The following is a 57,671-nucleotide window of genomic DNA, read 5'->3' on the forward strand; positions in this document are numbered from 1 at the left end:
CTGTTGCGGGAATAGCTCAGTTGGTAGAGCACGACCTTGCCAAGGTCGGGGTCGCGAGTTCGAGTCTCGTTTCCCGCTCCAATCTCTCTTCGAACCCTTCGAATTCAATCTCTCCCCCAAGTACACGAATCCAGTTTCTCAGTACCATCACTGCCGCGTCCTGTTGGTAGAGCATGATCCGCGCTTGCCAAGGTCGGGGTCGCGAGTTCGAGTCTCGTTTCCCGCTCCAATCTCTCTTCGACGTCCTCATAATCCCTTTGAATTGCCCATCACATCGCGCCGCTATGATTTGTCGTATCCGGCGTTTGCCTGCTTTCTCTCTTCCCCGCACATCCCAAGTCATAAGACCAAGATGTATTGCTTGCTAATAGCCTCCCGGAGATCGGGCACAACCCTTTGCGGTCGGCTAACAGGCTTGGCAGGTCCTGAATGACAGACAGTGGCTCGGTATAAGTTAAAACCGGGGCATTTAACCAAAACTCATCATTTTGATTTATAGCGGCTGGTGGGGGCCATAAGCGGCTTGCAGGTGGGGATGGCAAGTCCGGCAAGAGCTCTGCCGATCGAGGAGGGGAAATCGCGGGCAAAAAAATAGGAGGGGCGATGGCTCCTCCTACGGGTTCACTGGCGCTGGCTCAGATAACGGTGACGTTCTCGGCCTGAGGGCCTTTTTTGCCCTGGGTCACAGTGAACTGGACTTTTTGACCTTCAGCCAGGGTCTTGAAACCTGCGCTCTGGATGGAGGAGAAGTGAACGAAAACGTCCGGTCCCTGGGATTGCTCGATGAAGCCAAAACCCTTGGTTTCGTTGAACCATTTTACTTGGCCGGTGCGAATGTCAGACATGTGGTAAGTCCTATCTATAACAAAATGAAACTAAGCCTGGTTGGGCAGCATTTGCCTGGAAGTCAGGGGTTGAAGCATGACTGACCACGTCTCTTTGTCCCAGTAGCATGTAGCACAATCCCTGTCTAAAGCCTGACCGATTGTACTGGAGCCCGATCCCTTGTCAATTTGGCACTTTTCATTTTTTGAGCGAGCTAAAAGTATTGTGAAGTCAGCAGCTTGTTTCATGCTTCACATCAAAAAAAACGGGAGGCCATGGCCCCCCGTCTGCATAAGGGGGGTGGTCGAGCCCCCTTATTCCTTGAGGGCGAACCCTTCCCCCTGGCGGTCGTAGCGGTAGCTGACCTGACCGAGAGAGCGGACCTCGACCCGCTGGATGCGGCGGCTGGTGTCCACCAGGATGAACACCGACTTGCCCGACTGCAGCCGGGTCAGCGGCCTGTCCGGCCCTTCGATGGCGATAAGCCGGCTGAGCTCGGCCCCCGGCAACTCGAACTTGCGGAAGATGGAGTAGAGGGTTTCACCGGCCTGCACGTCGTGCTGCAACCAGGTGCCATCCACTTTCTCCTCGACGGGCTTGGCGGCCTGGAGCTCACCGGCGTTGCCGATGGTCAGGGCCTGGGCCGGCACGGCCAGGGGGACCGCCAGAGAACCTGACGGCGCCGTGGTCGGGGCGGCGGGGGCGGGCTCCCAGGCCAGCACCAGCAGCCAGAGCGGGATCAGCACCAGCAACCCTATGGTGTGTTTCCGGGGCAGGGGGCTTGCCAGCTTGAACGAGGCCGCCTTCGGCTCCTTGTTGCGCTGACCCAGGCCACTCATACCCTGGCCGAGACGCTGGCGCAGGGGCAGGGTAGCCGCGTTGATACGTTGGAGCAGGGTTCCTTGTGATTCGTCTTGGCGACGCTGCTGGGCTCGTCTGTTATGGCCACGTGGGCGACGGTCCGGGGTGGGCACGGCATTTACCTCTCACTACATTGCCTGCCATCAGGCAAATATGCCGCCTATGGTAAACGGACTCGTCCCCGAGGGGGAGAGTCCGGAGCATGAAAATTATCAGCTGAGACGAAACTGACCCAACAATTGCTGCAAACGTTCCGCCGCCTGACGCAAGGCCTGACTGGCGTTGGCCGTACTGGTGGCGTCCCTGGCGATGTCGTTGGCCAGTGCGCTGGTTTTTGACAGATTGCCGGAGACGGTCTCGGAAACCGAGCTCTGCTCCTCGGCGGCGGAGGCGATTTGGTAGGTCATGTCGTTGATGGTGGCGATGGCCTGGAAGATGCTGCCGAGGGCCGCCTCCGCCTGATCCGCTTCCCCCACCGCCTGATGGGTCAGCTGCTGGCTCTGCTGGATGGCGTTGACCGCGTTGGTAGAGCTGTGGCGGATCTTGTCGATCAGCTCCTGGGTATTTTGCACCGCCTGCTGGGTGTTGCCCGCCAGCTTGCGCACCTCGTCGGCCACCACCGCAAAACCGCGCCCCTGCTCGCCGGCCCGGGCCGCCTCGATGGCGGCGTTGAGCGCCAGCAGGTTGGTCTGATCGGCGATCCCCTGGATGACGGTGAGGATGCTGGTGATCTGCTCGCTGTCGTGAGCCAGCCCTTCCACCACCTCGGCTCCCTTGCCTGCCTCGGCGGCCACCTTGTGCATGGAGTGGATCACACGCTGGAAGCGTACCTTGCCCTCGTCCGCCGCGCTTTGGGCCTGCTTGGCGGAGTCGGCGGTGTTGTTGGCGTGGGTGGCCACCTCCTGGCTGACATAGGACATCTCCTGCACCGCGGTCAGCATCTGCTCCATCTCCGCCTGGTGATGCTGCAGGTTGTTGTCGGTCTGGCCGGCGATGCGGTCGGTGTCCCCGGCGTGGCGATGGACCTCGCTCGCGGTCTTCTGCACATCCCCGAGCAAGGCCTGCAGCTTGTCGATGAAGCGATTGATGCCCCGGGCCAGTGCCCCCAGCTCGTCCCGGGAGCGGGTTTCCAGGCGCTTGGTGAGATCCCCGTCGCCGTCGGCGATGTCATCCACCAGGCTGACCATCTGGCGGATGGGGCCCGTGATGCTGCGGGCAATGACCAGCATGGTGCCAAGGGCCAGCACCAGCACCAGCAGGGCACCGATGAGCTGCTGGGTCATGGCGGCGCGGTTCATGTCGGTGAGCTGGCGTGCCAGCTCGTCCGCTCCCGCGAGCACCACCTTGTAGGGCAGGGTGACGATGATGGCCCAGTTGCGGGCCATGCCGGGCACCGCGATGGGCACCGAGATACGGAACGCGTCGGTGAGCTCCTGGCGCTGCACGTCCGGTTTGAGGTACTGCTGCCAGCCGTTGCCGAGCACCTTGTCGGCGCGGCTGCCGAGCAGGCTGGCGTCGCCGCTGGTGCCGGTGATGACGCCGGCAGCGCTGACGATCAGGGTCTCCCCCTTGCCGTCATAGATGTTGCTGTTGAGAGACTGGGCCTGACGGCTGATGGAGTCCACCGCCAGATCCAGCGCGGCGATGCCCTTGAACTGGCCATCCACCAGGATGGGGGTGGTGATGGTGCTCACCAGCACCTGCTGGCCGTTGATGTCCACCTTGAAGGGGTCGATGAGGCAGGGGCGCCCCTCCCGTTTCGGGCAGGCGTAGTAGTCGTTGGCCGGGTTGCCGAACTCGTCCGGATCGCTCTTTTCGATGGAGAGCAGCAGATCGCTGCCGATCTGATCCTTGTCGCGGTAGAAGTAGGGAACGAAGCGCCCCTTGTCGTCACTGCCGAGCGCGCTCTGGCCGGCGAAGCTTTCGTCCTGGCCGTCGAAGCCGTTGGGTTCGAAGCCCGCGAAGGCGCCATAGAGCTGGGGCTCCAGGGCAAGCTGGGCCTTGAGCAGATCGGTGGCTTGCTGGCGATCCAGCGGCAGCTTGCCCTCCTGCTGGCGGGCGAAGACGCTGGCCATCTGCTGGGTGTAGGAGAGCCCCTTTTGCAGCAGCTGGGTGATGGTGGCGGCCTCGGCACGGGCGTTGGCACTCACCTTCTGCCACGCCTCCTGTTGCAGGGCGGCGCGGCTGGAGTCGATGGTGAGCTGCTGGGTCTGCCGGCCTGAATACTGGTTGAGCAGGATCAGGATGACCAGGGCCGTGGTCATGGCGACACCGGCCAGTACCAGGATACGATTCTGGATAGAACGAAACTGCATCGCGCGTTCCTTGTATCGTTGAGGGTTCGTTGACGGGGTGACTGAAGTATCGGCTGTGCGGGAGATCTCTCCAGCGACCTCGCCTAGCTAAGCGGGAAAAAAGGGAAAATTCTGAGACATCACTCTAAAACAGCGGTTTTTGCGGGAGTAGACCCTATTTTCCCCTCTGCCTCGCCATGGTTTTCCCATCCGTCATTGTCGGTGCTAAAATGCGACGGTTTTTTTAACGAATTGGCCCAAGGCCCTCTACACAAGGCTTAAAGATGAAAGTCAAAACCCGTTTTGCTCCCAGCCCGACCGGCTTTTTGCATGTCGGCGGTGCCCGTACCGCACTCTATTCCTGGTTGTTTGCAAAGAACCAGGGCGGTGAGTTTGTGCTGCGTATCGAGGATACCGATCTGGAACGTTCCACTCAGGAGGCCATCGACGCCATCATTGAGGGCATGGAATGGCTGGAGCTGAACTGGGATGAGGGCCCCTACTACCAGACCAAGCGCTTCGATCGCTACAACGGCCTCATCGACGAGATGCTGGCTGACGGTCGCGCCTACAAGTGCTACTGCTCCAAGGAGCGGCTGGAAGCGCTGCGCGAAGGCCAGATGGCCAACGGCGAGAAGCCCCGCTATGACGGCAAGTGCCGGGATGGCGCCCACGATCATCCGGCCGATGCGCCCCACGTGATCCGCTTCCGCAACCCGACCGAAGGCTCCGTGGTGTTCGATGACCACGTCCGTGGCCGCATCGAGTTCGCCAACACCGAGCTGGACGATCTGATCATTCGCCGTACCGACGGTGCGCCGACCTACAACTTCTGTGTTGTAGTCGATGACTGGGACATGGAGATCACCCACGTGGTGCGTGGCGAAGACCACATCAACAACACCCCGCGCCAGATCAACATCTACAAGGCGCTGAACGCGCCGGTACCGGAATTTGCCCACGTCTCCATGATCCTGGGTGACGACGGCGCCAAGCTCTCCAAGCGCCATGGCGCCGTCTCCGTGATGCAGTACCGCGACGACGGCTACCTGCCGGAAGCGCTGCTGAACTACCTGGTGCGTCTGGGTTGGTCCCACGGGGATCAGGAGATCTTCACCCTGGACGAGATGATCAAGCTGTTCAGCCTGGACGCCATCTCCAAGTCGGCTTCCGCCTTCAACACCGACAAGCTGCTGTGGCTGAACAACCACTACATGCGCAGCCTGGATCCGGCCTATGTGGCCAAGCACCTGGCCTGGCACATGGAACACCAGCAGATCGACACCAGCAATGGCCCGGCGCTGGCCGACGTGGTCACCCTGCTGGCCGAGCGCTGCAACACCCTGGTCGAGGTGGCTGCCCAGAGCCGCTACCTGTTCGAAGAGTACGAGGCCATCGACGAAGCCGCTGCCAAGAAGCACCTGCGCGGTGTGGCTGCCGAGCCGCTGGCGCTGGCCAAGGCCAAGCTGGCGGCCCTGGAGACCTGGACCACCGAGGCGCTGCACGAGCTGATTGAAGCGACCGCCGCCGAGCTGGGTCAGGGCATGGGCAAGGTCGGCATGCCGCTGCGTGTGGCCGTCACCGGTCTGGGCCAGTCTCCTGCCATCGACGCCGTGATGGCGCTGGTGGGCAAGGAGCGGGTCCTCGCCCGCATCGACCGCGCCCTGGCGTATATCGAAGCGCGCATGGCCGCCGAGTAAGCTTGTCGCCGCACATTGCCGTCACCGGTCTGGGGTAATCTCTCCCCTGCCATCGACGCCGTGATGGCGCTGGTCGGAAAAGAGCGTGTACTGGCCCGCATCGACCGCGCCCTGGCGTATATCGAAGCGCGCATGGCCGCCGAGTAAGCTTGCCGTCGCACATTGCCGTCACCGGTCTGGGGTAATCTCTCCCCCGCCATCGATGCCGTGATGGCGCTGGTGGGCAAGGAGCGGGTCCTCGCCCGTATCGACCGCGCTTTGACGTATACCGACGCGCGGATGGCCGCCGAGTAATTCAGAGCGCCGGTACGGGTCAGTCCCCTGGCATCGCCGACGCCGTGATGGCGCTGGTGGGCAAGGAGCGCCTCGCTCGTATCGACCGCGCTTTGGCGTATATCGAAGCGCGCATGGCCGCTGAATAAACATCGGCCATGGCATGAAAAGGGCTCCCTGACGGGGGCCCTTCGTATTTTGGCCTCAAGCGGATTTGCGACGTAAAACAGCGACATAGAGACGAGGTTGGCGGTAAAAACAGCTAACTGCCTGAATTTTGACTAAACGCTCCAGTGGGCGAGAATTTTGGGTTGACAGCAAAGCGGGTGATGCCTATCATGCGCCTCCGTTGCCAGAGATAACTTTGGTAGCGCCGAGGTGAGTTGGGGTTATAGCTCAGCTGGGAGAGCGCTTGCATGGCATGCAAGAGGTCCGCGGTTCGATCCCGCGTAGCTCCACCAAATTCTCCTCGAACAATCTGGAATCCAAGGGGTTATAGCTCAGCTGGGAGAGCGCTTGCATGGCATGCAAGAGGTCCGCGGTTCGATCCCGCGTAGCTCCACCAGGTTCCCGATTGACATGAAGTACCCAGGGCAGTGCGGTGTGTATCACCCAGGCCGACCTTTGTGGGGTTATAGCTCAGCTGGGAGAGCGCTTGCATGGCATGCAAGAGGTCCGCGGTTCGATCCCGCGTAGCTCCACCATTATTGAGGATGAATGGCCGCCAGAACCATTCATTGAGTACCGAATTTGGGGTTATAGCTCAGCTGGGAGAGCGCTTGCATGGCATGCAAGAGGTCCGCGGTTCGATCCCGCGTAGCTCCACCAAATTCAGAGTGATTCAGCGTCACTCACACACATCGGGGTTATAGCTCAGCTGGGAGAGCGCTTGCATGGCATGCAAGAGGTCCGCGGTTCGATCCCGCGTAGCTCCACCATCTTTCGCAAGAAAGCACCAAGGCCACCGCATCGCGGTGGCCTTTTTGTTTGCCTGTCATTTGGATTTCCCATGATCTCGCCCTTTGCATTTGTCTGGCAAATGGCGCTTCACCCTGTCCGCGAGGGCATCAGCGGCTCTGGCCGCCGCTGACGGGGGTGAGGGTGAGGATTGGCGCCGATGCCGCCATGGCCACGGCGCGGGCTGCGCGATGCCATCCTCTGCCGCGTGGCGGTGGGCTCGTTCGGCAACCTGCGGGATACGCTATCCGGCCCCTGGTGTCAACACCGGGTTTCCCCGTCGACAGGGTGCCAGCCCCCCGGGAAAGGGGTGAGACGGGGCAACAGGGCATTTATTAATCCCATGATGTGGCCTTTTGCATTTGTTTTTCAAATGGCCCTGGCACAAAAAAAGCCCGCGATCATCGCGGGCTTTGCACCTGGCATCGAGGATGCCGCGTCTTAGCGACGACGCCGCCAGGCGAGCGGCAACAGGGCCAGCAGCAGGGCGCCCATGGCGCCGCCACCCCCCTTGCTCGCTTCCTTGAGCTTGAGGTCGACGATGACGGGGTCGTGGTCCGAGGCGCTGAAGGGGTTGTCCGACTTGATGAGATCGCCGGTGTAGGCGCTGCCATATTCGAACAGGTTGCTCTCGAAGGAGTTGATGTGCCAGTCGGCCACCGCCACCACCTTGTCAGCCAGCGCCGGGCTGGCGAGGGCGTAATCCAGGGTGCCGAGCTCGGCCTCGTAGCTGTAGGAGATGGCCTTCTCCTGGTTGAACTTGACGTTCAGATCCACCAGGCCGTAACCCTTGGCCACCGTCTGGCCCATCTGCTCATAGGGCTTGTCGCCGATGTAGGTGTGGGAGGCGGAGCGGATCTGGCGCTCCCCCGCGACCGGCGCATAGTCGGTCAGCACCCGGATGGGATCCTCCTTGGCGTAGGAGTTGAAGTCCCCCACCAGCAGCACCTGGCCCGGCATCTTGCTCACCGCCTCCCCCAGCACCTTGGCGGCGCTCACCCGAAACTCGGTGCACTTGCCCTGCAGGTCCGCAGGCTCCGTCTTGCCATCTCCGTTTTCATAGCAGCCCGACCCCTTGGACTTGAGGTGGTTGACCACCAGGGTCAGGGGGGCGTCGCTGCCCGCCACGGTGAAGCGCTGGACCAGGGAGTCCCGCTGACCGGCGCTCTTGGTGACGCCGCCCGTGGTGTAGCGCTGCTGGGGCAGGGGGATGACGTCGGCATCCCCGCTCGGGGTGAGCAGGGCGGGGCGGTAGATCATGGCCACCATGATGGCGTCGCCGCCAAAGAAGCGATCCTCCGTGAGCAGGGCCTTGGGCAGGGTGACGAAGGCGTAGTGCTTGCTCGCCTCCTTCTGCCTGGCGTTGAGGCTCTCCACCAGATCGTGGAGGGCGGCGTGCTCGTCAAAGCCGTTGTTCTCCATCTCCATCAGGCCGAGCAGGTCGGCGTCCATCTCGGTGATGGCGTTGACGATCTTGGCGCGCTGCAACTGGAACTCCTCCAGGCTCTTGGCGCCGCGGTTGCAGCCCTTGGCGCTGTCCGCATCCGCCTGATCCGCGCAGAGCACGTTGAGGGCGCCCCCCACGCTGGAGTGGCTGGTGAAGTAGTTGAGCACGTTGAAGCTGCCGATGCGAAGGTCAGTGCCATCCAGGCGGGCCGGGGCGCTCTGGCGGTCGTTGTCGCTGGTGCGCAGCAGATCCCCCGCGGTGATGGTCTGATCCCGGGGCACGATCAGGCGGTACTCGTTGTAGCTGTAGCCGACCATGGCCTCCAGATTGACCAGGGCATCGCCGATGCGCAGGTAACCCTGCTCCGGCTCCCAGGCGGGCAGCCAGGGGAGCTTGCCGTCCCCCGCCTTGACGTCCGACTCGAGGAAGACCCGGTTGCTGGCGTTGGCCTCGGCCAGCGCCACGGCCTCGGGGCTGCTTGCCACATGGAGCTGGGTCGGCTTCATCAGCGGGGCGCCGTGAGCGAGCACCAGGTTGTTGCGCCGGGCGGCATAGTCGTAGCTGAAGTTGCGGCTGATTTGGAGGGCGCTGTCGGCGTCAAGGCGTACCCGCATCCCTTCGTGACGCTCCAGGGCCCGGGCCAGGGTTTCCCCCTCCAGTACCCGCAGCGCCGTGGCGGCCGGGGCGGCGCCCTGGGCCAGGGTCGTCAGGCGCGGCGTGCTGCCGTCAAACAGGGGCTTGAGCTGGGTGTGGCCGTAATACTCCTCGACCTTGGCCTCCAGACAGACCAGGGCGCCCGGCTGGATATCCGGGTACTTGCTGGCGAAGTTCTTGTCGTTGAGGTAGACGAAAATGCCGTCCGACGTCTCGGGGTTGCCGTCCCCCTGCACATCCAGCAGGTAGAAGCCCTTGTTGAGGCTTTCCCCCAGACCCGAGACCACCGCCTTGACCGAGACGCTCTGGGCGCTTTCGAACTGATCGTCCGGGACGAGGGGGCTCTTGTCGCCACTGCCCTGGATGGCGGGGATGGGGGTGAGGGCACTGTCGGCCGGGCAACTGAAGCCGGCGGCGTAGAGAGACGGGGACGCGAGCGCGAGCCCCACGGCCAGCGACAGCAGGGTAGGTGTTCCTTTCATGGGTATTCCTTTTTTTATTTTTGCCAGTGTTTCCATAGCCTTGGCATCGTGGCCAAGGGCGCGCATTGTCACATTTCTGGCAGCTCTGACCAGTGAACCAACGCACATTATGAGGAGACAAAGGAGCCCATTTGCCATTTTTTGACGTGGCTAACAGTTTGATATTGATGATCTATTTGTCATCAGGTAGGAGCGAAAAGTGTGAGGCGGCCAGCATTCACATATTTTCCTTCGAGAATAAAGATTGAGCAGTGGTCACTTGCTTCCTATACTCGAGCCGTTCCTCACGGAACCCAGGCAAAGGGCAAACCGGCAGTGATGCCGGGACGCAAAGCCTCCGATCTGTCCCATCCGGGCCAGACAGCGGGGTTACCCAGGGTGACTTGAGGGTTTGTGGCCCGTCCATGGCCTGTTGTCGCTCCCTTGTTCCCTGTTGCGATTGCGCTTTTCCCGGCATTGAAGCCAAGACAAAACAAGGAAGATAACAATATGCAACAGATCTTGAGGCCCAGCAGGCTTGCCATGCTGGTCGCCCTTGCGGCCGTCCCTGCCTGGGCGCAGGCCGCTTACCCCGCCTATCAGGCCGGCACAGCCTACAAGGCTGGCGACATCGTCAGCAACGCAGGCGCCCTCTATGAATGCAAGGAATTCCCTTACTCCGGTTGGTGCGGCGCGTCCCCCTATCACTATGCCCCCGGGGTGGGTGTGGTCTGGGCCGATGCCTGGAAGCTGTATGGTGGCGAGGTGCCGCCACCGTCCCTGGTCGTCGCCATCGGCTCCCCCGCCGTGGGTGCCAGCGTCAGTGAGGGGGCCAGTGTGGCCCTGGCGGTGACGCTGAGCGGCCCGGTCACGGCGCTCGCCCGGGTGGAATACCTCATCGACGGCACCCTGGTCGCCACCGCCACGGCTTCTCCCTGGAGTGCCAGCTGGTCTGCCGCCGGTGCGGGCAATCACGCCCTCAAGGCCCGGGCGCTGGATAAAGACGGCAAGGTGCTGAGCGAGGCGGATTCGAGCTTCAAGGTCGCCGCCGTGGTGGCGCCAGAGGCGCCCAGGGTGAGCATCGCAAGCCCCGCCGCCGGTGCCAGGGTGACCCTGGGCCGCGCCCTCACCGTGAGCGGCAATGTCACCGACGCCAATGACGACGTCGCCAAGGTCGAGCTCTTCGTGAATGGCCAGAAGGTGGGCGAGGACACCAGCGCCCCCTGGCAGCTGAGCTGGACGCCCCAGAACAAGGGGCTGACCGGCCTCAAGCTGGTGGCGACCGACAAGACCAACCGCTCTGGCGAGTCGGCCCAGGTGGACGTGCAGGTGGAAGAGGCGGCGCTGCCCCCTACCGGCGGCAACCTCTCCTGCGACGTGCGTCAGATCTACCGCGCCGACGGCAGCGAGTGCATGGGGGATGACCACGGCCGCCGCGTCATCGGGTATTTCACCTCCTGGCGCACCGGCAAGAACGGCCTGCCCGCCTACCTGGTGAGCGACATTCCCTGGGACAAGATCACCCACATCAACTACGCCTTCGCGGCGGTGGACGAGCAGAGTCACACCATCAAGGTGGATGACGCCGCCACCAAGCTGACCTGGAACGGGGTGCCGGGCGCCGAGATGGATCCGGAGTTTGCCTATCAGGGTCACTTCAACCTGCTGTCCAAGTACAAGAAGCAGTACCCGGACGTGAAGACCCTCATCTCCGTCGGGGGCTGGGCCGATACCCGCGGCTTCTACGCCGCCACCACCAAGGGCGACTGCTCGGTCAACACCGCCGGCATCAACGCCTTTGCCGACTCGGCCGTGGGCTTCATCCGCCAGTACGGCTTCGATGGGGTGGATATCGACTACGAGTACCCCACCTCCATGAAGGATGCGGGCAACCCCAACGACTTCCCGCTCTCCAACCAGTGTCGCAGCAAGCTCTTTGCGAACTATGAAGTGCTGATGAAGACCCTGCGCAACAAGCTCGACAGCGCCGGCACCGAGGACGGTCGCAAGTACATGCTGACCATCGCCTCGCCGGCCTCGGCCTACCTGCTGCGCGGCATGGAAAACTTCCTGGTCACCCAGTACCTCGACTACGTCAACCTGATGACCTATGACTTCCACGGTGCCTGGAACCACTTTGTCGGTCACAACGCCGCCCTGTTCGACAACAAGGCGGATCCCGAGTTGTCCCAGTGGGGTGTCTACACCCAGGCCCAGTTTGGCGGCATCGGCTATCTCAACTCCGCCTGGGCGGCCCACTACTTCCGTGGTGCCCTGGCGGCGGGCAAGATCAACATAGGGGTGCCCTATTACACCCGTGGCTGGCAGGGGGTCACCGGTGGCACCCACGGTCTGGGTGGCAAGGCGGCGCTGCCGAGCCAGAGCGATTGCCAGCCGGGCACCGGTGGCAGCACCATTCCGTGCGGCAACGGGGCGGTGGGCATCGACAACATCTGGCATGACCTTGACAAGAACGGCAAGGAGATTGGCGGTGGCGCCGTGCCCATGTGGCATGCCAAGAACCTGGAGCACGCCGCCAGCCTCGGCATCACCACCCTGCCGAGCTACGGCCAGGCCTGGGGTCTGGATCCCAACAACCCGGCCCACGTGATGCAAGGCCAGTATGTGCGTTACTACGACGACAAGGCCCATGCGCCCTGGCTCTGGAACGAGCAGAAGAAGGTGTTCCTCTCCACCGAAGATGAAGAGTCCATGGGTCACAAGCTCGACTACATCGTCAAACGTGGCCTGGGGGGCGTCATGTTCTGGGAGATGGCGGGGGACTATGACTTCGACGCCGCGAAGAACGAGTACGTGATGGGCAGCACCCTCACCAGCCTCGCCTACGAGAAGTTCAGCAAGGCCGACAAGGCGGCCCTGAAGCAGAATGATCTGCCGGCTCCGGCCGCCCAGCTCGACATCGGCGTGAGCCTCTCCGGCTTCAAGGAAGGGGACTCCAACTACCCGATCAACCCGACCCTCAAGCTCACCAACAAATCGACCCAGACCATTCCGGGCGGCACCCGCATCGAGTTCCTGGTCCCCACCTCCACCTCAGACACCATCACCGACCAGAGCGGCATGGGGCTGAAAGTGGTGGAGAGCGGTGGCAACCAGAACTCGGACGGCATCGCCAATGAGAAGGACTTCCACAAGGTGGCTCTGACGCTGCCGGCCTGGAAAGCCTGGACGCCGGGCACCGACGTGGAAGTGGCCATGACCTACTACCTGCCGGCCGCCGGCGTGCCGAGCGGCATGCGCCTGATTGCCGGCAGCCAGACCATAGGTCTGAAGTCCGACTTCCCGGCCCTGGCCGAGGCGGTGCTGGGCAGCAGTGGTGGTGGTGACGGCGGCAGCGGTGGCACCACCTGTGCCAGCCAGAACGTCAACCCGGCGGACTACAATGCCTATCCGACCTGGCCGCGCGGGGATCACGCCAATGGTAACGACCGCATGACCAACGGCAAGGCGGTGTGGCAGGCCAACTGGTGGACCAGCAGCGAGCCCAAGACGGGCGATGGCAGCTGGAAACTGATATGCAGCTACTGAGTTGTCCCGGCTGCTGTACCAGCCGCGAGCTCAGAGCGGGCGACGGCAGCTGGACGCTGGTATGCAGTGACTGATGACCTGTTGAAGGGGTTGCCCCCTCCCAACGCAACGACCCAATCCGGGGCCCAGGCTCCGGATTTTTTTGTGCCTTGTATCAGGAGAAGGAGGGGAAAAGGGCAGGGGCGGTGCCATAAAAAAGACCGCTCCGAAGAGCGGCCAATTGCCACCAAGGCAATCTGCGGGGTGACCCCCTTGTCGATGTGTCGCGGCCCGGATGCCGAGTCGGGAAGATCCCCGCCCCGCCAGCCGGGCCGCGCAGCTTTATTGGGTGACGGCGCCGCCCTGCTGCTCTTTCAAGAAGCTGATCCAGGGGGAAGCACGACCACTGACGTTGCCATTCTGGGCGGCCTGAGTGAAGGCGGAGAGCGCCTCCTTGGGCTTTTGCTGCTCAAAATAGGCGACCCCGGTCAGGAACTTCAGATCCGCCCGCTGCTCGCCGCTGGCGTTGGCGGCAGGCTTGGCGGCGAAGGCCACCAGATCCTGGTAGCGCTTGCTCTGGATCATCATGCGCGCCATCTTGAGCTGCAGCTCGGCATTGGGGGCCAGCTTGTAGGACTTGGCCAGGGTGTCGATGGCCGGGTCCAGCTCCTTGGCCTGATGCCAGTAGTTGGCCAGCGTCTTGTAGTTGGCCGCGGTGCTCTCGATCTGCCCCTCCTTCATGGCCTTCTCCATCACGCGGGCGGCGCGGTGGGGAATGCCGGCGAAGGCGAGGTAGTTGGCGAGCCGCTGCAACTCGTTGGCCTCGGTCAGCATGCCGAGGTTGTAGGCCCCTTCCAGTGCCGCCAGGGCCTTGGCATCGTTGCCCGCCTGCATGTGCATGGCCGAGAGCTGGGTCCAGTACTTCTTCTTCTCCGGGTAGCGGTCCACCAGGGCGGTCAGCACCTCGGTAGCCGGCTTGTACTGTTTCAGCTCGTAGTGGGCCGCCATCTTCAGCAGGTACCAGGACTCCGGCGCTTTGCCCGCGGAGAGCTTGATCGCGTTGTCCACTGCCGGAATGGCTTCCCTGTACTGCTTGAGCTGCACATGGGCGTTGGCCAGGGTGATGTAGGCGTGCGGGGTCGGCTTCTCGTCCTTGCCGAGGTTTGCGAACCACTCCTTCATGGTGTTGATGGAACCCTTGAAGTTCCCCTCCGCCATGTAGAGCTGGGCCAGGTTGTAGCGCACCTGCTGGGCCACCGGGGGCGGCAGGCCGCCGGTGGCGATGGCGTCGGCGAAGTACTTGGTCGCCTGACCGTACTTCTCCTGCTGCGCCGCCACGAAGCCCAGGGTCTGCAAAATGACCCCCTTGTCGTAGACCCGCTCGCCGGCGCCGGACAGCGCCTCCTGCAGCTTGGCATTGGCCTCGCCGTATTTCTTCTCGGTGATCAACGCCTGGGCCTTGTTGACCGCGCGGTAGGCGCGGTCAGACAGGGCGGGTTGTTCGGCGGCCCAGGTGGCGGTGCTGAGCAGCACCGCCATGGCCACCGGGGCGAGGATCAGGGTATGTAACTTTTTCATCGCCACCCTCCTTAGTTGGTCGCAAACTCGATCTCTTGCTGCATGCGACTGGCCTGCGGCTTGCCGTCCACCATGGCCGGCTTGAAGGTCCACTTGGCGATGGTCTGGCGCGCCGCCTTGCCGAGGTCATAGCTGCGGGGCTCTTCCTTGACGATGCGGATGTTGCTCACGGTACCGCGCTCGGTGACGGTGAACTCCACCAGCACCTTGCCGGACGCAAGACCGGCCAGGGCCGCCTTGCGGGGCATCATGGGCTCGAAGGTCGCCATCGGGATGGCGCCGTTGTTGCCGCCCATGCCGCCGCCACCGCCGCCGGTGCTGTAGGCACCCAGGGCGTTGCCGCCACCGATGTTGACCGGGATGTCGAGTTTGGGCATATCCATGGGGGAGCTGTCCATCTTCGGCCTGTCCGTGCTCGCCACCTCCATCTCGGGCGGGGGCGGCGGGCGGTTCGGGGGCGGCGGCTTGGGCAGTTCCCGTTGCTTCTCTTGCAAGGTCTCCTGAGGCTTGAGGCGGATGAAGTCGGTCATGGTGACGTCCTCCCGCTCCGTCAGCTCCCGGTGATCCGGCGTGATGAGCTTGTTCATTCCCAGAAACAGGAAGAACACCACCACGCAGGAGACCGCTAACGATATCAGGTATCTCATGGCATTCGCTCCGGCATCAGCTGCTCTTGTCGGCGGCGATGGAGATGTTCTGGACACCGGCCATGCGGATCTGGTCCATGACCTGCACCACCAGACCGGAACGGGATTCGCTGTCGGCCTGGATCACCACGGCGCTTTCCGGGTTCTCCGCCCGCAGCCGCTCGATGTTGGCACGCACCGCGCCCACTTCGACGATGCGCTTGTCGACCCAGACCTGGCCGTTCTCGCGGACCGCGACCATGATGTTCCCCTTCTTCACCGTCTCGGCCGTGCTGGCGCTCGGGCGGTTGATCTCCACGCCGGACTCCTTGACGAACGAGGTGGTGACGATGAAGAAGATCAGCATGATGAACACGATGTCCAGCATGGGGGTCAAATCGATGGCCGCCTCGTCAGCACCGCTGTCGCTGTGACGTTTTCTCATGGCAAAAAACTCCTTGCTTGTTCTGTGCCCCGGCGGGCATGGCCCGGCCGGGGATGTGCATCCTGCATCAGCCGTGTTTCAGGTTGTCTTCCAGCTTCTGCACCGCCAACTTGGCCTTGTGATCGAGCCGGCTGACAAAAAACAGGCCGGAAAGGGCGGCAATCATGCCCGCCATGGTCGGTACCGTCGCCTTGGAGATCCCCGAGGCCATCGCCCTGGGGGAGCCTGTGCCGGTAATGGCCAGGGTATCGAACACCTGCACCATGCCGACCACGGTCCCAAGCAGCCCCATCAGCGGGCAGAGGGCGATCAGCACCTTGATGACCGGCATCCCCTTGTCCACCGCCATGGCGACCCGGGAGACCAGCTCGCGGCGGATCTGCCTGGCAGACCAGGAGAGGTGATCGGTGCGGGCCAGCCAGGCCGTCTTGGTCTGCTTCACCTGCTGGGGATAGACCGCCATGAAGTAGAACCAGCGCTCCAGCAGCAGGGCCCACATCATCAGGGTCAGGAAGAACAGGGCGACCAGCACGTCGCCCCCCAATCCCAGAAACCGGCGGACCGACTCGACTTCTTCAATCAACCAGAACCACATGGGTGACTCCTTAGGCTGCGGCTTTGGCGGCGTGCAGACGTTCCTGATAACGGGCAACGAAACCGGCGCTCTGCTCTTCCAGTACCTGGATCAGACGGCGGCTCTGGGTCTGCACGATGGTGTAGAGGAACAGCATGGGCACGGCCACGACCAGACCCTGCATGGTGGTGACCAGGGCCTCGGAGATACCCCCCGCCATCAGCTTGGGATCGCCGGTACCGAACAGGGTGATGGCCTGGAAGGTGGCAATCATCCCGACCACGGTACCCAGCAGGCCCAGCAGCGGGGCGACGGAGGCGATCAGCTTGATGAGGCTGATGCCCTTCTCCAGCTTGGGCACGTTGCGCAGGATGATCTCGTCGAGCTTGGATTCCAGATCCTCGATGTTGTCACCCCGGTGATCCTGGTAGGCTCCCAGCATCTCGCCGATGGGGTTGCCCTTGATGATCTGCTCGGATTTCAGCTGCTTGCGCATGGCACCGCCGATGAGGGAGAGACGGGCACCGCAGAACAGGGCCAGCAGGGTACCGATGACACCCAGCGCCAGGATCACGTAGCCCACGGAGCCACCCTGATCGATGCGCTCCTTGAGGGTCGGCGACTGCACCAGCAGGGAGAGGATCACGCCACGGGACGGGTCGATGAAGATGGGTTCGACGCTGCCGCCACCCTGTTCAAACTTGGCGACCGGTTCCAGCACCGCGTTCTCGGGCTGGCGGGAGAGTTGTTCGAACTTGCCGGTCTCCGGCACGAAGGTGAGGTACTTGCCTTCGGAGACGGTGTTGAACTCGCCGATCTGGGTCACGGTCTTCTGGGCCTGGTTGCCCTCGCCGTAGACCACGGTGGCCGGGATCTGGCTCACCTTGCCACCGTCGACCATGCGGCTGAGGGTGGTGGTCCAGAAGGCGGTCAGGTCATCGCTGGAGGGCAGCTCCTTGCTCTCGGCCAGGCGAGTCAGCAGGGCAGTTTGCTCGGGATGTTCGACCCGGCGGGCGGAGGCGTTGAAGATCCCCTTGAATTCACCGGCGAACTGGCGCAGCACGCCAAACATCTCGCCCATGTTGCCGGAGCGCTGGCGCAGGGTTTCGGTCAGCTCGGTGAGCTGCTTGTCGTTGGCATCGAAGGTGGCCTTGAGCTTTTCGCCCCTGGCGACTTCGGCGGCGAGATCCGCCTTGGCCTTGGCGAGCAGGGCCCCTTGTTCGTTCTTGTCAGCCAGGAAACGGGCTTCCCGCTCCTTGTTGAGCTGGGATTCGCTGGTGCTGGCGGCCTTGACCTGATTGAGCAGGGCGTTGAGATCCACCGGCTTCTCGGCGGCGGTCACCGGCAGGGTGACCAGGGTAGCGCCCGCGATCAGCGAGGCGATGGCAAGTTTGATTCCTTTCATGATGCTTTCTCCGCAGTTTGAACCGGCAGCTTGATGAGGGCGGGGGGCGCCTGCTTCTTCGCGATGCGAAGGCCTTGTTCAACCGCACTGCGATACTCCTGGGGCAGTACTTCCCACTGGCGGGTCTTCTTGTTCCACATGCCGGTCTCGTTGCCATCCGGGGACTGGTAGAGCAGGGCGATGCGCCCGACCCGCAGGAACTCGTAGGTCTTCTCGTCCCCATCCTTGTCCAGGCTCGCCTTGTAGGCTTCGATGGTGCGGCTGAAGCCCTCCTCGATCTGGTAGGCCTCGAGGATCTTGCGGTACTTCTCGGAGATGGTGACGTCGGCCCGGTTCATGAGATCGGTCAGGGCCGCCACGCGGTCCTCACGCTCCACCTTCTGGAACGGCAGGTCCAGGGAGACGAACTGCTCGAGGGAGTCGATCATCTTGAGCATCAGGGGCACCACTTCGGTGCTGGTCTGGTCGATCTGGGCGATCTGCTTTTGCATGGAGGCGAGTTCGGCGCTCTGGGAGTCAACCATCTTGCCCACTTGCTCGTTGTAGGCGCGTAGGCTGTCCACCTGGCGCAGGGCGGCCTTGTACTGGGCCAGGGCAGACTCGGCAGACTCGGCGTAGCTGTCGATCTTCTGCTGGGAAACTTTGGATGCATTGTCGGTGGCGGCTTGAGCGTCCACGGCCTGACCGGCGGTGGCGGCACTCAGATTGAAGCTGGTCAGCAAGGCAGCCGAAATCAGGCTGCCGAGGAGCGCTTTCTTCATTGTAATTGTCCTTGTCTTCATAGGATTACCCTATCTCCGTAACTTCCTTGGGACCTTGGGCAAAGCCGGCCCGAACGGGCCGGCTTGTGGTTTGCTGGTGGATTAGAACTTCTGGCTGTAGTCGAGGTAGTAGATGCGACCGTCGATGCTGTAGAGCTCGTCGTCATAGGTGAAGCCATCGCTCTCGAGGGACGGGCCCACGTTGAACATGTTCTTCACGCCGACCTGGATCTTGCCGTTCCAGGGCGCTTCCACACCGACGTTCAGGTTCCAGGTGGTCTGGGACGCGATGTGGCCCACTTCCTCACCGGTATTGGCGATGTAGTCCTGGCTCTGGGAGTCGATGTAATTCGCACTCAGGTAGGTATCCATGTTCCACCATTGGGGAACGTTGATACCCACACCGGAGCTGAAGCGCATCTGGGGCAGACCGTTCTGGCCGATCTTGTCGATGACGGGACCACCGGCGTACAGACCTTCCTTGTATTTCAGGATGTAGGTACCGCCCAGGTCATAACGCACGGTGGCGTAGTTCAGGTCGTAGGTGTAATCCACCTTCAGGTCGAGGCCGGAGGTCTCGAGGGTCCCCAGGTTGACCATGGGAGCGATGGCGCTACCGATCTTGCCCTGGCTGTTGCGGGTGATGCTGCTGGAGCTGCCGCTGTTCAGTTCGTCATAGATGAGAGACTGCAGGGAGTTCAGCTGGATCACGTCCTCGATCTTGATGGTGTAGTAGTCCAGGGAGAGGTTCAGGTCATCCACCGGGCTGTAGGCCACCCCGAAGTTCCAGGTGTCCGCGGTCTCTTCCTTCAGATCCTCGTTGGAGGTACGGGTGGTGGTGTACTGGCGGTTCGGGCAGTCTGCCGCGGAGATGCCGTTGGCCTCGCAGTAGACGTAATCCTTCGCCCAGTCGGCGGACTCGGAATCAGCCGAGTAGAGATCGCTCAGGCTGGGGGCGCGGAACGAACGGGACCAGGAGGTGCGCAGCATCAGGTTGTCCAGCGGCTGGTAACGCAGGCTCGCCTTGGGGGAGAAGGCGCTGCCGAAGTCGCTGTACTTGTCGAAGCGACCGGCCACGTTCAGCTCGATCTGCTCGGTGATGGGCACCAGGGACTCGATGTAGGCGGCAGTCACGTCGCGCACGCCACCGGAGGAGTTGCCTGCGGAGCCGATGATGTTGCCGGCTTCGGACTGGGCGTCGTACTTGTCGGCATAGACCCAGTCGTTGTACTCGGCACCGGCGTACCAGCTGACCGGACCGGCGGGCAGTTCACCCATGTCCCACTGCACCCCGGCGTACCACTGGTAGAAGTCCATGGTGGAGCGGCGGCTGGTGTCGGCCGTCATCGCCTTGGTGCTTTCTGCATCGAACTCACCACCGACGAACTTGCCGTCGGCGATCGCCTGCTTGGCGGCGGACTTCAGCACGTAACCGGTGCCGTTCTCCTTGTTGTCGGTCTTGGAGTACATGTAGCCGGCGTTCCACTGCATGTCGCCGACGCTTTCGGTGGCGATGGTGCCTTCGAAGCCGAGGTTCATGCTGCCGGTGGTGTCGGTGACATAGTTGTCACGGGGACCGATGTTGCTGAAGCGGTAGTAGGCGTAGGCAGCCTCACCCAGACCCTGGGTGGCGGCGGCATCCAGGCCGTTGTCGGCGAAGAACTGGGCGTTCTTCGGGTTGGCCGGGTCAATGGTGAAGGCACCGGCGGCCGGGGCGAAGCGGCCGAAACTCTCGACCCGGGAGCCGATGATCTGCGGCACGAAGTCCACGTTGTCGTTGATGTGGTAGCGACCGTTTACGTACAGGGTGTCACGGCTGCGGGAGGCCGTGGTGGCCGCGACCTGGCCGTAGTTGAAGTTACAGCCGCCCTCGAAGCCGACGAAGGGCTCCTTGCATGAGCCGTCGGCATTGGTGGCGCCGGCCAGGGGGCCGTATTTCCAGATGGGGTCGCCGTTGGCGTCAAGACCCGTGATCCCCTCCACGTTGCGGCCGTAGGCGCTGGGGGAGTCGTTGCCCTGCTTGGCAAGATAGTCCCGATCGCGACTGTAGATGACGTCCTTCTTGTCGTGCTCGTAGACCGCCATCAGGGAGCCCTTCTCGCCGGCCACCCCTGCCACGATGGAGCCGCTCTTCTCGTCGCCGCCCTCTTCGCTCGGGGAGCCAATGCGGCCCTGGAAGTCCAGCCCTTCGTAGCCCTCTTTGAGCACCACGTTGATCACGCCACCAATGGCGTCGGAACCATAGATGGCGGAGCCGCCGTCCAGGTTGACCTCGACCCGCTCAACGGCGGCCATGGGGATGGTGTTGAGGTTGATGGAGGTGCCGCCCATGGTGGGGGAACCCGCTACCCGCTTGCCGTTCAGCAGAACCAGGGTACGCTCGGAACCCAGGCCGCGCAGGCCGACGGTGGATTGGGACTGGAAGGAGCTGCCGGAGGCAGGGGAGACGCCGCCAAAGGAGTTGTAGGAGGCTTGCTTGAGGTAATCGGCGACGGTCTGCTGACCGGATTGCTCGATTTTCGCCTTGGTCACGGAGACGACCGGGGTGGAGCCTTCCACATCGACCCGGGAGATCCGGGAGCCGGTGACCTTGATTTTTTGCAGTTTTTCTACGTTCTGGCCCTCTTCGGCCAGGACAGGGGTGGCCACAACTGCCGCGCTCGCCAAGGCAAACGCTACGGCAGCAGAGAGTCTGCTTTTCCTAAGCATCGCTAGTATCCTTCCTGATTGTTTATTGTTTGCTTCCATTACCGCCCTCGTTGGAGCGGTGCGTAAGGCTTATCAAGGTTTGGTGATGGACGTCAAATGGAGCGGCGGGGATGGGGGCAGTAGAGGGAATTAGATGGGAATGTGCACTTGATGGAATATTTTTGGCGTTTTATTCCGTAAATGCCGCGTCAACTTATGTAAAGATGTTGTTAAGTTCGATTTTTACAATTTTATTGATTATTTTTGAACTTATCGATAAGTCGCTTGTCACTCCAGTGTCGATATCGAGAAAACGGTTTTTTGCAGTATTTTCATCTGCTTTTGTGGCGAGAGCCTTTTCCGGGGAACGGAGGGTGGGGGCGGCTATCCCTCTTCTTTTATAGGTAAATGAGAAAATAACCCGACTTATCCTTAACTTGTTGATTTTGTTATGCTTGGTATGGATTAAAACACCTGTGTAATTAATTTTTTAATAATTAAAATCGAGTTGGACGGGTAGGCGTAGCAGTTTTTTATATTGAAGTTGGGTTTTTTGGAAAAAATCATCCGCGGGATATGCTGCGGGGGGACATTCCTGGTCGCAGACAGGGTTCTACTTGATTTTTGTTGCAGAGCTTTTACAGTGACCGAGCTGGATTGTCTGTCAATGCCAGTCAATTCAGTGAGTAATGCCAGGTAAGGATAGGCCCGTCACCGGATGTGACTGGCCATAAAAGAACAACAAGGACGAGGTTCCACCATGCTGTCGTATTTCCTACGTCGGATGCTTTTGATCATCCCGACGTTTCTCGGTATCACCCTGCTCGTCTTCACCATCACCCGCTTCGTGCCGGGCGGCCCGGTCGAGCGCATGTTGCTGCAGGCGCAGGTCTCGCAAAACGAGTCAGGCCGCTCCAGTGGCAGCAAGGGGGCGCAGGCACTCTCCGACGAACAAATTGAAGAGCTCAAGGCGTTCTACGGCCTCGACAAGCCCATGCTGGTCGCCTACTGGGACTGGTTGCAGAAGCTGGCGGTGCTGGATCTCGGGGAGTCGACCCGTTATTACGAGCCGGTGTGGGATCTCATCAAGGAGAGGTTGCCGGTGACCGCCTTCTTCGGGCTCGCCACCTTTCTGCTGAGTTATGCCGTCTCCATCCCGCTCGGGGTGGCCAAGGCGCTCAGGCACAACAGCCGCTTCGATTCCCTGAGCTCGATGCTCATCTACATGGCCTATGCGCTGCCCGCCTACGTGGTGGGGATCTTCCTCATCACCGTCTTTGCGTTCCATCTGGAGTGGCTGCCCATGGGGGGCTTCCCGGGGGACGAGTTTGACGGTATGGAGAGCAGCTGGGATCAGATCCGCACCGTCTTCGCCCACGCGCTGCTGCCGCTCATCGCCTACGCCATCGGGGATTTCGCCATCCTCACCATGACCATGAAGAATAGCCTGATGGAGAACCTGTCGGCGGATTATGTGCGCACCGCCGTGGCCAAGGGGCTGCCGTTTCGCAAGGCGGTGACCGATCACGCCATGCGCAACAGCCTGATCCCCATCGCGAGTCACTTAGGGTCGGTGCTCACCGTCTTCTTCGGGGGCTCCTTCCTCATCGAGACCATCTTCAACATCGACGGCATCGGCCTGCTCGGTTATGAGGCCATCGTCGAGCGGGATTACCCCACCGTCATGGGCATTCTGGCCATCACCTCCATGCTGATGCTGGTGGGCAACATTGTCTCCGACATCTGCGTTGCCCTGGTCGATCCCCGCGTGCGGTTTGGAGAGTGAGCATGAACCTGAATCCGGTAACGCTGAAAAAACTCAAGCGCTTCAAGTCGATAAAGCGCGGCTACTACTCCTTTGTCATCTTTTCGGTCCTGGTGGTCATCTCTCTGCTGGCGGAACTGCTGGTCAACAGCCGGGCCCTGGCGGTGAGTTATCAGGGGGAGCTCTATTTCCCCACCTATGGGGACGTGATCCCGGGCCAGCACTTCGGGCTCGACTACGAGTACGAGACCAACTACCGCCAGCTCAAGAGCCAATTTGCGAAGGAAGATAAGGGGGATTGGGTGTTGCTGCCCCTGGTCCCCTGGAACCCCTATGAGCAGGACTTCAAGGAGGAAGCCTATCCGCCCTATGCCCCGAGCCTGGCGGAGCGCCACTTCCTCGGCACCGACACCAGCGGTCGCGATGTATTGGCACGGCTGGTCTACGGCTTTCGCATCGCCATCGGCTTTGCCTTCATCGCGCTGGTGGCGAGCTATGTCATCGGGGTCAGCATCGGCTGCATGATGGGGTTCCTCGGCGGTCGATTCGATCTCCTGATGCAGCGTTTCATCGAGATCTGGTCCCAGGTGCCCTTCCTCTACGTCATCATGATCCTGGTCTCCCTGGCCAAGCCGAACTTCGGCCTGTTCGTCGGTATCAACGTGCTGTTTGGCTGGATGGGGATCACCTGGTACATGCGCACCCTCACCTACAAGGAGCGGGCGCGGGACTACGTGATGGCGGCGCGGGCCCAGGGGGCGAGCACCCGGCGCATCATCTTCAACCACATTCTGCCCAATACCCTGATGATGATCGTCACCCTGGCCCCGTTTGCCGTGGTGGGCAACATCTCCACCCTGACGGCGCTGGACTACCTGGGCTTTGGCCTGGCGCCGCCGACCCCGAGCTGGGGGGAGCTGCTCTCCCAGGGGATCAACAACCTCGACGCCATCTGGATCGTGAGTTCGGTGGTGGCGGCGGTGAGCCTGGTGCTCATCATGGTCTCCTTCATCGGGGAGGCCATCCGGGAGGCGTTCGATCCGCGCAAATTTACCCGTTATCAGTGAGCGGTGGCGCCTTGCCAGGGCACATCGACAGGACCCTTAATGAAGACGCCCCCAGTGCAGGGGCATGACCAGGAAGTCAAACATGAACAATAAAATCAAATGGACAGGTGCTCTCTTTCTGCTGTTGAACGGATCCTGGGTGTGGGCGGCCAGCCTGCCCGCGGATCTGACGTGGGAAACCAACGACACCGACCCTGTGTTCGCCTCTCCCAAGGCGCTGCCCGGCGGCAACCTCAATCTCTTCGTCGACAGCTTCCCGCTGACGTTTCGCACCGTGGGGCCGGATTCCAACGGCTCGTTCCGTTCCTTCATCCTCGACAACCAGATGAGGCTCATCAGCTTCCATCCCAACACGGGCAACCCCATTCCGGCCCTGGCGAATGCCTGGGCCATCGCGCCGGACAGCCAGACCGTCTATTTCAAGCTCGACCCGCGCGCCAAGTGGTCCGACGGCAAGCCGGTCACCGCCGATGACTACACCTTCGGCTACGAGATGATGCGCTCCAAGGACATCAAGGGCCCCTGGTTCAACAACTACTACACCACCGAGGTGGTGGCGGTGGAGAAGATTGACGACCACACCATCCTGGTCAAGGCGGGCAGCCGCAAGGCCAAGCTCGATCTCCTCAACACCACCGAACTGTGGCCCCAGCCCAAGCACTACTACAAGATGGGCCCGAACTGGGTGAAGCAGTACAACTGGGCCGTGGTACCCACCACGGGCCCCTACGTGATGAGCGACGTGAAGAAGGGCAAATCCGTCACCTTCAGCAAGCAGAAGGAGTGGTGGGCAAAAGACGATCGCTACAACCAGCACAGGTTCAACCTCGACACCATCAAGGTGCAGGTGATCCGCGACCACAACATCGCGTTCCGCCACTTCCTCAAGGGGGAGCTGGACACCTTCGAGATGATCCTGCCCAACTGGTGGCATGAGAAGGCGGTCACCCCGGAGTACAAGCAGGGATACGTGCAGAAGGTGATGGCCATGACCGATACCAAGCAGGGGGGGCAGGGGGTTCACCTCAACGTGGCCAATCCCAAGCTGGCGGATCTCAACGTGCGGCTCGGCATCCAGCACGCCTTCAACATCGACAAGATGATAGAGACGGTGCTGCACGGCGACTATGACCGCGCTACCACCTTCGGCTCTGGCTTCGGGGCCTTCACCGACATCGCGCTCCCTGAGCGGGCCTACGACATCGCCAAGGCACGGGAGTTCTTCGCCAAGGGCGGCTACGGCAAGCAGGGACCGGACGGCATCCTGCAAAACGACAAGGGAGAGCGGCTCACCCTGGCCCTCACCTACACCAGCCAGGAGCACTCCAAGCGGCTGACCGTGCTCAAGGAAGAGGCCAAGAAGGCGGGCCTGGATCTGGAGCTTAATCTGGTGGATGGCGCCACCGGCTTCAAGGTGATGCTTGAGAAGAAACACGAGGCGGCCTGGCTTGGCTGGGGGGGCGGCGGTCTCTATCCGCAATACTGGGAGTCCTTCCACTCCGACAATGCCAACAAGCCCCAGACCAACAACCTGTTCAACGTGGCTGACAAAGAGCTCGACAGCCTGATCGACGCCTACAACGTCGAGTTCGACATGGACAAGCGGGCCGCGCTTTCCCACCAGATCCAGCAGCGCATCTATGATCTCGCCATCTTCGTGCCCGGCGTCCAGCTCAACTACGTGCGAGCCAGCAGCTGGCGCTATGTGATGCTGCCGGAGGTGCCCGCCACCCGCAACACCCCGGATCTGCTCTACTGGCCCATGGATGGCTACCCCCACAGCAGTGGCGGCCTGCTCTGGATCGATCCCAAGGTGAAGGAGGAGACCCAGAAGGCCAAGGCTGACGGCAAGGCGCTGGCCCCCATCACCCTGATCGACAAGACCTATGCACATCATTGATGTGGCGCAGAAGGGAGCAGCAGTCATGCCCAACACACAGGCCACCGCCCCCGGCACCAGCGATCATGAGGGGCAGTCTCTGTCCCCCATCCTCGAGGTGCGGGATCTCGAGGTGGAGTTCGCCGTCGACGACGGCAAGATCAAGGTGCTCGACGGGGTCAGCTTCCAGGTCGCCCCGGGCAAAACCCTGGGGATAGTCGGCGAGTCCGGCTGCGGCAAGAGCGTCACCTCGCTGGCCATCATGGGGTTGCTGCCAAGGCCCCACGGTCAGGTGGTGGCGGGCTCCATCCGCTTTCAGGGGGAGGAGCTGCTCAATCTGCCGCCGGAGCAGATGTACAAGGTGCGTGGCAACCGTATCTCCATGATCTTTCAGGAGCCCATGACGGCCCTCAACCCGGTGCAGACGGTCGGCGATCAGCTGATGGAGGTGTTTCGCCTCCACCGCCCCGATTACAGCAAGGCCCAGCGCCGTGACGCCGCCATCGCCATGTTGAAGAAGGTGGGGATCCCCGAGCCTGCCCAGCGTTTCGCGGCTTATCCCCACAATCTTTCCGGCGGCATGCGCCAGCGGGTGATGATCGCCATGGCGCTGGCCTGCGAACCGGCCCTGCTCATCTGCGACGAGCCGACCACGGCGCTCGATGTGACCATCCAGGCCCAGATCCTGGATCTGATGAAGGAGCTGCAAGCCCAGACCGGCATGGCCATCATCTTCATCACCCACGATCTCGGGGTGGTGGCGGAGCTGTGCGACGAGGTGGTGGTGATGTATGCCGGGCGTGCGGTGGAGCGGGCCGATATCTATGAACTGTTTGACCACCCGCGCCATCCCTATACTCATGGTCTGATGGCCTCGATCCCGCGTCTGGAAGATGTGCCAAAGAGCCTGCTCAAGACCATCAAGGGTCAGGTGCCCGCCCTGCACGAGATGCCGGCGGGGTGCCGTTTCTCCAACCGCTGCCCCCATGCCACGCCCCTTTGCGTGGAGACCATACCGGTGACCGAGCAGTTGAGCGAACGCCACGGGGTGGCCTGCCACCACTGGAAGGAGGTGAGCCTATGAACGGCCTGGTGCGGGGACGGGGTGTCGCAGGGCAGCCAGGCGGCGGGAAGGCGACCAGGTCGTCTGCTGCCATGAATCGTCGGGGATGGAAGTCATGACCAGCTTGTTGTCGGTAAGCAATTTAAAGCAGCATTTCAAGATGGGTGGCGGTTTCTTGCGCAAGCAATACACCGTCTACGCGGTGGATGGCATCAGCTTTGATCTCAAGCAGGGGGAGACCCTTGGCCTGGTGGGGGAGTCGGGATGCGGCAAGTCCACCCTGGGGCGTTCGTTGCTCAAGCTGTTCGAGCCGAGCGCCGGCTCCATCACCTTCGAGGGGCGTGACATCACCCACCTCTCGCCCAAGGAGATGCGATCCCTGCGTCAGGAGATGCAGATCGTGTTCCAGGATCCCGCAGAATCCCTCAACAGCCGCCACACGGTTGGGCAGATCCTGGAGGAGCCTTTCATCATCCACGGCAAGGGCAACGCCGAACAGCGCCGGACATGGGTGCAGGAGCTGCTGGAGAAAGTCGGCTTGCCCGGCAGCGCGGTGGATCGCTACCCCCATGAGTTCTCTGGTGGCCAGCGCCAACGTATCGGCATCGCCCGCGCCATCGCCCTCAAGCCCAAACTGCTGGTGTGTGACGAGGCGGTGTCGGCGCTCGACGTGTCGGTGCAGTCCCAGATCGTGAACCTGCTGCTCAATCTGCAGCGGGAGATGAACCTCGCCATCATCTTCATCGCCCATGACCTGTCGGTGGTCAAGCACATCTCGGACAGGATTGCGGTGATGTATCTGGGCCGGATCGTCGAGCTGGCCGAGGCCCAGGCTCTCTACCTGGCACCGCGCCATCCCTATACCCAGGCGCTCATCTCCGCCATTCCGGTGCCGGATCCGCGGCGGCGCAGCCAGCGCATCCTGCTGACGGGGGATGTACCGTCCCCCATCTCGCCGCCGAGTGGCTGCCACTTTCACCAGCGCTGTCCCCATGCAACGGATCTGTGCCGCACCCGCTCGCCCGCCCTTGAGGCGTGCGGCGGGCAGGGGCATCAGGTGGCCTGCCATTTCCCCTTGCCCGTGCAGGAGGCGATGCCACTGGGAAAGGCGATATGATGCCGGCGCCCGCCGCGTCGCGACCGGCATCGCTGCAAGGTGGCACCGAGGAGGCGCAATAAAGGCGGAAACGGGATAAAAAAATGGGGCCTGCGGGCCCCATCTTCATGGTTGGAGTTCAGGTTTGGCCGTGGAAATTCTGGCCCGGGCAGGACAGCGCCCCGATGGGGGTGGCTGCTGTGTGGATTGCTGAGTTGTTTTGTAGTTTTATTACGTTGCTAATTTCAACTTCCGGACAGGCGATATCAGGCGCCATAACGGAAGTAGTAATTGCGGGTTGCAGGCGCATAAGTGTCTTTCTCTTCAGCACCTTTCTTGCTGGTTGCACCCTTCAGGTGGAACAGCACTGCCAGATTCTCGAACATATGATGACCTCGTTTCTCTGTGGTTCATGGGTTGTGTGACCTTGGTCACGTTCTGATCCTAGGGGCATATGTGAGCTGGATCAACTTTTTGTGTTGTAAATTTACATAAATCATGGAAAGGGTTTTCAAATGCAGACCTGTTCATGGATACGATTTCAAGCCAGGGCCGCGCGTGGAATCGGGGATATGAGAGAGGTGGCCGAGGAGGAAGCACAAAAAAGATGCCCCGCACGGGGCGGGGCATCGGTATGGTCGTGAGTTGGCTTACTTGGCCGGGATATGTTCCAGCACGTGAACCAGCAGTTGCCAGAAACGCTCGACCGCCGGGATGTGTACCTTCTCCCCCGGTGCGTGGGCGCCACGGATGGTCGGGCCGAAGGAGACCATGTCCCAGTCCGGGTAGGCGCTCTTGAACAGACCGCACTCGAGGCCTGCGTGGATCACCATGACGTTCGGCATCTCGCCAAACAGGGTCTGGTAGCTGCTTCGCACCAGCGCCATGACCGGTGAGTCGACGTTCGGGGCCCAACCCGGGTAGGCGCCGGTGAACTCGCAGCTGGCGCCGGCCAGGGTGAACAGGGAGCGGGTCATCTGCTCGATGTTCTCGCGACCGGAATCGATGAGGGAGCGGATCAGGCACTGCACATAGACTTCCCCCTCGAGTGTCTTGATGACACCCAGGTTGGTGGAGGTCTCGGTCACGCCCGGGATGGCGTCGCTCATGCGCATCACCCCGTTCGGGCAGGCCATCAGGGCATCCAGCAGGCGGCTTTGCAGGGACTCGCTCATGAGCTGGGCCGGTTTCTCCCGGGCGGTGAGCAGCACGGTGAGGTTGGCCTCGGTGGCGGCCAGCTCGCTCTGATAGATGCCGGCGTAGCGGTCCACCAGGGCCTTGAAGTCAGCCACGCTGGCGGCGGGCACCAGCAGGCTGGCACGGGCCTCGCGGGGGATGGCGTTGCGCAGGGTGCCGCCACTGAGATCGCCAAGGCGCACCCCCAGCGGTTCGGCGGCCTTGAGCAGACGCACCAGCAGCTTGTTGGCGTTGCCGCGGCCGCGATGGATGTCGACCCCGGAGTGGCCGCCGCGCAGGCCCTTGACCTGCAGCTCGAAACCTTCACCCTCGGTGGCCGCGACCCGCTCCAGAGGGAAGCGGATATTGGCATCCACCCCGCCGGCGCAGCCCATGTAGACTTCGCCATCCTCTTCGGAGTCGGTATTGAGCAGGATCTCGCCTTCCAGCCAGCCCGCTTCCAGACCGAAGGCGCCGGTCATGCCGGTCTCTTCGTCGGTGGTCAGCAGCACTTCCAGCGGACCGTGCTTGATGGTCTTGTCGGCCAGCACGGCCAGGCAACCCGCCATGCCCATGCCGTTGTCGGCACCCAGGGTGGTACCGCGGGCAGTGACCCATTCACCGTCGATGTAGGCATCGATGGGATCGGTGGTGAAGTCGTGCTGGGTGTCGGCGTTGGCCTGGGGCACCATGTCGATGTGGGCTTGCAGCACCACGGCCTTGCGGTTTTCCATCCCCGGTGTGGCCGGTTTCTTGATGATGATGTTGCCGACGGCATCTTGCTTGACCGCCAGGCCTTCTCCCTGGGCCCATGCGACGATCCAGGCGCTCAGTTGGGCTTCGTGCTTGGAGGGGTGGGGGATGGAGCAGATCTGCTCGAAGAATTGCCAAATCAACTTGGGGGACAGAGAACTGAGCTGTGCCACGTCGGGACTCCTTACCAGCATGGAAAATGTCGGGCCCCACTCTGCGGGCCGGGGAAGAGGATAACGATAATACAGTCAATCACGCAAAAATGTGAGCGATCAGCGCAAATGACGCTCTGCTTGTGCTGGGAAAGGGAGCATGGATGGCGAACTTCACTGCCTGCCTTATTCGTGTCAGCACAACATCAATTTTGTGATGCTGGTCACAAAAATATTGTCTTTTTGGCGCCGGGTGGTAAATTAGCCGCCGTGGCCAGCCCACTTGTCAGGATGACAATCAATGCCTCCAGGGAACCGAAGCAAAGCAAGTGCGCCTCCATGGAACCGAGTGTCAGTTCAAGGATGTGAACCCGCATTAAGGTACGTAACTTGTTAAGCAATCAGGAGTTTATGATGTCAGGCAGCAATTCAACCTATTGGTTTGCCCAGTCTCTCTATACCCAGGGTTTCAACTACCCGAATCCCTACGCCACCCGCCGTTAAGGCTCGCAGGCGTCACAGGTAACAGCAGCAGGTGCGTGAGGATCCTCTCCTCCCCCTGCTATTTTTTTGCCCGAATGTCATGGAATGTGTGTCAAACGGCTAACCTGTCGGTGTCGCAGGAGCCTTCCCAAAAGGGCTACAGAGCGGAAGATGGCGGACATTTCCTGTTTTTCGCATACGTTTGCCGCTCAATTTATCCATAAAGAGTGCTATCATACCGGCCCAACAGCCGGCCCGAGCTCGGGAGTCCACCCGAGATGGCCGCCAGCTACACCCCATCCCTGTTCGCATTGCATCCGTTTTTGCCGCCGAGGCGTCAGCCCCGAGGCCGAAAAAGTGCAAGCAAAATTCGGGAAACGGGGTGCCAGAATTGACCTGAACCCGTCTCTTTGCCGGGTTTCGCCTCATAAGTGATTGCTTTATAACTCGTTGAGATCGATAGCATGCCAAAAAAGTTCTATGTATCGTGGGATAACCTGCAACGCGAAGCGCGCCGTCTGGCCCGTCGTCAACTGCCTGTCAGCCAGTGGAAAGGGATCATCGCCGTCAGTCGCGGTGGTCTGGTGCCTGCGGCCCTGATGGCCCGCGAACTTGGCATTCGCAATGTCGAAACCCTCTGCATCTCCAGCTATGACCACGACAACCAGCGCGAGCTGGTGGTGGTGAAGGCTGCCACCACCGCAGGTGACGGCGAAGGCTGGCTGGTGGTGGACGATCTGGTTGACACCGGCGGCACCGCCAAGGCGATCCGCGAGCTCTACCCCAGAGCCAAGTTCATCACCATCTTCGCCAAGCCCATGGGCGAACCCCTGGTGGATGACTTCGAAGTCGCCATTCCGCAGGATACCTGGATTGAACAGCCCTGGGACATGGCGCTGGAGTTCGCCAAGCCGATCTGCGACGAAGCGTAATCGCCCCACCGGTCGCGACCAGTGACTCCCCGGCATTCGGGAGCGGACTGATCCGTCGTGATGCAAGGTTGACCATATTGAGCCCCTTTTGGGGCTCAATGTGTTTCTGGTATGGCTGCTCGATGTGAAAAGTGGTTAAGATGGGACATTGTTTGAGACAGAAGAGCCACCATTTTGGAACCAAACGACGATACCAATCTGACGGAAAAGCTGTTTACCCGGGTCAAAAAGGTATTGGAAACTTCGGAAGTATCCAACTCAAGCCCCGTCGATGAGCAAGACAGCGCACTGTCTGACAGCTTCATCGATGGCGCCCTGTCGCCCCGCTGGTATCGCCTGCTGCGCAGACCGACCTGGGCCTGGCAGGGGGCCGATCCCGTCGAGGTGGAGCAGACCCTGGCGCACATCGCCATGGGGCAGGGGGAGCGCAGTCACGAACGCTATCTGGACACCATCAAGGGCTATGTGCCCGGCAACTGGGTCTATGAGTGGAGCCAGCTCGCCGGCCATTATTTCAATACGGGGAGGACGCTGCTGGGGGAAGGGGATCGCGCCGCGGCGCTGAAGAGCCTGCTCAAGGCCGTGCGCTACTACTCCATCGCAAGCTACCCCCACCTCAAGCACGACGAGCTGGCGGATCAGGCCCAGTTGCTTGGCAACATGGCCTATCGCGAGGCCGGACGCCTGTTCAAGGTGCCCCTCAAGGAGTTGCAGGTCCCGTTTCGGGGCAAGACCATCCAGGGCTACCTGCATCTGCCCACCACCGAGAAACCTGTGCCCCTGGTCATCGTCAGTGGTGGCATCGATTCGCTTCAGGTGGACTTCCTCAACTTCTATTTCAAGTGTCTCGAGCCCCACGGCATCGGGATGCTCTCCCTGGACATGCCGGGCACCGGCTATGCCGAGCACTGGCCCCTGGTGCAGGACACCAGCCGCCTGCACCAGGCGGTGCTCAACTACCTCTCGGAGGTGGCCTGGGTCGATCACCAGCGCATCGCCATGGTGGGGTTCCGCCTCGCCGGCAATGTGGCGGCCCGTCTCGCCTTCGTCGAGCCATTCAAGCTTCGGACTGTGGTCTGCATCGGTGCCGGCATCAACCAGGTGTTCACCAATCAGGAGATGTTCGCCCGCTGCCCGCGCATGATGCGCGACGGGCTGGCGAACCGGCTGGGGGCGGACGCGGCCCAGTGGGATCTGCTGCGCACCAAGTGTCAGGTCTTCTCCCTCAAGACCCAGGGATTGCTGGGGAGTCGCACTTCCGTGCCGATATTGAGTATCGGGCACAAGAAAGATTTTATTTGTCCCGAGCAGGATGTCCGGGCATTGGCCGCTGCGAGTCGCAACGGCAAGGCGGTGGTGTTTGACAAGCAGCCACTGCTCGAGGTCTATGACGAGGCACTGAAAGAGACGGTAGATTGGCTCAAAAAGCACTTATGTACATGATATAAAACTAAAAATGTAACATCACCATGTGATGGTATGGCTTGTTCAACAGGGAGGTTAGCATGTCAGAAAGAGTGACTTACAAGCGATTGCTGCGGCAGTTCGCGGCCATTGGCCCCTATTTGCGTGAAGACCTGTGCGCGGAGGGCCGCTACCGCTTTGACTGCCTGTCCGTCTGCGTCAGCGCCAAGCCTGCCCCGGACAAGCGGGAGTTCTGGGGCTGGTGGCTGGTGCTGGAGCAGGCGGATCACAGCTTCAGCTACCACTATCAGACGGGGTTCTACAACGCGGACGGGGAGTGGATCGACAAGGCGCTGCCCAAGAAGCATCAGGCGGAAGTGGAACGCACCCTGCAACATTTCTACAAGCTCATCAGCGGCAAATTGACCCAGCTGGAGTGCACCCTCTCCCCCGCGAAGCAGGTAACCGCCGAACTGAGCGTGACGGCAGCCTGATCCCCAAGCCCCGCATCTTCCCGGTGCGGGGTACCCCGATGCTTTGTCACCGAGCCCGCAACTGCCTGGCGAGGCTTAATTGCCTTGCAGGGCAGGGGGGCCGTGGGTATAAAGGGATTCCTTACTTTTCTAACCCTTCGTTCCCATGGAAAACAGAACCATAGTCGTCAAACTGGGCACCAGCGTGCTCACCGGGGGATCTGCCCGCCTCAACCGTGCCCACATGGTCGAGCTGGTCAGACAATGTGCCGCCTTGCATCGACACGGGCACCGTGTCGTGCTGGTCACGTCGGGGGCCATCGCCGCCGGTCGTGAGCATCTGGGTCACCCTCCGCTGGCGCCTACCCTGCCGAACAAACAGATGCTGGCTGCGGTGGGCCAGACCCAGCTCATCCGGGTATGGCAGGACCTGTTCAACCTCTACGGGCTGCACATCGGCCAGATGCTGCTGACCCGCGCCGACCTGGAAGACAGGGAGCGCTACCTCAATGCCCGCGACACCCTGCGCACCCTGCTCGATCACCGCATCATCCCCGTCATCAACGAGAATGACGCCGTGGCCACCGCCGAGATCAAGGTGGGGGACAACGACAACCTCTCCGCCCGTGCCGCCATCCTGGCGGATGCGGACTTGCTGGTCCTGCTCACGGATCAGAAGGGGCTCTTCACCGCCGACCCGCGCACCAACCCGGATGCCCAGCTCATCGAAGAGGTGCAGACCATAGATGACACTCTGCGCTCCCTTGCCGGTGACAGCGTGAGCGGCCTTGGCACCGGTGGCATGGCCACCAAGTTGCAGGCCGCCGACGTGGCACGCCGCGCCGGGGTGGACGTGGTGATTGCCACCGGCCAGATCCCGGAAGTGATCGGCCGCCTCGCCGCCGGGGAGCGGGTGGGGACCCTGTTCCCGGCCCTGGCATCCCCCCTGGAAGGGCGCAAGAGCTGGATCCTGGCAGGGCCCCCTCCTCACGGCGAAGTGCAGGTGGATCAGGGGGCCGTGGCCGCCATGCAGGAGAAGGGCTCCAGCCTGCTGCCCAAGGGCATCGTCGCAGTGAAGGGAGATTTCGTGCGTGGCGACGTGGTGCGAATCCTGGATCCCAAGGGGAGTGAGCTGGCTCGCGGCATTTGCCGTTACGACCATCTGGAGCTGGATCGGCTGCGGGGTGTCCACTCGGATCAGATTGAACAGGTATTGGGTTACGGCTATGGGGCCGTAGCCATCCACCGTGATGACATGGTGCTGCTCTGAACAGGGCGGCACCGCATGAACAAAAGGGAACTGTGATGAGTCTGGAGAAAATGGGGCAGGCGGCCCGTGAAGCCGCCTATCAACTGGCCACCGTCAGCACGGCACAGAAGAACCGGGCGCTGGCGGCCATCGCCGATGAACTGGAAGCACGCAGTGCCCAGATCCTGGCGGCCAACGAGAAAGACATTGCCGCCGGGCGCGAGGCGGGGCTCACGGAAGCCATGCTGGATCGCCTGCTGCTCAACCCGGCGCGCCTTGCCGGCATAGTGGCGGATGTGCGCAAGGTGATCACCCTGGACGATCCGGTCGGGGCCGAAATCGACAGCCGGGTGCTGGAGAATGGCCTGCGCCTCTCCCGTCGCCGGGTGCCCATCGGGGTCATCGGCGTCATCTACGAGGCGCGCCCCAATGTCACCATCGACATCGCCAGCCTCTGCCTCAAGACCGGCAACGCCAGCATTCTGCGCGGTGGTCGCGAGACCTTCCACTCCAACCTGGAGCTGGTGCGGGTGATCCAGCATGCCCTGGCGGCGTCCGGCCTGCCCGAGGCGGCGGTGCAGTACATCGACAACCCGGACAGGGCGCTGGTGGCCGAGTTGCTGCGCCTCGACCGCTACGTGGACATGATCATCCCCCGCGGTGGCGCGGGTCTTCACAAGATGTGCAAGGAGAACAGCTCCATCCCCGTCATCATCGGCGGGTTCGGTATCAGCCATATCTTCGTGGACGAGAGCGCCGATCTGGCGCGTTCCCTGGCGGTCATCGAGAACGCCAAGGTGCAGCGCCCCTCCGCCTGCAACGCCCTCGATACCCTGCTGGTACACGAGAAGGTGGCGGCCACCTTGCTGCCGCAACTAGTGGCTTTGATGAACGAGCGCAAGGTGACCCTGGTGGGCGCGCCCAATGCCATGGCGCTGCTGGCTGGCAGCGACAACCTGTGCGACGCGGGGCCGGAAGATTTCGACACCGAGTGGCTGGGGCTGACCCTGGGGGTCAAGGTGGTGGCGGACGTCAACGAGGCGCTGGCCCATATGCGCGAGCACAACGCCGGCCACTCCGATGCCATCCTGACCAACTCCCTCGCCAATGCCGAGCGTTTCGTCAACGGGGCCGGTTCGGCGGCGGTCTATGTCAACGCCTCCACCCGCTTCACCGACGGCGGCCAGTTTGGCCTCGGGGCCGAGGTGGCGGTCTCGACCCAGATGCTTCACGCCCGTGGCCCCATGGGGCTGACCGAACTCACCAGCTACAAGTGGGTGGGGCAGGCGGATTATCTCAGCCGTGCCTGATCCAGGCACGCTCAGCAAGCAGGACAATGCCGACTCAGGTCGGCATTTTTGTGCTTTTTTATTGCTCGTAATCAATGGCTTGCATATAACTATCCAGCAGGATGCGGTGTCACCCGGGGCATCAGGCCAGCGACAGCAAGGGGAGCAACTTCAAGGGATGAAGGGACAGGATAGGAGTGCGTGGTGGGGCAGCCTCTGGCTGAGCCTGCCACTGCTGCTGGGGGCGCTCTGTTTTAGCGGCGCCAGCCACGCCAGCTGGGACCAGGATCTCTATCGTCAGCTCGAGCTGGCCGGCAAGCTCGACAGCCGCGTGTTTCGCAAGGCCCTGGACGGTTACCAGAGCGTGCGCCACAAGCGAAAACCCATTCTCACCATCATCGACTACAGCAAGCCCTCGACCATGCGCCGGCTGTTCGTCATCGACGTCAAGCGCCACAAGCTGCTCTACCACACCTGGGTCAGCCACGGCCGCAATTCGGGGGAGCTGGCCGCCCGCCAGTTCTCCAATCAGATGAATTCCCGGCAAAGTTCCCTGGGGGTCTACCGCACCGCCGAGACCTATCAGGGCAAGCACGGTTACTCCCTGCGTCTCGACGGCCTCAGTCCCGGCAAGAACAGCAATGCCCGCAAGCGCGCCATCGTGGTGCACGGGGCGGATTATGCCAGCCCCAGGCATCTGCAGAAGTTTGACAAGCTGGGGCGCAGCTGGGGATGCCCGGCCCTGCCAAGGGAGCAGTCCAGGGCCATTATCGACACCATCAAGGGAGGGAGCGTCATCTATGCCCATGGCTGAGACCCTGCCCGCGAGCCTGCTGCGAGGGCGTCACCAGGACTGGTGGGCGGCGTTCTACCTTGCCGACGACCTCTCGTTATCCCTCGTGCACCGGTTCTGAGATGAGCATCCCATGGCAATGAACAGCAAAAAGGCCAGCATATGCTGGCCTTGGCGCATCAGGCGGGGATTATTTGCGGACCACCAGCACAGGGCAGGCAGCGTGGCGCACCACGGATTCCGCCACGCTGCCCACCAGCAGGTGGGTGATGCCGGAGCGGCCATGGCTGCCCATGACCACGAGATCCACCTTGTCTTCCTTCGCCTGGAGGACGATTTCATCGGCGGCGCGGCCAAAACGGACCTCGAATTTGGCCGGAATGGGCAGGCAGGCGACCAGTTCCTTGAGCTGACACTTGGCCTGGCGTTCCATCTCGTGGGTGATCTCGATGGCCGTCATGTGCAGGATCTTGTAGCTGTCGAAGCCGTGCAGCTGATCCACCACGTGGACCAGTTTGAGCTCGGCCTGGTGGGTGTTGGCCATGAAGACGGCGTAGTCGAGTACCGCTCTGGACATCTCGGAGAAATCGACGGGGCAGAGCAGGGATTTGATGGTTGGCATGAGAATCTCCCCTCAAGTTGGGCTACTAATGAATCTTGTTTGCCATGATACGCTGTGGGGCGACAATAACCCTCGACCCGCTCGCAAAATGGGGAAAATGTCGGCCGGGACTCTGTTTTTCTATGCTATCTGTATGCCTGAACGGGCCGTCCGGCGGTGAGCATCTGCCGAGTGCCATATCACTGAGGATAATCATGGTTCGTCTTTTTCTGTTCTGTTGCCTGCTGATCACCTCGTTCGTGCGGGCAGACACCATACACGTCTATTGCGACGACTGGCCCGGCTTCTGTCACCGGGACGGCAAGGGGGTCTATCTGGATGTGGTTCGAGCCATCTATGAACCCCTGGGGCACGAGGTGAAGCTTCACATGGTGCCTTACAAACGGGCACTGGCGGTGGTGTCGCAAAAGGAGGGGGACATGGCGATGGGGGTCTATCGGGGAGAGGTGCCCGGGGTCCATCAGCCCGACTACCCCTACTCGGCGGACTACGTGAGCGTGGTGATGCAAAAGCGCTGGCTGCCGCACTGGGCAGGGGAGCACAGCCTCAAGGAGCAGGAGGTGCTCTGGCTGAGGGGGTGGGCCTTTGACAAGTTCATCCCGGAGCCGATGCGCTGGTTCGAGATAGACAGCCACGAGATGGCGCTGCAATTGCTGATCAAGGGGCGTTACCGCTACTACCTGACCGACGGCGCCCTCTACCCCGAAGGCTCCCTTCCCCCCGAGCTGGTACAGGTATTCCTGCGCTGGATCCCGACCTACCCCATCTTCGCCGATACCCCGAAGGGCAGGCAGTTGCACGGGCTCTGGGATCCCGGCATGCGCACCCTGATAAGGCAGGGCAAGCTGGCGGAGATCTATCGGCAGAACAAGCTCTACGACTACTACCAGGACTTTCTCAGGGAGCAGGTGGTGCGGGCGAACAAGCCACAGCCCTAGCTGTCGGGCCTGATGCCGTCATCGGGCCCCTCTTGTCCTGCCTCAGCCCAACCGGTCATAAAGGATGACGTTGACCGAGGCGGTGAGGTGCATGCAGCCTGTCGGTCTGGCCACATAGATAACGTCTTGTCCTGCCTCAGCCTTTGGCTCTGAGCGTCTTGGCCAACCGGTCATAGAGGATGACGTTGACCGAGGCGGCCAGGTTCATGCAACCCTGAGTCGGCACATAGATGACCTCCTTCACCGCCGCGAAGCGGGCGGGTTCCAGGGTGCCATCCTCCGGGCCGAAGATGTAGAAGGCTCTCTCGGGGTGCACGTAATCCGGCAGGGGCGTGGCCCCCTCGATCAAATCCACCAGCACTGGGGTGCAGCCCTCGGGCACGAAGTCCAGCAGCTCCTCGACCCCGAGCAGGGGGATCTTCTCCACCATCTGCTTGGTGTCGGTGACAAAACGGCGTGCCAGCTCGAAGCGCTGCCCCGTGTAGTAGACCTCGTCCGCCCCGTAGCAGCCGGCGGCCCGCATCACGGCACCCACGTTCTCCGGGGATTTGGGATTGACCAGCCCGATGGCGCAATAGCGCCCTCTCTCCCGGGCATCTGCCCGGTGCTGCCCGGCAGCGCCTTCATCTGACACTTTCATCTCTCTCTCCTGTGTGGCGGCGCATTATACCCCCGGTGGGCCCCTTGCCCAGCGTGCGGGGCGGATTCCCGCAAGGCGGGCCCAACAAGGGGGCGGCTGCACCGTGGCGGCGCAGCCAGACACCCTGATGCGCAATGGCGGCGCCCCTTGCATCCTGGCGCGGGGTTTGCAGTCACTTCCCCATACAAGACGATGAGGCATCCGGACAAAGGCGTCCGTCCCCGCAGGGGGGCGGACGCTTTTTTTATGGGCCCCTCGTCAGACACATGACAAGGAGCAAGGGAATGAAGACCACCTGTGCCTATTGCGGAGTGGGGTGCGGCATCCGGCTGAGCCGGGAGGGTGACAACTGGCAGTTGCAGGGGGATGAGCAGCATCCGGCCAACGGCGGCGCCCTGTGCGTCAAGGGGGCCAGCCTGCTGGAGAGCCTGGCCTTTCCCGACCGCCTGCTCTATCCGCGCTGGATGGGGCAGCGCATCGGCTGGGAGGAGGCCCTGGACACCCTGGCGGAGCGTTTTGCCGCCATCCTGGCCGAGTCCGGGCCGGATGCCATCGGCATCTATCTGTCGGGCCAGCTCACCACCGAGGATTACTACGTCGCCAACAAGCTGATGAAGGGGTATCTGGGCAGCGCCAACGTGGACACCAACTCCCGGCTCTGCATGTCGTCGGCGGTGGTGGCCCACCAGCGCGCCTTCGGGGAGGATCTGGTGCCCGCCTGCTACGAGGATCTCGAGCTCGCCGATCTGGTGGTGCTCACCGGTGCCAACACCGCCTGGACCCATCCCGTGCTGTTTCGCCGCCTGCAGCAGGCCAGGGCGCGGCGCCCCGAGCTCAAGCTGGTGGTGCTGGATCCCCGCCGCACCATGACGGCGGAGCAGGGGGATCTGCACCTGGCGCTCAAACCCGGCAGCGACGTGACGCTCTGGAACGGCCTGTGCCGTTACCTGCTCGATGTCGATGGCTGGGACAAGGCCTATGTGGCGCAGCACGTGAGCGGCTTCGAGGCGTTGGCGGCGGCGCTGGACGATCCGGCCTGGCAGTTGGACGAGGTGGCCCGCAGCTGCGGCCTCTCCCGCAGCGATCTGATCGGTTTCTACCAGCTCTTTGCCCGTACCCCCAAGACCGTCACCCTGTTCTGCCAGGGGATCAACCAGTCCAACCAGGGGGTGGACAAGGCCAACGCCATCATCAACGCCCACCTGATGTGCGGTCGCATCGGCAAGCCGGGGGCGGCTCCCTTCTCCATGACGGGGCAACCCAACGCCATGGGCGGGCGCGAGGTGGGGGGGCTTGCAACCCAGCTCGCCGCCCACATGGGCTTTGGCGAGGCCGAGTGCGATCGGGTACAGCGCTTCTGGGGAAGTCCGACCATGGTGCGCGGGCCGGGGCACAAGGCCGTCGAGCTGTTCGAGGCGGTGCACCGGGGGGAGATCCGCGCGCTCTGGGTGCTCGGCACCAACCCGGCCGTCTCCCTGCCGGACGGCAACCGGGTGCGCGAGGCCCTGAGCCGCTGCGAGCTGCTGGTGGTCTCCGAGGTGACCGCCAACACCGACACGGCGCGCCTCGCCCACCTGCTGTTGCCTGCCGCCGCCTGGGGAGAGAAGAGCGGGACCGTCACCAACTCCGAGCGCACCATCAGCCGCCAGCGCGCCTTCCTGCCCCTGCCGGGGGAGGCCAGGCCCGACTGGTGGGCCCTGACCCGGCTCGCCCGTCGGCTCGGCTTTGGCGAGGGGTTCGCATATGAGCACGAGCACGAGATCTTCTGCGAGCATGCCGCCCTCTCCGGGTTTGAGAACGACGGATCCCGCCAGTTCGACATCTCCGGGCTGGCGGGTCTCACCCGTGCCGAATTCGAGGCCCTTTCTCCCCTGCGCTGGCCCGTCAACGCTGACTGGCCCCAGGGGAGGGCCCGCCTGTTCGAGGATGGGCGCTTTGCCACCCCGGATGGCCGGGCCCGCCTGCTGGCCCTGGCCCAGCGCTTCCCCGAGCAGCCAGAAACGCTCCCGCTTGCAGGGGCTGTCTCCCTGCTCCTCAACAGTGGCCGCCTGCGGGATCAGTGGCACACCATGACCCGCACCGGCCACGTGCCCCGGTTGCAGGAGGCCGAGCCCTGGCCCAGGGTGCGAATGGGGGCCGCCAGCCTGCTGGCGCTTGGCGTGAAGGAGGGGGATATGGTGCGCCTTTGCAACGGGCTCGGGGAGGCGCTGCTGCTGGTGGGGCTGGATGAGGGGCTCAGGGAGGGGGAGGCCTTTCTGCCCATGCACTGGACCGACAGCCAGTGCAGCCAGGGGGCGGTCAACCGCCTCATCGCCCCCGTGGTGGATCCCCTTTCCGGCCAGCCGATGTTCAAACAGGGGCGGGTGCAGGCCAGGGCGCAGCTCACCCGCTGGCAAGGGCTCTGGTGTGGCCGGGGTGAGTGGCGCGAGCCGGTGGACTGGTGGGCCAGGCGCCCCCTGCCCGAGGGTAACTGCACCCTGCTGGCCTCCTGGTCAGAGAGCACAGAGAGCCTGTGGCAACGGCTGGGGGCCGAGGGGCACTGGCTCAGGCTGCCCATGAAGGAGGGGTGGCTGGCCGTGGCCCTGGCAGGGGATCGCATCGAGGGCATCTTGCTGGTGGGGGGGCGGCGCCCGGACATCAAGGTCGACCTGCTGGCCAGTCTGCTCGGCACGCCGCTCCAGGCGGGGGCCCTGAGCCAGACCCTGAGCCAGGCCCTGGCCGGGGAGAGCCGGCTGGTCTGCTCCTGCCTGCGGGTCTCGGAGCAGCGCATCGTCGATGCTATCACCCGGCAGGGGGTGAGCGAGTTGGCGGGGCTGCAGGCCCTGCTCGGCTGTGGCAGCAACTGCGGCACCTGTCTGCCCGAAATCGACAAGCTGTTGATCAAACATGTTTTCCTGGCATCCGCTTAGTGCGGTGCCAGGACACAAGGAGCCTGAGATGAGCCAAATCAGTCTGGTGGGAGCGGGCCCCGGGCCCCTCGAATTGTTGACCCTGCGCGCCCTGCACCGTCTGGAGGCGGCAGAGGTCGTGGTCTATGACCGCCTGGTGGGGAGCGAGATCCTGGCCCGCATTCCCCACGGGGCGGCCCGCTTCGACGTGGGCAAGCGCTGCGGTGAGCCGAGCCCGACCCAGGAGGAGATCAACGCCCTGCTGCTGGCCCTGGCCCGCACGGGCAAGCGGGTGGTGCGCCTCAAGGGAGGGGATCCCCTGGTGTTCGGGCGCGGTGGCGAGGAGGCGCTGCACCTGGCCCGGCACGGCATCGAGGCCGAGCTGGTGCCGGGGATCACGGCGGCCCTGGGCTGCGCCGCCAGCAGCTTCATTCCCCTGACCCACAGGGGGCTGGCCCGCTCCCTGACCCTGGTGACGGGGCACCTGATGGACGAGCGCGACTATCAGGGCTGGCAGGGGCTGACCCGGGCGGGCCACACCCTGGTGTTCTACATGGGGCTGGAGCGGGCGGCCCGCATTCGGGAAGGGATGTTGAGGGCGGGGGCCCCGGGCGCGCTGCCGGTGGCCCTGGTGGTGGCTGGCTGCAGCCCCCGCCAGCAGGTGCACGAGGCCACGCTCGATGGCCTGGAGCAGGCCGCCCGTGCCCTGCTGGGCCAGAGCCCGGTGCTGATCATCATGGGGGAGGTGGTGCGGCTGCGCGCCGAGCTGCAGGGGCTGCTGACGGAGGCCCTGGAACGGGTCGCCTGAGGGGCGATTGTCCCTCTACCCCCACTACCTCCTGATAGATAAAAAGGAGGTAGATTCAAAGAGTTGGCCTTCATGTTGCGGCATTTTCGCCAGACAGAACGCGATCGTCGCCGACAAGGAGCGCCATGACCACTTTTTCCACCCGGGGCCAGGACGGCCCCGCTTCCCGGCTGTTGATCCACGCCGATGACCCGGGCCAGGCGAACCGCCTGGCCCTGCTGGTCAGTCACTACGGCCATCAGCCCGGGATCCTCGATACCCGCCAGTTGCTGACGCCGACGCAGAGGGGGGATGCCCTGCTCGTCAGTTGCCGCCAGTTCAGCGCCGAGGTACGCCTTGGCCTCTCCCTTTGGCCCGACATGCCGCGCCTCTTGTTCTGCGAGCGGCTGGGGGGCGATACCCAGCTCGCCCTGTTGCAGCAGGGGGTGTTGCTGGTGCCCCACCCTTGCGGCGAGCGTGAGCCGGTGGAGCAGTGGCTGCGTCTGGCCCGCAGTCAGCTCGCCATGGTGCAGGCCCTGATGCAGACCGAGAGCGAGCTGCGCCAGAAGCTGGAGGATAGGCGGCTCATCGAGCAGGCCAAGGGACGCCTGATGCGCCATCAGGGGCTGGACGAGGACGAGGCCTATCGCCTGATGCGCAGCACCGCCATGAGCCGTCACCTGAGCCTGGGTGAGCTGGCGCGGCAACTGCTGCAGGCTTTGCCCGCCTGAGCGCTCCCGTGGCCAACCGTTTTGGTGCAACTGCGCCTAATTGAGGCAAATTTGAGGGAGGATCAGGGCTCCACAGGCCGCAAAGGGCCGCCTGATGCACCCTGGACGAGCTGGCACGGAAAGTGAATAACAAAAACACGATAGCAATGAAGTAATGATGCGCAGTGAGGGGCCGGTCAGGTCACTCACCCGCAACAGGGCAAAGAAGCCCCGCCGATCCCGGATCGGCGGGGCTTTTTTTGGTCGCGACGCACCTTGGGTCGCAGCGCTGCAACGAGGTGGCACTGCGATTCCAGGCAGCCTGGCGCCATGGCCCTGACCCGGAACCGAGGGAGGAGATGCAATGAACGGACGACAAGGATGTGCGGGGCTGCTGCTGGCGGCGCTGCCGGTGCTGGCACTGGGAGCCCCGGAGCAGGAGGAGCTCAGGCTCGGCTTCATCAAGCTGACCGACATGGCGCCGCTGGCGGTGGCCTACGAGCGGGGCTATTTCGAGGATGAGGGACTCTACGTCACCCTCGAAGCCCAGGCGAACTGGAAGATCCTGCTGGATCGGGTGATAGACGGCGAGCTGGACGGTGCCCAGATGCTGGCGGGCCAGCCCCTGGCGGCCCACATCGGCATCGGCACCCAGGCCGAGCTGGTGACGGCGTTCGCCATGGATCTCAACGGCAACGCCATCACGGTGGCCAACAGCGTCTGGGCTGCCATGGCGCCCCAGTTGCCCAGGCCGCAGGCGGGCCAGGTGCCACCCCCGGTGAGCGCCGCCGCCCTCAAGCCCGTGGTGGCGGAATATCGTCAGGAGGGCAAGCCCTTCAACATGGGGATGGTCTTCCCCGTCTCCCCCCACAACTACGAGCTGAGGTACTGGCTGGCGGCAGGCGGCCTGCACCCCGGTTTCTATGCGCCCAAGCTTGGGGACAACTCGGGCCAGCGCCAGGCGGACGTGCTGCTGTCGGTGACACCGCCGCCCCAGATGCCCGCCACCCTGGAGGCGGGCACTATCGCCGGCTACAGCGTGGGTGAGCCCTGGAACCAGCAGGCGGTCGCCAGGGGCATAGGGGTGCCCGTCATCACGGATAACGAGATCTGGCGCAACAACCCGGAGAAGGTGTTCGGCGTCACCCGGCAGTGGGCCGAGCGTCACCCCAACACCCATGTGCGGCTGGTGAAGGCGCTGCTGCGGGCGGCCTGGTGGCTGGATGCAGACGACAACGGCAACCGGCGCGCGGCGGCCAAGCTGCTGGCCAAACCCGAGTACGTGGGGGCGGACGAGCAGGTGATCGCGAACTCCATGACGGGCACCTTCGAGTACGCCAGGGGAGACAAGCGTCAGGTGCCGGATTTCAACGTCTTCTTCCGCCACCACGCCACCTATCCCTACTACTCCGACGCCATCTGGTACCTGACCCAGATGCGGCGCTGGGGCCAGATCCCCGAAGCCAGACCGGACGCCTGGTTCGAGCAGGTGGCCAAGGCCGTCTATCAACCGGATGTCTATCGCCAGGCCGCCGAGGCCCTCATCGCCGAGGGCAAGCTCAAGGCCAGTGACTTCCCGGACTTTGCCAGCGAGCAGGGCTATCGCGGCCCCCAGGATGGCTTCATCGACGGCCTCATCTACGACGGCCGCCACCCCAACGCCTACCTGCAACAGTTCGCCATCGGCCTCAAGGGCGATGAGCGGGTGCAATGAGCAAGGAGATCCCGATGAAACGACACACATGGCCCCTCATCCATTTAAAAGCCATCAACTGGAAAATCATGGTGCAGCCCCTGCTCGGCGTGCTGCTCTTCCTCGGCCTCTGGCAGTGGGGGGCGAGCCAGGTGCAGACCAGTCTGGGCACCCTGCCGGGGCCGCTCGCCACCGCCAGCCAGCTCTGGTCCCTCGGGCAGGAGCATCTGCAGGAGCGGGAGAAGGCGGCGGCCTTCCTCGAACGCCAGCAGGTGCGCAATGCGGCAAGGCTGGCGGAGGATCCGGCGGCCGAGGTGAAGCTGCGCCCCTACACAGGGCGCCCCACCTTCTTCGATCAGATAGCCACCAGCCTGCTCACCGTGCTGTGCGGCTTCGCGCTGGCGACCCTGATCGCCATTCCGTGCGGGGTGCTGCTCGGCATGAATCAGGGGCTCTATCGCGCAGCCAACCCGGTGATCCAGCTGCTCAAGCCGGTCTCCCCCCTGGCCTGGCTGCCCCTCATCACCCTGGTGGTGAGCGCCCTCTACGCCAATCCTGCCCCCTGGCTTGCCAAGTCCTTCCTCACCTCGGCCCTGACGGTGACCCTCTGCTCCCTCTGGCCGACCCTGATCAACACGGCGGTGGGGGTGGCGGGGCTGGATGGGGATCTGCACAACGTCAGCCGAGTGCTGCGCCTCTCTTTTGTGACCCACGTGCGGCGCATCGTGCTGCCCGGGGCCCTGCCCATGATCTTCACCGGGCTGCGGCTCTCCCTGGGGGTGGCCTGGATGGTGCTGATCGCGGCGGAGATGCTGGCCCAGAACCCGGGGCTCGGCAAGTTCGTGTGGGACGAGTTCCAGAGCGGCGGCTCTGCGTCTCTGGCCCGCATCATGGTGGCGGTGATCACCATAGGCCTCATCGGCTGCGCCCTGGACAGGGGCATGCTGGCCCTGCAGCAGTGGTTGTCCTGGGACAAGCGCCAGGTGCTGCGTTAATCACATTTCTATTCAGGCAGGAGAAGAGCCAATGAAGAGTTATCTGGAGATAAGCGACGTCGGCATCTCGTTCGAGACGGAGCAGGGCAGCTTCGAGGCCTTGAGCCGGGTCAACCTGCGCATCGAGAAGGGGGAGTTCGTCTCCCTCATCGGTCACTCGGGCTGCGGCAAGAGCACGGTGCTCAACCTGGTGGCCGGGCTGCTGGAGCCGACCCTGGGGGGCATCATTCTCGATGGTCGCGAGGTGGCGGGCCCGGGGCCCGAGCGGGCCATGGTGTTCCAGAACCACGCCCTGCTGCCCTGGCTCAGCGTCCAGCAGAACGTGGCGCTGGCGGTGGCCCAGGTGGAGTCTGACAAGCGGGCGGTGGCGGAGCGGGTGGACTACTACCTCTCCCTGGTGCAGATGGATCACGCCAGCCAGAAGATGCCCCACGAGCTGTCGGGGGGGATGAAGCAGCGGGTCGGCATCGCCCGCGCCCTCTCGCTCTCCCCCAAGGTGCTGCTGATGGACGAGCCGTTCGGCGCCCTCGATGCCCTGACCCGGGCCCATCTGCAGGACGCGCTGATGGCGATCCAGGCGGAGCTTGGCAACACCGTCATCATGATCACCCACGACGTGGACGAGGCGGTGCTGCTCTCCGATCGCATCGTCATGATGACCAATGGCCCCAGCGCTACCGTCGGGGAGATCCTGACCGTGGACCTGCCAAGGCCCAGAGACAGGGTCGCCCTGGCGGACGATCCCCACTACCACAAGCTGCGCCAGCAGGTGCTGCGCTTCCTCTACGAGAAGCAACGCAAGGTGACCCCCCTCAAGGCAGCCGGGCAGGTGCGCAGCAAGCTGCGCGCCTGAGCCCGCCGGATTCAAGGAAGAGAGACATGACTGACAAAGAGCAACAGTGGGTGACAGGGGGCGGCATGGGCCTGCTCGGTCGCCAGAACAGTGGTTCCGCCGACACGGCCGACAAGCAACGGCTGCTGGTGGTGGGCAACGGCATGGTGGGTCACCACTTCGTCGAGCAGCTGGTGGCGGCCGGTGGCCTGAGCCGGTTCGAGGTGACGGTATTTGGCGCCGAGCCTGACGCCGCCTACGACAGGGTGCACCTCTCCGAGGTATTCGGCGGCAAGGCGCCCCAGGCCCTGCGCATGGCGGATCCCGCCTGGTATGAGGAGAGCGGCATTGCGCTGCGGCTGGGGGCCGAGGTGGAGGTGCTCGACCGGGCGGCCCGCACCCTGACGCTGGCCAACGGCGAGCAGTTCCCTTACGACCGTCTGGTGCTGGCGACCGGCTCCGTGCCCTTCGTGCCCCCCATCCCCGGCCATCAGCGAGAGGGCTGCTTCGTCTATCGCACCCTGGGAGATCTTGCCGCTATCCGCGATGCCTGCGCCCAGGCCCGCAGCGGCGTGGTCATCGGTGGCGGCCTGCTGGGGCTGGAGGCGGCCAACGCCCTGCGCCTGCTCGGGCTCAAGACCCAGGTGGTGGAGTTCGCCCCCAGACTGATGCCGGTGCAGCTCGACGAGAGCGGCGGCGCCGTGCTGCGCGACAAGATCCAGGCCCTCGGGGTCGAGGTGCTGGTGGAGAAGGCCACCGAGTGCATCGAGCAGGGGGAGCAGGCCCGTCATCGCCTGCGTTTCAAGGACGGCACTCACATTGAGACCGACGTGCTGCTGTTCTCGGCGGGGATCCGCCCCGCCGATACCCTGGCCCGGCAATCCGGGCTAGAGGTCGGGGAGCGCGGCGGCATCTGCATCGACGACGGCTGCCACAGTTCGGATCCCGCCATCCTCGCCATCGGCGAGTGCGCGCTCTGGCAGGGGCGCATCTTCGGCCTGGTGGCTCCCGGCTACCAGATGGCCCGGGCCGCCGTGGCCAGCCTGTGTGGCGGCGAGACCCGCTTTATCGGGGCCGACATGTCCACCAAGCTCAAGCTGATGGGGGTGGACGTGGGCTCCATCGGCGATGCCCACGCCAGCACCGCCGGCGCCCAGGAGTTGCTGCTGCTGGACAGGGCCAACGGCATCTACAAGAAGCTGGTGACCGACGGCGAGGGCAATCGCCTGCTCGGCGCCATCCTGGTGGGGGACGGGGCCGATTACGAGCGGCTGCTGCAGTACTACCAGAACGGGGTGGCGCTGCCCCAGCCGCCGCTCTCCCTGCTGGTGGGGGAGGTCGGGGCCGCTCCCGCGCCCCTGGTGCTGCCGGACAGCGCCATCCTCTGCTCCTGCCACAACGTGAGCAAGGGGGACGTGGTGGCCGCCGTTCGGGCGGGCAATCACGAGCTGTCGGCGGTGAAGAGCTGTACCAAGGCCGGCACGGGTTGCGGCGGTTGCAGCAACCTGCTCAAGCAGGTGGTGGATCAGACCCTGGCGGACCTTGGCGTCGAGGCGGACAAGGGGTTGTGCGAGCACTTCGCCTACGGCCGTCAGGAGCTCTATCACCTGGCCCGGGTGGGCGAGCTGAAGAGCTTCGAGGCGCTGCGGGACAAGCACGGCCAGGGGTTGGGGTGCGACATCTGCAAGCCGACGGTGGCCTCCATCCTGGCGTCCCTTTGGAACGAGCACGTGCTGGAGAAGCCCCACCGCGCGTTGCAGGATACCAACGACGCCTTCCTTGCGAACCTGCAAAAGGACGGCACCTATTCGGTGGTGCCGCGCATCCCGGGGGGGGAGATCACCCCGGAGGGGCTCATCACCATAGGGGAGGTGGCGCGCAAGTACGGCCTCTACACCAAGATCACCGGCGGACAGCGCATCGATCTCTTCGGCGCCCGGGTCGACCAGCTGCCCGCCATCTGGGGCGAGCTGGTGGCAGCGGGCTTTGAGACCGGTCAGGCCTACGGCAAGTCGGTGCGCACCGTGAAGTCCTGCGTGGGTTCCACCTGGTGTCGTTACGGGGTGCAGGACTCCATGACCCTGACCCAGACCCTGGAACACCGCTACAAGGGGCTGCGGGCACCACACAAGTTGAAGTTTGCGGTCTCAGGCTGCACCCGGGAGTGCGCCGAGGCCCAGAGCAAGGACATAGGCGTCATCGCCACCGAGCGGGGCTGGAACCTCTATGTGTGTGGCAACGGCGGCATGCGGCCGCGCCACGCGGACCTCTTTGCCACGGATCTCGACGAGCAGACCCTGATCCGCTACATCGACCGGCTGCTGATGTTCTATGTGCGCACCGGGGACAGGCTGCAACGTACCTCGGTCTGGATGGAGAACATGGAAGGGGGGCTCGACTATCTCAGGTCGGTGATCATCGAGGACAGGCTCGGCATCGGTGCCGAGCTGGAGGCCATGATGGAGGGGATAGTCGGCACCTGGCAGTGCGAGTGGAAGAGCACATTGGCGGATCCGGACAAGCTCAAGCTGTTCGAGGCCTTCGTCAACCGGCCCGAGGACGAGACGCCGCCGCGCCGTGAGGAGCGGGGGCAATGGGTGCCGGATATCGCTATCAAGGAGGTGGTATGAGCGGGGGCAGCGGGTTGCACGCCCGCCATCAGTATCAAGGAGGTGGTATGAAGGATGACAAGGACGATGCACAGCTCTCCGGGCAGTGGCACCGGGTGTGCGAGCTGGCGGCGCTGCCGGAGCAGGCCGGGCGCAGCGCCTGGCTGGAGGGGCGGGTACTGGCGCTGTTTCGCCTCGGGGAGCATGTCTATGCCCTGGACGGGGTGGACCCCCTGGCCGGCGTCGCCGTGCTCGGGCGTGGCCTGGTGGGGGATGCCGGTGGGGAGCCCGTGGTCGCCTCGCCGCTGTACAAGCAGCGCTACGCCCTGATGGACGGTCGCTGTCTGGACGATCCTGCCCTGAGCGTCGCCTGCTGGCCGGTGCGGCTGGAGGGGAGCGAGGTCTGGGTACAGCTGGGGTGAGTGTCCCATCTGAAAACCATGTTGTGATCGCCGGGCACTGCCCGGTGATTTTTTGTGCGCGACCCGACATTTCTTGTACGAGAGGATGGCGGGAAAACGTTTTTCGAAAATAATGGACAAACGTTTGTAACTGGATGTTTGTCTATGACGGAACGTGAGCAAGAGATCCTCGCCCTGCTGCGCCAGGATCCCATGATTGCCCAGCAGGAGCTGGCGGACAGGCTCGGCATCAGCCGCTCCGCGCTGGCGAGCCACATCTCCAGCCTGATGCGCCAGGGCTATGTGCAGGGGCGCGGCTATGTGCTGCGCGAAGGCCCCTACGCCGTGGTGATAGGCGGCGCCAACATGGATATCTGTGGCAGCAGCCACGACAACCTGCGCATCGGGGATTCCAACCCGGGCCGGGTGCGCACCTCCGCCGGCGGGGTAGGGCGCAACATCGCCGAGAACCTGGCGCGCCTTGGCACCGACACCCGGCTGCTGACTGCGGTGGGCAACGATCAATACGGCCACCACCTGCTGGAGGTGAGCCAGCGCGCCGGGGTCGACGTGCGCCAGGTGCTGGTACTGGAGGGTCAATCGACCTCCTGCTACCTCAGCCTGCACGATGGCAGCGGCGAGATGAGCTGCGCCGTCAACGACATGGGGATCATCGAGCAGCTCACCCCGGCCCGGCTCACCCCCCTGAGCGGTTTTCTTGGCGCGGCCCGGCTCTGGGTGCTCGACACCAACCTCGCCACCCACACCCTGGACTGGCTGTTCGAGCGCCAGGGGGAGCACATCATCTTCGTGGACACCGTGTCGGTGGCCAAGGTGGAGAAGATCCGCCCCTGGCTGCACCGCATCCACACCCTCAAACCCAATCGCACCGAGGCGGAGCAGCTGTGCGGCTTCACCATCGGCGGCCCCGACACCTGGCCCATGGCGGCGGCCTGGTTCCACCGCGCCGGGGTGCAGCGGCTCTTCCTGAGCCTCGGCGATCAGGGGATCTTCTATAGCGACGGGGCCTGCCAGGGCCATCTGCCCGTGCTCGGCAGCCCGGTCGTCAACGTGACCGGCGGCGGCGATGCCTTCATGGCAGGGCTGGCCCACGCCTGGTTGCAGGAGCAGGGCATCATGGAGACAACCCGGTTCGCCCTCGGTTGCGCCGCCCTCACCGTCAATTGTTCCGATACCGTCTTTTCCGGCCTATCCAAGGCCGCCGTTGAACGCATGCTGGAGGAGTACCCATGTTGAACGCTTACCTCGATATCCAACCTGAAGTTGCCGCCGCGCTGGCCGCCGGCAAGCCGGTGGTGGCCCTGGAGTCCACCATCATCTCCCACGGCATGCCCTATCCCCAGAACGTGGAGACGGCGCGCCAGGTGGAGCAGGTGGTGCGGGACAACGGCGCCGTGCCGGCCACCATCGCCATCATCGATGGCCGCCTCAAGGTGGGTCTGGATGCGGGGGCCCTGGAGGCGCTGGGCCGTGCCGGGCACGCCGCCACCAAGTGCAGCCGTCGCGACATCCCCTTCGTGCTGGCCAACAAGGGGCTGGGGGCGACCACGGTAGCCTCCACCATGATAGTGGCCGCCATGGCCGGGATCCGGGTGTTCGCCACCGGCGGCATCGGCGGCGTGCATCGCGGCGCCCAGGAGACCTTCGACATCTCCGCTGACCTGCAGGAATTTGCCCAGACCCCGGTGGCCGTGGTCTGCGCCGGCGCCAAGTCGATCCTCGACATCGGTCTGACCCTGGAGTACCTGGAGACCCAGGGGGTGCCGGTGATCGGCTACCAGACCGAGGAGCTGCCCGCCTTCTACACCCGGGAGAGCGGCTTCAAGGTGGATTACCGCCTGGAGAGCCCGGCGGCGATCGCGCAGGCGCTGCGTCTGAAGTGGGAGCTGGGGCTGGCCGGGGGCGCCGTGGTGGCCAACCCGATCCCGACCCAGTTTGCCATGCCCAAGGCCGACATCGACGCCGCCATTGCCCAGGCACTGCGTGAGGCGGACGAGCAGGGGGTCAAGGGCAAGGAGTCCACCCCCTTCCTGCTGGCCCGGGTGTGCGAGCTGACCGGTGGCAACTCCCTGGCGGCCAATATCCAGTTGGTGCTGAACAACGCCGCGCTGGGGGCGCGCATCGCTGCCAGCCTGTGATCGGTCGTCCGGGTGTGCGAGCTGACCGGTGGCAACTCCCTGGCAGTTAATAGCCAGCGGGTGCTGAACAGCACTGCTCTGGGGGCAAAGATTGCCGCCAGCCTGTAAACACCTTTGCGAAAGATGCAAAAGAGGGCCAACAGGCCCTCTTTTTATTGCGCGAATCGGTGAGATAACCCCCTTATTCCAGCACCAGTCGCCCGTTGAGAGGTTGGACGGGGCGGTTGTTGGGGTGGTGCATCACCGCCTTGAAGGCATCGATCTGGGCCTGGCTGGCTTGGACCGGCTCCTTCATCACCAGCCAGCGCACTCCTTCCGAGCAGGGTGGGGTGGTCAGGGACCCGCTGAAGCGGTAGTAGTCGTGCTGGGCGGGCAGCAGTTGCTCTGCCGAGATGGGTTCCTTGAAGGCATGGATCTCCCCCGCCTTGGCTGGCAACACCTGCCAGGCCTGGCTCAGGGCCCCATTGGCCTGGCCCGGCTCGAACATCACGGCGACCACCGCCAGCTCCCCCTTGTCATTGGCATGGACCAGGTGACCCTCCAGGGGGTAGGACCTGCCTTCGATGAGGTTTTCGCTGGGGGCGTGGAAGTGGAACTGCTTGAGCTCGAAGTGCATGCCGTCGAGCTCAAGGGTGCTGCCGGGGACATAGTTGACCTGCACCGTGTGGCCGTTGTTGACCAGCGTCTTGCCACCCGCCTGATAGTGGAACTGCAGGGGGGCCAGATCGGCCTTCACCAGACCCGAGAGGTTGACCGGCGACTGGTTGCTGCCGGCACACTGGCCATATTCCGGGGTCAGGCTGGCCCATTTCGCCGGGCCGGCCTCGCCGCTGTATTCCCAGTGTGTGGTGGCGGCAAAGGCGGCAGGGCAGAGCAGCAGGGCGCCAGCCAGCAGGGACTTTTTCATCATGCATCCTTATCCTGATTGAAAAGCACGGCCATTCCTGGCCTTCCGGCAGGAAGGCCTCATCAATGGCATCGTTGGAAACGCAGGGTACACGGTGCCAGACCGGATTAATTGTTATGAAAGGTCTGTCGTCATCGTTATTTGAAGCGTGGCATGAGGCGGCGCCATGATGTATTCCGGCAACGGGGCACGCTTATTCATGAAGGAGAAATCCTGCGGGCATTTTCGCCATGAACGGCCCCCTTTCATGGCGCCCCAAATAGATGACGGGCTGATTCTAGAGGGCTTTTCATGGCTCCGTTTGATCTCGAGCAAACAAGCGCGGACTAATTATCGGGCTTGAGGATCCCTTATTTCGTTGGGATTTTTTCGATATTCCCTGACCCGGCCAGGGGCGTGCGTGGCGGGAGCCGGGCGCTGTGCTGACAGAGTACCTCGGTGTTGACCCCTTATCCCTCTGATCGTGCTGGAGAAATTCCCCCCTCAGCACAGTGACGGCGGGATGACAATCCCCCGGTTGGCGGCGCCTTGTTTGCGGTTTTGCCGTCCTCTTCACATTTCCGGATTGCTCGCTATTTGTGCGATTGCCTTACTCATCCGACCTGGTGTCAAATCACTCCGCCTAACACAAGGAGTGGCATAATAATGAATAATATCAATAAATTAGTTCTGGCTATCTGATTCACTCTCACCACTTTCCCGAGCCTGGCGGCGGGATTCCAGTGCGGGGAGCACGTCACCCAGGGGGTACCCGGTCAATCCAGTCAGCTGTTGTGCCGGGAGGGCTATGCCGCCGGGTACAACTACGACACCAAGGTCTCTGACTGGGTCTCTTACCGGATGACGGCCGCCAGCGCCCAGGGCCAGGTGCCGCGCAAGGATGCCTTCGCCGAGGACAAGGAGGTGCCGGTGCAGTTTCGCGCCACCCTGTCGGACTACAAGGGCTCGGGCTATGACCGCGGCCACCAGGCGCCGGCGGCGGACATGCGCTCCACCGCCAACACCATGAAGCAGAGCTTCCTGCTGACCAACATGACCCCGCAACTGCCGGCGCTCAACCAGGGGGCCTGGCGCATCCTGGAGGAGAAGACCCGGCAGTGGGCCATCACCTACAAGAGCGTGCAGGTGATCACCGGCCCCATCTTCACCCACTCCGATGGCGCCATCGGCAACGGCGTGACCGTGCCCCACGCCTACTACCGGGTGGTGATGGATCTGGCGGGCAAGCGGGCCATCGCCTTCATCCTGTCGCAAGAGAACGTCTCGGCCAGTCGGCTGGCGGACTATGTGGTGACGGTGGATGAGGTGGAGGAGCAGACCGGACTCGACTTCTTCACCGAGCTGCCGGATGAGCAGGAAGAGGCCATGGAGTCGCGGCTGTCGGCCATGTGGGGCGGTTAGCGCGTCCGGCAGGGGTAACGGGGGCCCAGGCCCCCGTTACCCACACGGCCTCCGGCCATTGTCATGGCCCCTGGTACAGGGCCAGTACAGCTTGGGTCTGGCATCGGGCCCTTATCATGACTCCTTTTTTCAGGAGGCATCATGTCAGCGCTGTTTTCCCTTTACTCCTTGTCCACTCTTGCCCGCGCGTTGCGCATCTGCGTACCCATGGCGCTGCTGGGGGCTGCTGTTCCCCCCGCCATGGCCGACGAGGATATCCGCTTGGGGCAGACCATTCTGCTCGGGGTCGGCGATCATCCCGCCATCATTCCCATGCTCGCCTGCCGGCCGACCAAATCCATCATGGTCAAGGCAGGACGGGAATTGACCCTGGAGCGGGTCAAGGTGTTTTATGGCAACGATCGCAGCAAGACCCTCTATTTCGACAAGGATCTGAAAGAGGATCAGGAGTCGGGGTGGCAATCCCTCGGCAGCCGGCTCTGCATCAAGCGGATCGAGGTGTACGGCAATTCGGAAGGGAGCAAGGCCGGGGTCAAGGTATACGGGCGCAAATGAGCAAAGGGCGGGGGAAATCCCCGCCCAGTGCTTATTTCTTCGGGCGGAACGGTTTGATGATGGCCTCGTCGCACTCGAGATAGGGCCCTTCCATCAGGTCGATGCAGTAGGGAATGGCGGGGAAGACCGCATCCAAGCACTCGCGGATCGATTTGGGCTTGCCCGGCAGGTTGACGATGAGCGAGCTGCCGCGCAGGCCGGCGGTCTGGCGCGACAGGATGGCGGTCGGCACGAACTTGAGGGACTCGGCCCGCATCAGCTCGCCAAAGCCCGGCATCATGCGATCGCACACCGCCTCGGTGGCCTCCGGGGTCACATCCCGCCTGGCCGGCCCTGTGCCCCCCGTGGTAACGACAAGGCAGCACTGCTCATCGTCCACCAGCCGAACCAGGGTCGCCTCAATCTGATCCTGCTCGTCGGGGATCACCTGATAGACGGGCTCCCATTCCGAGGTCAGGTAGGCGTTCAGGGTGTCGATGATGGCCTTGCCGGAGAGATCTTCGTAGATGCCTGCACTGGCGCGATCGCTGACGGTGACGATACCGATTCTTGCCTTGCTCATGGTCTGCCCTTGGTTGCCGTAATAAAGTGGTAAATAAAATAACATAATCAGTGAGATATGTTAAACCGCCGGATGAGGCAAGGGGAGGGCATTGAGCCTGGGGGAGAGTCGAATGAAAAACAATTTTGAGAAAAGTCCGTTAATAAGGAATAAGGCCGAGAAAAATGACGCTGAAATTTTATAAAAAAACTGACGCAGGCCGGATTCGGTTAATTTCATGAATCATAAGGAATAAATGATTTTTTCCGCCAACGATGCGCAATTCGTGCCAAAAACCGGACTCCTGTGGCTCGGCGGTGAATGGCCCAAAATCGCCACCATCCTATATAACCTTCCCTAGGGACAGTGAAATAGTGATGTGCCCGGCGTCGTTCCATTCTATGGGCGAGGTCCGGCCAGGAGGGTATATGGAGCTGCCTGATTTCGATACCCTGAAGTACTGGGCGCTGGCCGAGCCGGAGCGACTCGACGCGCTGCTGCACCAGCAGATAGAGACCCTGATCGCCCAGGTGGGGCCAGAGCGGCAACGTCGGTTGCGAGGTCTGCAATTTCGCATCGACTGCCAGCGCCGCCTGGCAAGAAACAACCTCGACAGCTGCATCCGGATAGCCAACATGATGCATGACTCCGTCTACGCCATGCGCCAGCACATTCTGGATCTGCAGAACGAATCTTGTCAGGAAATGGCAGAGCCCCCGCTGCCGGATAATGTGATAGCGTTTTCCAGTTATCTGAAACGGAAATAATTCACGGCCCTGTTCAAGAGATAAAAAAACAGGGTATTTATTAATTTGTTTCACCCCTTCTCAAACAAGTTGTTAAGCAAGTTGGGTGAATTGTTTTTTATTTGCTGCAAATATTCCCCGGGCGGCTGAATAATAGTGACCAGTGCCCGCAGTCCGATAGAGATGGATGAAGGTGTATTTATTTTGGGGTAATATCCAGACACATTTCATCTTGCTATGACTCAAAGGGATCATGAGAAGCATCACACCAGGAAGGGTGCTGTCGCGAGAGCAGCAGACGGAGATCACCCGGATCATCGTCAAGGCGGGCCAGATGCTGGCCCAGTTTGGGGCGGAGAGCCGCATCATCGAGCAGACCACGGTCCGCCTGGGCATGGCGCTCGGGCTGGAGAGCGTCGAGATGGCCATCTCTTCCAGCGCCATCGTCCTCACCAGCCTCTACCAGGGCAGTTGCGTCACCACCACCCGCCGGGTGCGGGAGCACGGCATCAACATGCAGGTGGTGTGCGAAATCCAGCGCATCTGCATCATGACGGAAAAGTCGCTTATCGGCGCGCGCGAGGTACGTCAGCGCCTCGAGGCCATCACGCCGTTCCACTATCACCCCTGGCTGGTGGTGCCCATGGTGGGGCTCTCCTGCGGTGCCTTCTGCCTGCTGTTTGGCGGTGACTGGCCCATCTTCCTGGTGACCTGCTGCTCGGCCTCGGTCGCCATGCGGGTGCGCCAGCTCATTGCCCGCCATCACCACAGCCCCCTCATCAACTTTGCCGCCACCGGGTTTATCGCCACCCTGCTCGCTTCCAGCGCCACCTTCTTCGGCTGGGGCGAACAACCCTATCTCGCCATGGCCGCCAGCGTGTTGCTGCTGGTGCCGGGGTTCCCGCTCATCAATGCGGTCTCCGACATGGTGAAGGGTTACTTCAACATGGGGCTGGCCCGCTGGGGCACGGCGACACTGCTGACCATCAGCGCAGCCATAGGGATCATTCTCGCCATGTCGGTGACGGGTATCTGGGGGTGGAAAGTATGAAGATCTTTGACGTTGTATCGACCCTGTTGATCGGGGCAAACCGGCTATCCATCAGCGCGCGGAACCATATCGGGATCATGCTCGCCATGTCGGTGACCGGTATCTGGGGGTGGAAGGTATGATGGAACTGCTCTGGTTGCTGGCCAAGGATGCCTTCTGGTCGGCCATTCCGGCGGTGGGCTTTGCCATGCTGTTCAACGTGCCGCCACGGATGCTCAAATATTGCGCCATGGGGGGCGCGTTGGCCCACAGCCTGCGTACCCTGCTCATCCACTACGGCATGCCCATCGAGTGGGCCACCCTGGCAGCGGCGACCACGGTCGGTTTTGTCTGTGTCTACTGGTCGCGCCGCCTGCTGGCACCGCGCCCGGTGTTCAGCGTCGCCTCCATCATCCCCATGATCCCGGGCAGCTATGCGTTCAAGACCATGATCGCCATCGTGGAGCTCAATATCTCCGGGGTGACCATGGAGCTGCTTCAGAGCGCGGTGGAGAACGGCCTCAAGGCGCTGTTTATCGTGGGGGCACTGAGTTTCGGTTTGGCGA

46 protein-coding genes, 6 tRNA genes and 1 riboswitch (1 of these 53 running past the window's edge) are annotated in these 57,671 nt (G+C 63.0%); of the genes, 36 read left to right on the forward strand and 16 right to left on the reverse strand.

The features are described from left to right. The first annotated feature begins 5 nt into the window (after nt 1-5). Nucleotides 6-81, forward strand: a tRNA-Gly gene (locus J9893_RS02865). A gap of 554 nt (nt 82-635) precedes the next feature. Here J9893_RS02865 and J9893_RS02870 read toward each other — a convergent pair. The 3 genes from J9893_RS02870 to J9893_RS02880 form a co-directional block, all read right to left on the reverse strand. Continuing rightward, nucleotides 636-845: a cold-shock protein gene (locus J9893_RS02870; protein WP_005297820.1), complete on the reverse strand. Its 210-nt coding sequence runs from the start codon at nt 843-845 to the stop codon at nt 636-638. A gap of 294 nt (nt 846-1,139) precedes the next feature. After that, complete coding sequence (locus J9893_RS02875; RefSeq protein WP_124812691.1) at nt 1,140-1,799, reverse strand: LysM-like peptidoglycan-binding domain-containing protein; 660 nt, start codon at nt 1,797-1,799, stop codon at nt 1,140-1,142. Nucleotides 1,800-1,898: 99 nt separating this feature from the next. Next, nucleotides 1,899-4,001, reverse strand: a complete 2,103-nt coding sequence (locus tag J9893_RS02880; protein WP_210600868.1) for a methyl-accepting chemotaxis protein — start codon at nt 3,999-4,001, stop codon at nt 1,899-1,901. A gap of 263 nt (nt 4,002-4,264) precedes the next feature. On the opposite strand from J9893_RS02880, the gene gltX reads away from it, so the two are divergent. The 7 genes from gltX (at nt 4,265) to J9893_RS02915 (ending at nt 6,891) form a co-directional block, all read left to right on the forward strand. Next, nucleotides 4,265-5,680 carry a glutamate--tRNA ligase gene (gene gltX, locus J9893_RS02885; RefSeq protein WP_043154316.1) on the forward strand — a complete coding sequence of 472 codons (1,416 nt, stop codon included), beginning with the start codon at nt 4,265-4,267 and terminating at the stop codon, nt 5,678-5,680. Nucleotides 5,681-5,695: 15 nt separating this feature from the next. Beyond that, entirely contained in the window at nt 5,696-5,827 is a 132-nt protein-coding gene (locus J9893_RS21550) for a glutamyl-tRNA synthetase (protein ID WP_223302521.1), read from the forward strand. A 511-nt stretch (nt 5,828-6,338) separates the two neighbouring features. Continuing rightward, nucleotides 6,339-6,414: transfer RNA gene (locus J9893_RS02895), tRNA-Ala, on the forward strand. Between the two features lie 28 nt (nt 6,415-6,442). After that, nucleotides 6,443-6,518: transfer RNA gene (locus J9893_RS02900), tRNA-Ala, on the forward strand. Between the two features lie 63 nt (nt 6,519-6,581). Beyond that, nucleotides 6,582-6,657, forward strand: a tRNA-Ala gene (locus J9893_RS02905). A gap of 48 nt (nt 6,658-6,705) precedes the next feature. Further along, a tRNA-Ala gene (locus J9893_RS02910) sits at nt 6,706-6,781 on the forward strand. 34 nt (nt 6,782-6,815) lie between these two features. Next, nucleotides 6,816-6,891 (forward strand) — tRNA-Ala (locus tag J9893_RS02915). Nucleotides 6,892-7,351: 460 nt separating this feature from the next. Here the strand turns inward: J9893_RS02915 and J9893_RS02920 are convergent. Then, nucleotides 7,352-9,493: an ExeM/NucH family extracellular endonuclease gene (locus tag J9893_RS02920; RefSeq protein ID WP_143237135.1), complete on the reverse strand. Its 2,142-nt coding sequence runs from the start codon at nt 9,491-9,493 to the stop codon at nt 7,352-7,354. A gap of 293 nt (nt 9,494-9,786) precedes the next feature. Next, a riboswitch (cyclic di-GMP riboswitch) is annotated at nt 9,787-9,870 on the forward strand. A gap of 145 nt (nt 9,871-10,015) precedes the next feature. Between J9893_RS02920 and J9893_RS02925 the strand changes: the two genes are divergently transcribed. Continuing rightward, a complete protein-coding gene (locus tag J9893_RS02925) occupies nt 10,016-13,021 on the forward strand; it encodes a glycosyl hydrolase family 18 protein (RefSeq protein WP_210600901.1) in 3,006 nt (1,001 codons plus the stop codon). Between the two features lie 321 nt (nt 13,022-13,342). Here J9893_RS02925 and J9893_RS02930 read toward each other — a convergent pair whose 3' ends face one another. The 7 genes from J9893_RS02930 to J9893_RS02960 all read right to left on the reverse strand — a co-directional run bounded on the left by J9893_RS02930 (nt 13,343) and on the right by J9893_RS02960 (nt 21,098). Then, nucleotides 13,343-14,578, reverse strand: coding sequence for a tetratricopeptide repeat protein (locus J9893_RS02930; protein ID WP_042014300.1), 1,236 nt, complete (start codon nt 14,576-14,578; stop codon nt 13,343-13,345). 11 nt (nt 14,579-14,589) lie between these two features. Then, nucleotides 14,590-15,225, reverse strand: coding sequence for an energy transducer TonB (locus tag J9893_RS02935; RefSeq protein WP_043154309.1), 636 nt, complete (start codon nt 15,223-15,225; stop codon nt 14,590-14,592). A gap of 16 nt (nt 15,226-15,241) precedes the next feature. Then, on the reverse strand, nt 15,242-15,649 hold the full coding sequence (locus tag J9893_RS02940) for a biopolymer transporter ExbD (RefSeq protein ID WP_010675476.1): 408 nt from the start codon (nt 15,647-15,649) through the stop codon (nt 15,242-15,244). Between the two features lie 67 nt (nt 15,650-15,716). Beyond that, entirely contained in the window at nt 15,717-16,244 is a 528-nt protein-coding gene (locus J9893_RS02945; RefSeq protein WP_010675475.1) for a MotA/TolQ/ExbB proton channel family protein, read from the reverse strand. A 10-nt stretch (nt 16,245-16,254) separates the two neighbouring features. Next, nucleotides 16,255-17,628, reverse strand: coding sequence for a MotA/TolQ/ExbB proton channel family protein (locus J9893_RS02950; RefSeq protein WP_010675474.1), 1,374 nt, complete (start codon nt 17,626-17,628; stop codon nt 16,255-16,257). Next, a complete protein-coding gene (locus J9893_RS02955) occupies nt 17,625-18,389 on the reverse strand; it encodes a DUF3450 domain-containing protein (protein WP_010675473.1) in 765 nt (254 codons plus the stop codon). The genes J9893_RS02950 and J9893_RS02955 overlap by 4 nt, the downstream gene beginning before the upstream one ends. 102 nt (nt 18,390-18,491) lie before the next feature. Then, the gene (locus tag J9893_RS02960; RefSeq protein ID WP_210600869.1) at nt 18,492-21,098 is read right to left on the reverse strand and encodes a TonB-dependent receptor; all 2,607 of its coding nucleotides are present in this window, start codon (nt 21,096-21,098) and stop codon (nt 18,492-18,494) included. A 739-nt stretch (nt 21,099-21,837) separates the two neighbouring features. On the opposite strand from J9893_RS02960, the gene J9893_RS02965 reads away from it, so the two are divergent. The 5 genes from J9893_RS02965 (at nt 21,838) to J9893_RS02985 (ending at nt 27,968) form a co-directional block, all read left to right on the forward strand. Further along, nucleotides 21,838-22,863, forward strand: coding sequence for an ABC transporter permease subunit (locus tag J9893_RS02965; protein WP_010675471.1), 1,026 nt, complete (start codon nt 21,838-21,840; stop codon nt 22,861-22,863). Nucleotides 22,864-22,865: 2 nt separating this feature from the next. Further along, entirely contained in the window at nt 22,866-23,909 is a 1,044-nt protein-coding gene (locus tag J9893_RS02970; protein ID WP_041212459.1) for an ABC transporter permease subunit, read from the forward strand. Nucleotides 23,910-23,991: 82 nt separating this feature from the next. After that, nucleotides 23,992-25,809 (forward strand): extracellular solute-binding protein, encoded by a 1,818-nt coding sequence (locus J9893_RS02975; RefSeq protein ID WP_210600871.1) that lies wholly within the window; start codon nt 23,992-23,994, stop codon nt 25,807-25,809. Between the two features lie 25 nt (nt 25,810-25,834). Beyond that, complete coding sequence (locus J9893_RS02980; protein WP_043154298.1) at nt 25,835-26,872, forward strand: ABC transporter ATP-binding protein; 1,038 nt, start codon at nt 25,835-25,837, stop codon at nt 26,870-26,872. A gap of 94 nt (nt 26,873-26,966) precedes the next feature. Beyond that, a complete protein-coding gene (locus tag J9893_RS02985) occupies nt 26,967-27,968 on the forward strand; it encodes a dipeptide ABC transporter ATP-binding protein (RefSeq protein WP_210600872.1) in 1,002 nt (333 codons plus the stop codon). 629 nt (nt 27,969-28,597) lie between these two features. On the opposite strand, the gene J9893_RS02990 is transcribed toward J9893_RS02985, so the two are convergent. Continuing rightward, complete coding sequence (locus tag J9893_RS02990; protein ID WP_039040348.1) at nt 28,598-30,049, reverse strand: aminoacyl-histidine dipeptidase; 1,452 nt, start codon at nt 30,047-30,049, stop codon at nt 28,598-28,600. 926 nt (nt 30,050-30,975) lie between these two features. On the opposite strand from J9893_RS02990, the gene gpt reads away from it, so the two are divergent. From gpt to J9893_RS03020, 6 genes are all read left to right on the forward strand, one after another. Beyond that, entirely contained in the window at nt 30,976-31,443 is a 468-nt protein-coding gene (gene gpt, locus J9893_RS02995) for a xanthine phosphoribosyltransferase (protein ID WP_039040347.1), read from the forward strand. 174 nt (nt 31,444-31,617) lie between these two features. After that, complete coding sequence (gene frsA / locus J9893_RS03000) at nt 31,618-32,886, forward strand: esterase FrsA (RefSeq protein WP_041215706.1); 1,269 nt, start codon at nt 31,618-31,620, stop codon at nt 32,884-32,886. A 62-nt stretch (nt 32,887-32,948) separates the two neighbouring features. Then, nucleotides 32,949-33,341: a sigma factor-binding protein Crl gene (crl, locus tag J9893_RS03005; protein ID WP_124812843.1), complete on the forward strand. Its 393-nt coding sequence runs from the start codon at nt 32,949-32,951 to the stop codon at nt 33,339-33,341. Nucleotides 33,342-33,486: 145 nt separating this feature from the next. Beyond that, complete coding sequence (gene proB / locus J9893_RS03010; RefSeq protein WP_048207022.1) at nt 33,487-34,590, forward strand: glutamate 5-kinase; 1,104 nt, start codon at nt 33,487-33,489, stop codon at nt 34,588-34,590. A 32-nt stretch (nt 34,591-34,622) separates the two neighbouring features. Next, nucleotides 34,623-35,879 (forward strand): glutamate-5-semialdehyde dehydrogenase, encoded by a 1,257-nt coding sequence (locus J9893_RS03015; RefSeq protein ID WP_262512438.1) that lies wholly within the window; start codon nt 34,623-34,625, stop codon nt 35,877-35,879. Between the two features lie 157 nt (nt 35,880-36,036). Then, nucleotides 36,037-36,672, forward strand: a complete 636-nt coding sequence (locus tag J9893_RS03020; RefSeq protein WP_113068899.1) for a murein L,D-transpeptidase catalytic domain family protein — start codon at nt 36,037-36,039, stop codon at nt 36,670-36,672. Nucleotides 36,673-36,841: 169 nt separating this feature from the next. Here the strand turns inward: J9893_RS03020 and J9893_RS03025 are convergent, their stop codons facing one another. Next, a complete protein-coding gene (locus J9893_RS03025; protein WP_210600873.1) occupies nt 36,842-37,273 on the reverse strand; it encodes a universal stress protein in 432 nt (143 codons plus the stop codon). A gap of 194 nt (nt 37,274-37,467) precedes the next feature. Between J9893_RS03025 and J9893_RS03030 the strand changes: the two genes are divergently transcribed. Then, nucleotides 37,468-38,211: a hypothetical protein gene (locus tag J9893_RS03030; RefSeq protein ID WP_113068897.1), complete on the forward strand. Its 744-nt coding sequence runs from the start codon at nt 37,468-37,470 to the stop codon at nt 38,209-38,211. A 136-nt stretch (nt 38,212-38,347) separates the two neighbouring features. Here J9893_RS03030 and J9893_RS03035 read toward each other — a convergent pair whose 3' ends face one another. Then, nucleotides 38,348-38,851, reverse strand: a complete 504-nt coding sequence (locus J9893_RS03035) for an RNA methyltransferase (protein WP_109112242.1) — start codon at nt 38,849-38,851, stop codon at nt 38,348-38,350. Between the two features lie 284 nt (nt 38,852-39,135). On the opposite strand from J9893_RS03035, the gene J9893_RS03040 reads away from it, so the two are divergent. From J9893_RS03040 to J9893_RS03085, 10 genes are all read left to right on the forward strand, one after another. Then, nucleotides 39,136-41,760 (forward strand): nitrate reductase, encoded by a 2,625-nt coding sequence (locus J9893_RS03040; RefSeq protein WP_113068896.1) that lies wholly within the window; start codon nt 39,136-39,138, stop codon nt 41,758-41,760. A gap of 28 nt (nt 41,761-41,788) precedes the next feature. Next, nucleotides 41,789-42,547, forward strand: a complete 759-nt coding sequence (gene cobA, locus J9893_RS03045; protein WP_010675453.1) for a uroporphyrinogen-III C-methyltransferase — start codon at nt 41,789-41,791, stop codon at nt 42,545-42,547. 125 nt (nt 42,548-42,672) lie between these two features. Further along, nucleotides 42,673-43,257: an ANTAR domain-containing protein gene (locus tag J9893_RS03050; RefSeq protein WP_010675452.1), complete on the forward strand. Its 585-nt coding sequence runs from the start codon at nt 42,673-42,675 to the stop codon at nt 43,255-43,257. Nucleotides 43,258-43,600: 343 nt separating this feature from the next. Then, nucleotides 43,601-44,950, forward strand: a complete 1,350-nt coding sequence (locus J9893_RS03055) for a CmpA/NrtA family ABC transporter substrate-binding protein (RefSeq protein ID WP_246875502.1) — start codon at nt 43,601-43,603, stop codon at nt 44,948-44,950. A 14-nt stretch (nt 44,951-44,964) separates the two neighbouring features. Continuing rightward, nucleotides 44,965-45,924 (forward strand): ABC transporter permease, encoded by a 960-nt coding sequence (locus J9893_RS03060; protein ID WP_171865679.1) that lies wholly within the window; start codon nt 44,965-44,967, stop codon nt 45,922-45,924. Nucleotides 45,925-45,955: 31 nt separating this feature from the next. Continuing rightward, the gene (locus tag J9893_RS03065) at nt 45,956-46,777 is read left to right on the forward strand and encodes an ABC transporter ATP-binding protein (RefSeq protein ID WP_010675449.1); all 822 of its coding nucleotides are present in this window, start codon (nt 45,956-45,958) and stop codon (nt 46,775-46,777) included. Nucleotides 46,778-46,803: 26 nt separating this feature from the next. After that, nucleotides 46,804-49,386, forward strand: a complete 2,583-nt coding sequence (nirB, locus tag J9893_RS03070; RefSeq protein WP_143237140.1) for a nitrite reductase large subunit NirB — start codon at nt 46,804-46,806, stop codon at nt 49,384-49,386. A 47-nt stretch (nt 49,387-49,433) separates the two neighbouring features. Continuing rightward, on the forward strand, nt 49,434-49,787 hold the full coding sequence (gene nirD / locus J9893_RS03075) for a nitrite reductase small subunit NirD (RefSeq protein ID WP_111896739.1): 354 nt from the start codon (nt 49,434-49,436) through the stop codon (nt 49,785-49,787). A gap of 144 nt (nt 49,788-49,931) precedes the next feature. After that, a complete protein-coding gene (locus tag J9893_RS03080; protein WP_109113274.1) occupies nt 49,932-51,023 on the forward strand; it encodes a PfkB family carbohydrate kinase in 1,092 nt (363 codons plus the stop codon). After that, nucleotides 51,017-51,925, forward strand: coding sequence for a pseudouridine-5'-phosphate glycosidase (locus J9893_RS03085; RefSeq protein WP_143237142.1), 909 nt, complete (start codon nt 51,017-51,019; stop codon nt 51,923-51,925). Before J9893_RS03080 ends, J9893_RS03085 begins: the two co-directional genes overlap by 7 nt. Nucleotides 51,926-52,106: 181 nt before the next feature. Here J9893_RS03085 and J9893_RS03090 read toward each other — a convergent pair whose 3' ends face one another. Further along, on the reverse strand, nt 52,107-52,832 hold the full coding sequence (locus tag J9893_RS03090) for a carbonic anhydrase (protein WP_043154286.1): 726 nt from the start codon (nt 52,830-52,832) through the stop codon (nt 52,107-52,109). A 705-nt stretch (nt 52,833-53,537) separates the two neighbouring features. Here J9893_RS03090 and J9893_RS03095 point away from each other — a divergent pair. Further along, on the forward strand, nt 53,538-54,233 hold the full coding sequence (locus tag J9893_RS03095; protein WP_246875503.1) for a DNA/RNA non-specific endonuclease: 696 nt from the start codon (nt 53,538-53,540) through the stop codon (nt 54,231-54,233). Nucleotides 54,234-54,440: 207 nt separating this feature from the next. Beyond that, nucleotides 54,441-54,788 (forward strand): DUF2541 family protein, encoded by a 348-nt coding sequence (locus tag J9893_RS03100; RefSeq protein WP_143238290.1) that lies wholly within the window; start codon nt 54,441-54,443, stop codon nt 54,786-54,788. A 31-nt stretch (nt 54,789-54,819) separates the two neighbouring features. On the opposite strand, the gene mog is transcribed toward J9893_RS03100, so the two are convergent. Continuing rightward, complete coding sequence (gene mog / locus J9893_RS03105) at nt 54,820-55,350, reverse strand: molybdopterin adenylyltransferase (RefSeq protein WP_041212474.1); 531 nt, start codon at nt 55,348-55,350, stop codon at nt 54,820-54,822. A gap of 407 nt (nt 55,351-55,757) precedes the next feature. On the opposite strand from mog, the gene J9893_RS03110 reads away from it, so the two are divergent. From J9893_RS03110 to J9893_RS03120, 3 genes are all read left to right on the forward strand, one after another. After that, a complete protein-coding gene (locus J9893_RS03110) occupies nt 55,758-56,096 on the forward strand; it encodes a DUF3135 domain-containing protein (RefSeq protein WP_010675440.1) in 339 nt (112 codons plus the stop codon). 232 nt (nt 56,097-56,328) lie between these two features. Then, nucleotides 56,329-57,126, forward strand: coding sequence for a threonine/serine exporter family protein (locus J9893_RS03115; RefSeq protein ID WP_050498274.1), 798 nt, complete (start codon nt 56,329-56,331; stop codon nt 57,124-57,126). 118 nt (nt 57,127-57,244) lie between these two features. Next, nucleotides 57,245-57,671, forward strand: partial view of a threonine/serine exporter family protein gene (locus J9893_RS03120; protein WP_010675437.1) — the 5' portion only. The gene runs 41 nt beyond the window's last position; only the first 427 of its 468 coding nucleotides appear in the window; the start codon lies at nt 57,245-57,247; its stop codon lies beyond the right edge, outside the window.

It is taken from the genome of Aeromonas sp. MaB10011B (genome assembly GCF_017939325.1).
Lineage (GTDB): Bacteria > Pseudomonadota > Gammaproteobacteria > Enterobacterales > Aeromonadaceae > Aeromonas > Aeromonas caviae.

What these genes read in the sequence shown, in the direction of transcription:
- J9893_RS03035 (WP_109112242.1), bottom strand. Translation starts at nt 38,851, where the DNA reads ATGAAAGTGTCAGATGAAGGCGCTGCCGGGCAGCACCGGGCAGATGCC.
- J9893_RS02870 (WP_005297820.1), bottom strand. Translation starts at nt 845, where the DNA reads ATGTCTGACATTCGCACCGGCCAAGTAAAATGGTTCAACGAAACCAAG.
- J9893_RS02980 (WP_043154298.1), top strand. Translation starts at nt 25,835, where the DNA reads ATGCCCAACACACAGGCCACCGCCCCCGGCACCAGCGATCATGAGGGG.
- J9893_RS03110 (WP_010675440.1), top strand. Translation starts at nt 55,758, where the DNA reads ATGGAGCTGCCTGATTTCGATACCCTGAAGTACTGGGCGCTGGCCGAG.
- J9893_RS03080 (WP_109113274.1), top strand. Translation starts at nt 49,932, where the DNA reads ATGACGGAACGTGAGCAAGAGATCCTCGCCCTGCTGCGCCAGGATCCC.
- J9893_RS02975 (WP_210600871.1), top strand. Translation starts at nt 23,992, where the DNA reads ATGAACAATAAAATCAAATGGACAGGTGCTCTCTTTCTGCTGTTGAAC.
- J9893_RS03025 (WP_210600873.1), bottom strand. Translation starts at nt 37,273, where the DNA reads ATGCCAACCATCAAATCCCTGCTCTGCCCCGTCGATTTCTCCGAGATG.
- J9893_RS03090 (WP_043154286.1), bottom strand. Translation starts at nt 52,832, where the DNA reads ATGAAAAAGTCCCTGCTGGCTGGCGCCCTGCTGCTCTGCCCTGCCGCC.
- J9893_RS03020 (WP_113068899.1), top strand. Translation starts at nt 36,037, where the DNA reads ATGAAGGGACAGGATAGGAGTGCGTGGTGGGGCAGCCTCTGGCTGAGC.
- J9893_RS03060 (WP_171865679.1), top strand. Translation starts at nt 44,965, where the DNA reads ATGAAACGACACACATGGCCCCTCATCCATTTAAAAGCCATCAACTGG.
- cobA (WP_010675453.1), top strand. Translation starts at nt 41,789, where the DNA reads ATGAGCCAAATCAGTCTGGTGGGAGCGGGCCCCGGGCCCCTCGAATTG.
- J9893_RS03040 (WP_113068896.1), top strand. Translation starts at nt 39,136, where the DNA reads ATGAAGACCACCTGTGCCTATTGCGGAGTGGGGTGCGGCATCCGGCTG.
- J9893_RS02940 (WP_010675476.1), bottom strand. Translation starts at nt 15,649, where the DNA reads ATGAGAAAACGTCACAGCGACAGCGGTGCTGACGAGGCGGCCATCGAT.
- J9893_RS02945 (WP_010675475.1), bottom strand. Translation starts at nt 16,244, where the DNA reads ATGTGGTTCTGGTTGATTGAAGAAGTCGAGTCGGTCCGCCGGTTTCTG.
- J9893_RS03115 (WP_050498274.1), top strand. Translation starts at nt 56,329, where the DNA reads ATGAGAAGCATCACACCAGGAAGGGTGCTGTCGCGAGAGCAGCAGACG.
- crl (WP_124812843.1), top strand. Translation starts at nt 32,949, where the DNA reads ATGTCAGAAAGAGTGACTTACAAGCGATTGCTGCGGCAGTTCGCGGCC.
- J9893_RS02955 (WP_010675473.1), bottom strand. Translation starts at nt 18,389, where the DNA reads ATGAAGAAAGCGCTCCTCGGCAGCCTGATTTCGGCTGCCTTGCTGACC.
- J9893_RS02925 (WP_210600901.1), top strand. Translation starts at nt 10,016, where the DNA reads ATGCTGGTCGCCCTTGCGGCCGTCCCTGCCTGGGCGCAGGCCGCTTAC.
- nirB (WP_143237140.1), top strand. Translation starts at nt 46,804, where the DNA reads ATGACTGACAAAGAGCAACAGTGGGTGACAGGGGGCGGCATGGGCCTG.
- nirD (WP_111896739.1), top strand. Translation starts at nt 49,434, where the DNA reads ATGAAGGATGACAAGGACGATGCACAGCTCTCCGGGCAGTGGCACCGG.
- J9893_RS02970 (WP_041212459.1), top strand. Translation starts at nt 22,866, where the DNA reads ATGAACCTGAATCCGGTAACGCTGAAAAAACTCAAGCGCTTCAAGTCG.
- gpt (WP_039040347.1), top strand. Translation starts at nt 30,976, where the DNA reads ATGCCAAAAAAGTTCTATGTATCGTGGGATAACCTGCAACGCGAAGCG.
- J9893_RS02965 (WP_010675471.1), top strand. Translation starts at nt 21,838, where the DNA reads ATGCTGTCGTATTTCCTACGTCGGATGCTTTTGATCATCCCGACGTTT.
- proB (WP_048207022.1), top strand. Translation starts at nt 33,487, where the DNA reads ATGGAAAACAGAACCATAGTCGTCAAACTGGGCACCAGCGTGCTCACC.
- J9893_RS02880 (WP_210600868.1), bottom strand. Translation starts at nt 4,001, where the DNA reads ATGCAGTTTCGTTCTATCCAGAATCGTATCCTGGTACTGGCCGGTGTC.
- J9893_RS02985 (WP_210600872.1), top strand. Translation starts at nt 26,967, where the DNA reads ATGACCAGCTTGTTGTCGGTAAGCAATTTAAAGCAGCATTTCAAGATG.
- gltX (WP_043154316.1), top strand. Translation starts at nt 4,265, where the DNA reads ATGAAAGTCAAAACCCGTTTTGCTCCCAGCCCGACCGGCTTTTTGCAT.
- J9893_RS03055 (WP_246875502.1), top strand. Translation starts at nt 43,601, where the DNA reads ATGAACGGACGACAAGGATGTGCGGGGCTGCTGCTGGCGGCGCTGCCG.
- J9893_RS03065 (WP_010675449.1), top strand. Translation starts at nt 45,956, where the DNA reads ATGAAGAGTTATCTGGAGATAAGCGACGTCGGCATCTCGTTCGAGACG.
- J9893_RS03050 (WP_010675452.1), top strand. Translation starts at nt 42,673, where the DNA reads ATGACCACTTTTTCCACCCGGGGCCAGGACGGCCCCGCTTCCCGGCTG.
- J9893_RS03030 (WP_113068897.1), top strand. Translation starts at nt 37,468, where the DNA reads ATGGTTCGTCTTTTTCTGTTCTGTTGCCTGCTGATCACCTCGTTCGTG.
- J9893_RS02960 (WP_210600869.1), bottom strand. Translation starts at nt 21,098, where the DNA reads ATGCTTAGGAAAAGCAGACTCTCTGCTGCCGTAGCGTTTGCCTTGGCG.
- J9893_RS02935 (WP_043154309.1), bottom strand. Translation starts at nt 15,225, where the DNA reads ATGAGATACCTGATATCGTTAGCGGTCTCCTGCGTGGTGGTGTTCTTC.
- J9893_RS03100 (WP_143238290.1), top strand. Translation starts at nt 54,441, where the DNA reads ATGGCGCTGCTGGGGGCTGCTGTTCCCCCCGCCATGGCCGACGAGGAT.
- mog (WP_041212474.1), bottom strand. Translation starts at nt 55,350, where the DNA reads ATGAGCAAGGCAAGAATCGGTATCGTCACCGTCAGCGATCGCGCCAGT.
- J9893_RS02930 (WP_042014300.1), bottom strand. Translation starts at nt 14,578, where the DNA reads ATGAAAAAGTTACATACCCTGATCCTCGCCCCGGTGGCCATGGCGGTG.
- J9893_RS03085 (WP_143237142.1), top strand. Translation starts at nt 51,017, where the DNA reads ATGTTGAACGCTTACCTCGATATCCAACCTGAAGTTGCCGCCGCGCTG.
- J9893_RS02920 (WP_143237135.1), bottom strand. Translation starts at nt 9,493, where the DNA reads ATGAAAGGAACACCTACCCTGCTGTCGCTGGCCGTGGGGCTCGCGCTC.
- J9893_RS02950 (WP_010675474.1), bottom strand. Translation starts at nt 17,628, where the DNA reads ATGAAAGGAATCAAACTTGCCATCGCCTCGCTGATCGCGGGCGCTACC.